The sequence below is a fragment of the Hymenobacter sp. HSC-4F20 genome, from assembly GCF_019599275.1.
GTDB lineage: Bacteria > Bacteroidota > Bacteroidia > Cytophagales > Hymenobacteraceae > Hymenobacter.
Genome location: NZ_JAHZTD010000001.1, coordinates 2,176,026 through 2,233,696, shown reverse-complemented (window position 1 = coordinate 2,233,696; position 57,671 = coordinate 2,176,026). Strand labels below are relative to the sequence as shown.

General features: G+C 59.1%; 46 protein-coding genes (2 of these 46 cut by a window edge). 27 read left to right on the top strand and 19 right to left on the bottom strand.

The genetic code is table 11. From position 1 onward, the window contains the following. The 4 genes from K3G63_RS09505 to argB form a co-directional block, all read right to left on the bottom strand. Positions 1 to 53 carry the start of a TetR/AcrR family transcriptional regulator gene (locus K3G63_RS09505; RefSeq protein WP_220613795.1) on the bottom strand. The gene continues 484 nt to the left of window position 1, outside the view, so the window shows 53 of its 537 coding nt (coding positions 1-53); it begins with the start codon at positions 51 to 53; the stop codon falls past the left edge of the window. 617 nt (positions 54 to 670) lie between these two features. Beyond that, positions 671 to 1,975, bottom strand: coding sequence for an argininosuccinate lyase (argH, locus tag K3G63_RS09500; RefSeq protein WP_220613794.1), 1,305 nt, complete (start codon positions 1,973 to 1,975; stop codon positions 671 to 673). Between the two features lie 114 nt (positions 1,976 to 2,089). Further along, positions 2,090 to 3,160 carry a M20 family metallo-hydrolase gene (locus K3G63_RS09495; protein WP_220613793.1) on the bottom strand — a complete coding sequence of 357 codons (1,071 nt, stop codon included), beginning with the start codon at positions 3,158 to 3,160 and terminating at the stop codon, positions 2,090 to 2,092. Continuing rightward, entirely contained in the window at positions 3,148 to 3,930 is a 783-nt protein-coding gene (argB, locus tag K3G63_RS09490; protein ID WP_220613792.1) for an acetylglutamate kinase, read from the bottom strand. The genes K3G63_RS09495 and argB overlap by 13 nt, the downstream gene beginning before the upstream one ends. 614 nt (positions 3,931 to 4,544) lie before the next feature. On the opposite strand from argB, the gene K3G63_RS09485 reads away from it, so the two are divergent. The 11 genes from K3G63_RS09485 (at position 4,545) to K3G63_RS09435 (ending at position 16,938) form a co-directional block, all read left to right on the top strand. Beyond that, positions 4,545 to 5,120, top strand: a complete 576-nt coding sequence (locus K3G63_RS09485; protein ID WP_220613791.1) for a GNAT family N-acetyltransferase — start codon at positions 4,545 to 4,547, stop codon at positions 5,118 to 5,120. A gap of 119 nt (positions 5,121 to 5,239) precedes the next feature. Continuing rightward, entirely contained in the window at positions 5,240 to 6,427 is a 1,188-nt protein-coding gene (gene argG / locus K3G63_RS09480) for an argininosuccinate synthase (RefSeq protein WP_220613790.1), read from the top strand. Continuing rightward, positions 6,417 to 7,397 (top strand): N-acetyl-gamma-glutamyl-phosphate reductase, encoded by a 981-nt coding sequence (argC, locus tag K3G63_RS09475; protein WP_220613789.1) that lies wholly within the window; start codon positions 6,417 to 6,419, stop codon positions 7,395 to 7,397. The genes argG and argC overlap by 11 nt, the downstream gene beginning before the upstream one ends. Positions 7,398 to 7,510: 113 nt before the next feature. Next, positions 7,511 to 8,650 (top strand): aspartate aminotransferase family protein, encoded by a 1,140-nt coding sequence (locus K3G63_RS09470; protein WP_220613788.1) that lies wholly within the window; start codon positions 7,511 to 7,513, stop codon positions 8,648 to 8,650. Between the two features lie 532 nt (positions 8,651 to 9,182). Further along, a complete protein-coding gene (gene carA / locus K3G63_RS09465; RefSeq protein WP_220613787.1) occupies positions 9,183 to 10,268 on the top strand; it encodes a glutamine-hydrolyzing carbamoyl-phosphate synthase small subunit in 1,086 nt (361 codons plus the stop codon). A gap of 78 nt (positions 10,269 to 10,346) precedes the next feature. Continuing rightward, the gene (locus tag K3G63_RS09460) at positions 10,347 to 10,724 is read left to right on the top strand and encodes a hypothetical protein (protein WP_220613786.1); all 378 of its coding nucleotides are present in this window, start codon (positions 10,347 to 10,349) and stop codon (positions 10,722 to 10,724) included. Positions 10,725 to 10,738: 14 nt separating this feature from the next. After that, positions 10,739 to 11,107, top strand: a complete 369-nt coding sequence (locus K3G63_RS09455) for a hypothetical protein (protein WP_220613785.1) — start codon at positions 10,739 to 10,741, stop codon at positions 11,105 to 11,107. Positions 11,108 to 11,202: 95 nt separating this feature from the next. After that, the gene (gene carB, locus K3G63_RS09450; RefSeq protein WP_110979603.1) at positions 11,203 to 14,433 is read left to right on the top strand and encodes a carbamoyl-phosphate synthase (glutamine-hydrolyzing) large subunit; all 3,231 of its coding nucleotides are present in this window, start codon (positions 11,203 to 11,205) and stop codon (positions 14,431 to 14,433) included. A 200-nt stretch (positions 14,434 to 14,633) separates the two neighbouring features. Further along, complete coding sequence (locus K3G63_RS09445) at positions 14,634 to 15,482, top strand: hypothetical protein (protein WP_220613784.1); 849 nt, start codon at positions 14,634 to 14,636, stop codon at positions 15,480 to 15,482. Positions 15,483 to 15,518: 36 nt separating this feature from the next. Then, complete coding sequence (locus K3G63_RS09440) at positions 15,519 to 16,463, top strand: N-acetylornithine carbamoyltransferase (RefSeq protein WP_220613783.1); 945 nt, start codon at positions 15,519 to 15,521, stop codon at positions 16,461 to 16,463. A 151-nt stretch (positions 16,464 to 16,614) separates the two neighbouring features. Continuing rightward, positions 16,615 to 16,938, top strand: a complete 324-nt coding sequence (locus K3G63_RS09435; protein WP_220613782.1) for a hypothetical protein — start codon at positions 16,615 to 16,617, stop codon at positions 16,936 to 16,938. A 56-nt stretch (positions 16,939 to 16,994) separates the two neighbouring features. Here K3G63_RS09435 and dinB read toward each other — a convergent pair whose 3' ends face one another. The 5 genes from dinB to K3G63_RS09410 form a co-directional block, all read right to left on the bottom strand. Then, positions 16,995 to 18,074 (bottom strand): DNA polymerase IV, encoded by a 1,080-nt coding sequence (dinB, locus tag K3G63_RS09430; protein WP_220613938.1) that lies wholly within the window; start codon positions 18,072 to 18,074, stop codon positions 16,995 to 16,997. A gap of 242 nt (positions 18,075 to 18,316) precedes the next feature. After that, positions 18,317 to 18,622, bottom strand: a complete 306-nt coding sequence (locus K3G63_RS09425) for a hypothetical protein (RefSeq protein WP_220613781.1) — start codon at positions 18,620 to 18,622, stop codon at positions 18,317 to 18,319. Positions 18,623 to 18,761: 139 nt separating this feature from the next. Beyond that, a complete protein-coding gene (locus K3G63_RS09420; protein WP_220613780.1) occupies positions 18,762 to 20,408 on the bottom strand; it encodes a carboxylesterase/lipase family protein in 1,647 nt (548 codons plus the stop codon). 94 nt (positions 20,409 to 20,502) lie between these two features. Further along, a complete protein-coding gene (locus tag K3G63_RS09415; RefSeq protein ID WP_220613779.1) occupies positions 20,503 to 22,173 on the bottom strand; it encodes an MFS transporter in 1,671 nt (556 codons plus the stop codon). Between the two features lie 292 nt (positions 22,174 to 22,465). After that, a complete protein-coding gene (locus K3G63_RS09410; RefSeq protein ID WP_220613778.1) occupies positions 22,466 to 23,398 on the bottom strand; it encodes a DMT family transporter in 933 nt (310 codons plus the stop codon). A 173-nt stretch (positions 23,399 to 23,571) separates the two neighbouring features. Here K3G63_RS09410 and K3G63_RS09405 point away from each other — a divergent pair, with 173 nt between their 5' ends. From K3G63_RS09405 to K3G63_RS09395, 3 genes are all read left to right on the top strand, one after another. Next, on the top strand, positions 23,572 to 24,906 hold the full coding sequence (locus K3G63_RS09405) for a replication-associated recombination protein A (RefSeq protein ID WP_220613777.1): 1,335 nt from the start codon (positions 23,572 to 23,574) through the stop codon (positions 24,904 to 24,906). Positions 24,907 to 25,266: 360 nt separating this feature from the next. Continuing rightward, on the top strand, positions 25,267 to 27,030 hold the full coding sequence (gene sppA, locus K3G63_RS09400) for a signal peptide peptidase SppA (protein ID WP_220613776.1): 1,764 nt from the start codon (positions 25,267 to 25,269) through the stop codon (positions 27,028 to 27,030). 238 nt (positions 27,031 to 27,268) lie between these two features. Then, positions 27,269 to 28,087: a purine-nucleoside phosphorylase gene (locus tag K3G63_RS09395; protein WP_220613775.1), complete on the top strand. Its 819-nt coding sequence runs from the start codon at positions 27,269 to 27,271 to the stop codon at positions 28,085 to 28,087. An 80-nt stretch (positions 28,088 to 28,167) separates the two neighbouring features. Here K3G63_RS09395 and K3G63_RS09390 read toward each other — a convergent pair whose 3' ends face one another. From K3G63_RS09390 to K3G63_RS09370, 5 genes are all read right to left on the bottom strand, one after another. After that, positions 28,168 to 28,635: a hypothetical protein gene (locus K3G63_RS09390; protein WP_220613774.1), complete on the bottom strand. Its 468-nt coding sequence runs from the start codon at positions 28,633 to 28,635 to the stop codon at positions 28,168 to 28,170. 98 nt (positions 28,636 to 28,733) lie between these two features. Next, positions 28,734 to 29,567: a DUF4249 domain-containing protein gene (locus K3G63_RS09385; RefSeq protein WP_220613773.1), complete on the bottom strand. Its 834-nt coding sequence runs from the start codon at positions 29,565 to 29,567 to the stop codon at positions 28,734 to 28,736. Between the two features lie 45 nt (positions 29,568 to 29,612). Then, the gene (locus K3G63_RS09380; protein WP_220613772.1) at positions 29,613 to 31,961 is read right to left on the bottom strand and encodes a TonB-dependent receptor; all 2,349 of its coding nucleotides are present in this window, start codon (positions 31,959 to 31,961) and stop codon (positions 29,613 to 29,615) included. Positions 31,962 to 32,054: 93 nt separating this feature from the next. Further along, complete coding sequence (trxA, locus tag K3G63_RS09375) at positions 32,055 to 32,363, bottom strand: thioredoxin (RefSeq protein WP_220613771.1); 309 nt, start codon at positions 32,361 to 32,363, stop codon at positions 32,055 to 32,057. A gap of 167 nt (positions 32,364 to 32,530) precedes the next feature. Then, positions 32,531 to 32,971, bottom strand: coding sequence for a hypothetical protein (locus K3G63_RS09370; protein WP_220613770.1), 441 nt, complete (start codon positions 32,969 to 32,971; stop codon positions 32,531 to 32,533). A 634-nt stretch (positions 32,972 to 33,605) separates the two neighbouring features. Here K3G63_RS09370 and K3G63_RS09365 point away from each other — a divergent pair. Continuing rightward, on the top strand, positions 33,606 to 34,670 hold the full coding sequence (locus tag K3G63_RS09365) for a DUF6687 family protein (protein WP_220613769.1): 1,065 nt from the start codon (positions 33,606 to 33,608) through the stop codon (positions 34,668 to 34,670). 94 nt (positions 34,671 to 34,764) lie between these two features. Here the strand turns inward: K3G63_RS09365 and K3G63_RS09360 are convergent, their stop codons facing one another. Next, entirely contained in the window at positions 34,765 to 38,199 is a 3,435-nt protein-coding gene (locus tag K3G63_RS09360) for an AAA family ATPase (RefSeq protein WP_220613768.1), read from the bottom strand. A 348-nt stretch (positions 38,200 to 38,547) separates the two neighbouring features. Between K3G63_RS09360 and K3G63_RS09355 the strand changes: the two genes are divergently transcribed. The 9 genes from K3G63_RS09355 (at position 38,548) to K3G63_RS09315 (ending at position 45,968) form a co-directional block, all read left to right on the top strand. Further along, a complete protein-coding gene (locus K3G63_RS09355; protein WP_220613767.1) occupies positions 38,548 to 38,853 on the top strand; it encodes a hypothetical protein in 306 nt (101 codons plus the stop codon). A gap of 302 nt (positions 38,854 to 39,155) precedes the next feature. After that, on the top strand, positions 39,156 to 39,716 hold the full coding sequence (locus K3G63_RS09350) for a cupin domain-containing protein (protein WP_220613766.1): 561 nt from the start codon (positions 39,156 to 39,158) through the stop codon (positions 39,714 to 39,716). Between the two features lie 103 nt (positions 39,717 to 39,819). Further along, positions 39,820 to 40,296, top strand: a complete 477-nt coding sequence (locus K3G63_RS09345; protein ID WP_220613765.1) for a nuclear transport factor 2 family protein — start codon at positions 39,820 to 39,822, stop codon at positions 40,294 to 40,296. Between the two features lie 19 nt (positions 40,297 to 40,315). Then, positions 40,316 to 40,768 (top strand): hypothetical protein, encoded by a 453-nt coding sequence (locus tag K3G63_RS09340; RefSeq protein ID WP_220613764.1) that lies wholly within the window; start codon positions 40,316 to 40,318, stop codon positions 40,766 to 40,768. Between the two features lie 25 nt (positions 40,769 to 40,793). Next, positions 40,794 to 43,085, top strand: a complete 2,292-nt coding sequence (locus K3G63_RS09335) for a GH92 family glycosyl hydrolase (protein WP_220613763.1) — start codon at positions 40,794 to 40,796, stop codon at positions 43,083 to 43,085. Positions 43,086 to 43,101: 16 nt separating this feature from the next. Beyond that, complete coding sequence (locus K3G63_RS09330) at positions 43,102 to 43,710, top strand: hypothetical protein (protein ID WP_220613762.1); 609 nt, start codon at positions 43,102 to 43,104, stop codon at positions 43,708 to 43,710. A gap of 319 nt (positions 43,711 to 44,029) precedes the next feature. Continuing rightward, positions 44,030 to 44,716, top strand: coding sequence for a GNAT family N-acetyltransferase (locus tag K3G63_RS09325; RefSeq protein ID WP_220613761.1), 687 nt, complete (start codon positions 44,030 to 44,032; stop codon positions 44,714 to 44,716). A 174-nt stretch (positions 44,717 to 44,890) separates the two neighbouring features. Next, positions 44,891 to 45,532: a bifunctional 2-polyprenyl-6-hydroxyphenol methylase/3-demethylubiquinol 3-O-methyltransferase UbiG gene (locus K3G63_RS09320; RefSeq protein ID WP_220613760.1), complete on the top strand. Its 642-nt coding sequence runs from the start codon at positions 44,891 to 44,893 to the stop codon at positions 45,530 to 45,532. Positions 45,533 to 45,686: 154 nt separating this feature from the next. Beyond that, a complete protein-coding gene (locus K3G63_RS09315; protein WP_220613759.1) occupies positions 45,687 to 45,968 on the top strand; it encodes a hypothetical protein in 282 nt (93 codons plus the stop codon). A 100-nt stretch (positions 45,969 to 46,068) separates the two neighbouring features. Here the strand turns inward: K3G63_RS09315 and K3G63_RS09310 are convergent, their stop codons facing one another. Then, complete coding sequence (locus K3G63_RS09310; RefSeq protein ID WP_220613758.1) at positions 46,069 to 46,878, bottom strand: alpha/beta fold hydrolase; 810 nt, start codon at positions 46,876 to 46,878, stop codon at positions 46,069 to 46,071. 256 nt (positions 46,879 to 47,134) lie between these two features. Continuing rightward, entirely contained in the window at positions 47,135 to 49,606 is a 2,472-nt protein-coding gene (locus K3G63_RS09305) for a TonB-dependent receptor domain-containing protein (RefSeq protein ID WP_259404322.1), read from the bottom strand. 582 nt (positions 49,607 to 50,188) lie between these two features. Between K3G63_RS09305 and K3G63_RS09300 the strand changes: the two genes are divergently transcribed. Further along, a complete protein-coding gene (locus K3G63_RS09300) occupies positions 50,189 to 50,710 on the top strand; it encodes a hypothetical protein (protein WP_220613757.1) in 522 nt (173 codons plus the stop codon). 61 nt (positions 50,711 to 50,771) lie between these two features. On the opposite strand, the gene K3G63_RS09295 is transcribed toward K3G63_RS09300, so the two are convergent. Beyond that, positions 50,772 to 52,811, bottom strand: coding sequence for a glycoside hydrolase family 65 protein (locus K3G63_RS09295; RefSeq protein ID WP_259404321.1), 2,040 nt, complete (start codon positions 52,809 to 52,811; stop codon positions 50,772 to 50,774). A gap of 132 nt (positions 52,812 to 52,943) precedes the next feature. Next, on the bottom strand, positions 52,944 to 54,632 hold the full coding sequence (locus K3G63_RS09290) for a DUF6377 domain-containing protein (RefSeq protein ID WP_220613756.1): 1,689 nt from the start codon (positions 54,630 to 54,632) through the stop codon (positions 52,944 to 52,946). A gap of 772 nt (positions 54,633 to 55,404) precedes the next feature. Between K3G63_RS09290 and K3G63_RS09285 the strand changes: the two genes are divergently transcribed. Together K3G63_RS09285 and K3G63_RS09280 are read left to right on the top strand one after the other, a co-directional pair. Next, the gene (locus K3G63_RS09285; RefSeq protein WP_220613755.1) at positions 55,405 to 57,150 is read left to right on the top strand and encodes an alpha-glucosidase; all 1,746 of its coding nucleotides are present in this window, start codon (positions 55,405 to 55,407) and stop codon (positions 57,148 to 57,150) included. A 188-nt stretch (positions 57,151 to 57,338) separates the two neighbouring features. Further along, on the top strand, positions 57,339 to 57,671 hold the beginning of the coding sequence (locus K3G63_RS09280; RefSeq protein ID WP_220613754.1) for a SusC/RagA family TonB-linked outer membrane protein. It continues 2,733 nt past the right edge of the window; only the first 333 of its 3,066 coding nucleotides appear in the window; its start codon is at positions 57,339 to 57,341; the stop codon falls past the right edge of the window.

Here is a 57,671-nt window from a genome sequence, read left to right as displayed (position 1 = left end):
TCCCCAAATAGCTGCAATGCTACCTCTGCAATGTGCTGTTTGCGGTTAGTCATACGATTCGTTCGATTTTTACGGCCCACGCCGTGCCAGAGCTTCCTGCCTTAACCAATGGAAACGCTGCAAGTTCGGGCTCTAAACGCTAAAACGCGCTATTTTTTTACAACCTGTCCGGATTTCCTAGGCCGGCAGGCTGTCTCTTAAAAACGGTTAAAAACAGAAGCCGGCCGATTTGGGGCTACCAAATCGGCCGGCTACGTGGGTTTCGATGACCAGCGGGCAGTGGCGCCGGGGGTACTACTGCGCGGTTCTCGAAGATAACCGGATGGGGTGGGAGACATCCGGGTAAACGGGGCGTGGGAATTATTGTACCGGTGGCTAGTGGGATTCGCTACCGGGTTAGTGATACAATATTAAGAAGGATTTTTGAATTCAGTAAGTAGTAGCTCACTTTTCGGTGTAAGTAATCACTCACCAAGTAAAATTACCTGTGTAACTAGTTGATTTATAAGTAATAGCAAAATTGTTCAAAATTTTGGCATTCGTAAATTTTAACGGAATCGATTGCGGAAAATGGCCGGATGATCCTTTGTCGGTGAAAATTGTTTTAGCGCCACCTATAACCTGTGAGCTAAATGCGGGTGTTGTAGCGGCAGCAAGTTGAGTAAAGAGCTTAGCCTTGCAACAGGCTGGTTCGGCTGCGGAAGCGCGCTACTTTTGCCCTGATTTCTTCTAGCCCTAGGTTATGTACGCTGCCTAAGTGTGTGGTTTGAAACTCTTTATGAGGCACGTAACTGCCGTCCTCCACTGCTAGCCCTACCTGTTTATAAGCCGTACGGAAGGGCGTACCAGCTTGGATAAGCTGGTTGATGTTTTCCACCGTGAACACCGCATCATACTTCACCTGGTTCAGCAGATCAGGTTTGATGCGCAGTTGGGGTAGGGCAAACAACACGATATCGAGGATGTCCAGAAACTGCGTCATTGGCTCAAAGAGGATTTCCTTGAGAATCTGGAAGTCGCGATGGTAACCGCTAGGAAGGTTACTAGTAGCCAGTGTAAGCGTATTTGGTAGCGCCTGCAATGCATTGCAGCGGGCCCGGATTAACTCAAACACATCAGGATTTTTCTTATGGGGCATGATGCTGGAGCCCGTGGTAAAGGCCGCTGGCAGCTCCACGAACGCTAGGTCCTGGGAGTTATAAAGCACCAGGTCGTAGGCCATTTTGGCGAGGGTGGCGGCCATGCCGGCTAGGGCGAAGGCCACGGTTTTTTCCGTTTTGCCGCGCAGCATCTGGGCGCCCACGCTGCTCACGGCCAGGTTGCCGAAGCCCATTTCCCGCGTAGTCTGGAGCCGGTCGATGGGGAAGGACGAGCCGAAGCCGGCGCCGGAGCCCAACGGGTTCTGATCGGCTACGGTGTGGGCGGCTTCAAACAACGCTAAATCCAGGAGCAGGTGCTCGGCATAGGCCGAAAACCAGAGGCCAAAGGAGCTGGGCATAGCCGCCTGGAAGTGCGTGTAGCCTGGCATCAGGTCGTCGCGGTGCTGCTCGGCTTTCTGCAGCAGCACATCTACTAGTTCCAGAGTCCGACTGGTGGCCCGCTCGGTGTAGTCTTTCAAAAAGAGCTGAATGGCCGTCAGCACTTGGTCGTTGCGGGAGCGGGCAGTGTGGATCTTCTTGCCCGCGTCGCCGAACTTTTCGGTGAGGTAGTACTCGATTTTTGAGTGTACATCCTCGAACTCTTCCTCAATGGTGAAAGTGCCGGCGTCTAGCTGGGCCGCCAGCTCCGCGAGGCCTTGCTGCAGCTGCTGGTTTTCCTGCTCGGAAATGAGGCCGACCTGGGCAAGCATGTTGGCTTGCGCCCCGGACGCCTGCACGTCGAAGCGCGCCAGGTACATATCCAGCTCCCGGTCGCGGCCTACGGTAAACTGTTCAATCTTTTTATCGACGGCAATGCCTTTATCCCAGATTTTCATTGGCAGTAGAAAAGTGTGGCACGAAGCTCCGGCTTCGCGCCTCGTTATGCAGGTTGAGCAGCCTGGCTGATGTGTGTAATCATACGCGAAACTGGAGTTTCGCGCTACTCCGTCCTATAGCTCCAACCCGTCAAGTAACTCAACGTAGCCCCGTATGCCCGCCCGAATTTCACTGAGCAGAATATACTCGTCGGGGGTGTGGGAGCGGGCCGAGTCGCCAGGGCCGATTTTGACGGTGGTAAACGGCATCATGCTTTGGTCGGAAAGGGTAGCGGAGCCGAAGGTGCGGCGGCCCAGCGCTACTCCACGCCGCACCAATGGATGGTCGAGGGCAATGCGGGAAGAATTCAGGTGGGTAGAGCGAGGCGTCACGTCAGAGGTAATGTGCTGGCGCACCAGCTCTACTACCTCCTGGTTGGTGTATAGCTCGTTGGTGCGCACATCCACCACGAACGTGCAACGGTCGGGCACTACGTTGTGCTGAGAACCGGCCTGAATCTGCGTCACGGTCATCTTCACGGGGCCCAACAGGTCGGATACGTGCGGGAAACGGTACTGCTCGACCCACCGAATATCGGTTACGGCTTTGTAAAGCGCGTTTTCGCCTTCTTCGCGGGCCGCGTGCCCGGTGCGGCCGTGAGCCACGCAGTCGAGCACCACCAGGCCTTTCTCGGCCACGGCCAGGTCCATCTGCGTTGGCTCGCCCACAATGCCCAGCTCGATGTGGCCCAGCTCCGGCAGCACGCTTCGGATACCTCCTGCCCCCGAAACCTCTTCCTCGGCCGTGATGGCGCAAATTAGGTTATAGGACAGGTTTTTCTGTTTATAAAAGTACAGAAAGGCAGCCAGCAAGCTCACGGCCGACGCGCCTGCGTCATTGCTTCCCAACCCTGTCAGCCGGTCGCCTTCCAGGGCGGCTCCAAACGGGTCGTAGGTCCAGGTGGTGCCGGGCTTAACAGTGTCGTGGTGGGAGTTAAGCAGGATGGTAGGCTTGCCGGGCTGCCAGTACTCGGATACGGCCCACACGTTGTTGCCCTGGCGCTGGGGCTCGGCGCCGTGCTGCGTCAGAAAGGCCGCTAGCAGGTCGGCCGTTTTATCTTCTTCCCGCGAGAAGGAAGGAATACGGAGGAGCTGCTGAAGCAAGCTAATGGCCTCGTCGGTCAGCTGGTCGATTAGCTCCGGCATAGGATGGTTTTTACCGGCTCGTTGATCTTCAGGGCGTTTTCGATGACCACTCGCGCTACCCCTGCTTCCAAGGCTGCAAAGGCGTTATCGAGCTTGGGCACCATACCGGCCGCAATAACGCCCTCGGTCTTGAGCTGCTGATACTGGTCGGCGGTAATCTGCGGAATCACGGAGGCTTCGTCACGGATGTCACGTAGTACGCCGTCTTTCTCAAAGCAAAAGTGCAGCTCTACCTCGTACTGGTCAGCCAGGGCCCGGGCCAGGGTGGAGGCAATGGTATCGGCATTGGTATTGAGCAGCTGGCCCTGGCCGTCGTGGGTGATGGCGCAGAACACCGGCGTGATGCCAGCGTGCAGCAAGAGGCCAAGCAGCTGCGTATTGATACTATCTTCGGGCAGGTCGCCCACAAAGCCGTAGTCAATATCCTTTACCGGCCGCTTCACCGCCCGAATAGCATTGCCGTCGGCCCCGGAGAGGCCCAGGGCATTGACGCCGGCAGCTTGCAGCAGCGAAACGACCTGCTTGTTGGTTTTGCCGGCGTAAAACATAGTTACAATGTCGAGGGTAGGGGCATCGGTAATGCGCCGGCCTTGCACCATCTGCGGCTCAATCCCCAATTCTGTCAGCATCTGGCTGGCACCTTTCCCACCGCCGTGTACCAGCAAAACCGGACCCGATACCTGGGCCAATTCGGTCAGGAACCGGCTCAGCTGGGCGGTATCATCGATAATGCCGCCGCCAATCTTAAAAATTTTCAGGCCTGTGCGCATAAGGTAGTAGAGGTGAAAAATGCCCGTAGCAGGCCAACAGCTGCAAAAATGATGGAAGAGCCAACCAAACTGCGTACGGGAACCCGCTGGCGCAGGGAACTTTTTTTGCGGTCGGCCCGGCAAAGTTTCCAAAAAAAAACATCTAGTTTTGCAACGATTTAGCGGTATAGATCATTTAAACCGCAGAAAACACCCCCATGCCGCCCCGCGGCTGCCGTCAATGACTCTTCTCTCTTCAATTGCGCTTTTGCGACGACCTACCTTGGTTGTGCGAACAATGCCAGCTTAAGCTGGCGTGCAATACAATCGCCGGGAGTTTTTAGCAGTATAAAAACCGGCGAGGGGATAAACCGAAAAGGGCCCCACTGAAGAAAGTTTTACGAGTAACGCATTGACACGAGTGTAGGCCGTAGTGCACCCCGCCCATAGCTGACCCCCCTGGCCCGCCATAGCGGCCGAAACAGCTACCTTCTTTCCTTTCCGGGTTTCTTTTCAGGCGCTGGCCTTAGTCCGGTTGCGGCGTAGCCCTACCCACTCGCTACGCTTCCAGCTTCCTTCTTATCGTCTTTCCGAGTCTGTTGTCGTATACCAAGGCAACCAACCGAGCTTTGACCATGATTTTACGCGTAGCCAATGCTGCCGACGCGCAGTATGTGGAAACCCTCTGTCAATGGTACGCCGAATCCGCCAAAGCGCGGGGCGTCGGTATTGCCAAGCGCGACCCTAACTATCTGATAAAGAAGATGGAGAAGGGCGACGCCATTATTGCTTTCATTGATGAGCAGCTAGCTGGCTTCTGCTACATCGAAACCTTCGAAGACAACAAGTTCGTGGTCAACTCGGGCCTGATTGTGAACACGGAGCTGCGCAAGGAAGGTCTGGGCCGTGCCATCAAACACCGCGTGTTTGAGTTGTCGCGCACGAAATATCCGGCGGCCAAGATCTTCGGTATTACTACCTCGGCGGCCGTGATGAAGATCAATAATGAGCTGGGCTACCGCCCGGTTACCTTCCCTGAGCTAACCCAGAGCGACGATTTCTGGAAAGGCTGCTCGAGCTGCAAAAACTACGGCATCCTGATGGAAAATGAGCGCAAAATGTGCCTGTGCACCGGTATGGTCTACGACAAGCTCGACGACCAGTACAGCCAGCGCGTGCAAGAGACGATTGAAATCTTGAACCAGGGGTAGAGAGCTGAGAGCTTAGATGTCAGAGCTTAGCATGGTTCTGGCATCAAAACGCTGCTGTTTTCTGCTTCCAACCTCGATTCCAGAGCGCTACGCTCTAAGTTCTAACCTCTAAGTTCTAAATGAAAAAGGTAGTTTTAGCCTACAGCGGCGGCTTGGATACGTCCTACTGCGTTGTATATCTGACCCGCGAGCTGGGTCTGGAAGTTCACACCGTCATCGTCAACTCCGGCGGCTTTTCCGAGGAAGAGCTGGCTGCCATCGAGAAGCGAGCCTACGAGCTGGGCTCCTCGAAACACGAGGTAATCGACGTGACGCAGCGTTTCTACCAGGACTGCCTGCGCTACCTCATTTTTGGCAACATCCTCAAGAACGACACCTACCCGCTGAGCGTCAGCGCGGAGCGCATGTTCCAGTCGTTGGCCCTGGCCGAGTACGCCCGGGAGCACAAGGCCGACTACATTGCCCACGGCAGCACCGGCGCCGGCAACGACCAGGTACGTTTCGACGTGGCTTTCTCGGTTATTGCGCCCAACACGGAAATCATCACGCCCATCCGCGACCTGAAACTATCGCGCCAAGCCGAGATTGACTTCCTGAACCAGCACGGCTTCGAGATGAGCTGGGAAAAAGCCAAGTACTCTATTAATAAGGGTATTTGGGGCACCAGCGTAGGCGGCGTAGAAACCCTGACTTCCCACCAGGCCCTGCCGGAATCGGCCTACCCAACCCAACTCACGGCCACCGAACCGACTACCGTTGAAATCACTTTCGCGAAAGGTGAGCCGGTGGCCTTGAATGGCAAGTCGATGAACCCAGTAGAGCTAATTCAGGCCCTGAACGAGCTGGCTGGCACCTATGCCATTGGCCGCGACACCCATGTGGGCGACACGATTCTGGGTATCAAAGGCCGCGTAGGTTTCGAGGCTCCGGCTCCGCTAATCCTGCTGAAAGCTCACCACTTGCTCGAAAAGCACACTTCCAGCCGCTGGCAGTTGCTGCACAAAGACTACATCGCCAACTGGTACGGCACACTGCTGCACGAGGCCCAGTACCTCGACCCGGTAATGCGCGACATGGAGGCCTTCCTCACCTCGTCGCAGGAGCGGGTGTCGGGCAAGGTGTTCGTGACCCTGAAGCCCTACCAGTTCGAGCTGCAGGGCATCGAGTCGAAGTACGACATGATGCGCTCCAAAGTGGCGACCTACGGCGAGGAAAATGACGCCTGGGACGGCCGCGATGCCAAAGGCTTCATCAAAATCTTCAGCAACCAGTTGCGCATTCACTCCTCGTTCAACGATGAAAATTAAGGTTGGCATCGTAGGTGGTGCTGGCTACACGGCCGGCGAGCTAATTCGCATTCTGCTGCACCACGAGTACGCGGAGCTGGGCGCCATCGTCAGTTCATCCAACGCCGGTAACCCCATCTATCAGGTTCATGATGACCTGGTGGGTGAGACTGACCTGGTGTTTACCTCCGAGTTGGCGGGTGATGAAGATGTAGTGTTCCTGTGCCTAGGCCACGGCAATTCCAAGGCGTGGTTACAGAAGCACGAGCTACCCGAAACCACCCACATCATCGACCTGAGCAACGACTTCCGCCTGGAGGTTGACGCCGAGTTTGGGGGTAGGGAGTTTGTGTACGGGTTGCCGGAGCTAAACAAAAGCCGCATCCAGCAGGCCCAGAGCATTGCTAACCCCGGCTGCTTCGCCACGGCTATCCAGCTGGCCTTACTACCCCTGGCCCAGGCCGGAAAGCTCACGGACGATGTGCACGTATCGGCCATTACGGGCAGCACGGGCGCGGGGCAGAGCTTGTCGGAGACGGTGCACTTCTCGTGGCGCACGAATAACGTATCCATCTACAAGCCCTTCACTCACCAGCACCTCGGCGAAATCGGGGAGAGCCTGGCGCAGCTGCAGCCACAGCTGGAACTGGACATCAACTTCATTCCGTACCGCGGCAACTTCTCGCGGGGCATCTTCGCCAGCGTCTATACGCCGTCGGACCTGACCCAGGAAGAAGCGCGGGCGCTGTACCAGAAGTTCTACGCCGATGCGCCGTTCACCACGGTGTCGGACAAGGAAATTCATTTGAAGCAGGTAGTCAACACCAATAAGTGCCTGCTGCATGTGCAGAAATTCGGCAAGCAACTGCTCATCACCTCGGTTATCGACAACTTAGTGAAAGGCGCTTCGGGTCAAGCCGTGCAAAATATGAACCTGCTATTCGGCCTGCCGGAAACGACTGGCCTAGGATTGAAAGCGGGGCTGTTTTAACGCACAAGCCCCCAGGGTTAAAACCCTGGGCAACGTAGGGTCCAACAGGTTTCTTCACTTTGCATTTTCGCTGACTAGCCCAGGGTTTCAGCCCTGGGAATACCGCAAAAACCATGGAGCTTTTCAATGTATACCCGCTCGTCAACATCACGCCGGTAAAGGCGCTGGGGGCGAAGCTCTGGGACGATAAAGGCCAGGAATACCTGGATTTTTACGGCGGGCACGCCGTTATTTCTATCGGCCACAGCCACCCGCACTACGTGCAGCGCCTCACCGAGCAGCTGCAGAACATTGGCTTCTACTCCAACTCAGTGCAAATTCCGATTCAGCAGCAGTTAGCCCACAAGCTAGGTCGGGTATCGAGCTACGAGGACTACTCGCTGTTTCTGTGCAACTCCGGCGCCGAGGCCAACGAGAATGCCCTGAAACTGGCGTCCTTCCACACCGGCAAAAAGCGCGTGGTAGCCTTCAAAGGCGCCTTCCACGGCCGCACCTCCGGGGCAGTAGCTGCCACCGATAACCCCAAAATTGTGGCTCCCTTCAACGCCGACCACGCCATTTCCTTCGTGGAATACGACCTAGCGGCGGTAGAGCAGGTACTGCAAGGCGGCGACGGGTGCGCGGTCATTATTGAGCCCATCCAAGGGGTAGGCGGCATTATCATGCCATCTGATGAGTTCCTGACTGGCCTGGCGGCGCTGTGCAAGCAGTACGGGGCCCTGCTGATTGCTGATGAAGTGCAGAGCGGCTACGGCCGCAGCGGCAAGTTCTTCGCCCACCAGCACGCCGGCATCCGCCCCGATGTTATTTCAGTGGCGAAAGGCATGGGCAACGGCTTCCCCATCGGTGGCATCCTGATTGCCCCGGAGCTGAAAGCCTCCTATGGTTTGCTGGGTACCACCTTCGGGGGCAACCACCTGGCCTGCGCGGCAGCCCTGGCCGTGCTAGAGGTAATTGAGCAGGAAGATTTGCTGAACCACGCCGCTGAGCTAGGCCACTACCTACGCTCAGAGCTGGAAGCCAACGCCGGGGCCGAGGAAATCCGCGGCCGCGGCCTGATGGTGGGCATCAAGTACGACTTCCCCATCAAGGACGTGCGCGACAAGCTGCTCTCCGACTTCCACATCTTCGTGGGCAATGCTTCCGACCCCACGGTACTCCGCCTGCTACCCCCCCTCAACATCACCAAGGCCGAAGTTGACCGGTTCCTGCAGGCGTTGTACACACTTATTCCGGCTGAGGTAAAAAAGTAAACGACCTGTAACCTAACTTGCAGCCCCAATGAGTAGCACGATGAAGCTCCCGAGCCTGGCTCCCCTTCTGATTAGCTGCCCGCTGCCATTGGTGCCTATTACGCAGCAGCCGGCTGGTTCTTTCCATGAAAGAACGGCCTCCCACATTTCCTTCCAGCAGTCGTGCCCGCCAGACTTCCCGATGCCTGACATCTGGAATCGGTATTGCGCGGGGCAGATCGATTTACATTCTTTCGCTCCCGCTCGGCTTACATCCTGCTTCGGCTGGAACAGACCCCTGATTTTCGGTCCTGTTCCAGCCGAAAATGTATCGGGTCTGCTGCACAAACCGGCGAAGGCTACGCCGCGCATCCGCAAGACGTTCAACAGAGGCGCTGGATTACCGCATTGCCTTTCAATAGTCAGTTTCCGACCAGCATTGATCGGGCAGAGGGCTGCACCTGCCATTGCCTCTCAACTCAACAAGAGAAGCAGCGGGCCTGACTACCGCAGAAAATCAATAACAGAGTAAACCCTTTTTCGCAAAAACAGAGTGGAAAACGCTAAATCGGTAAAACTCGTCCTGGAAGACGGTACTGAAATTCAGGGCCAATCTTTCGGCGCCTTCACCTCCGCCGCGGGCGAGGTGGTGTTCAGCACGGCCATGACCGGCTACCCCGAAAACCTGACGGACCCGTCCTTCGCCGGCCAGATTCTGGTACTGACCTACCCCATGGTGGGCAACTACGGTGTGCCCGGCGAGGAACTGTACGAGTCGATTTCCAAGATTTTCGAGTCGGACAAGATTCACATTGCCGGCTTGGTGGTGAACTACTACTCCGAGGAGCACAGCCACTGGAACGCCGCCAAGAGCCTCGGCGATTGGCTGGCCGAGTACAACATCCCCGGCATCTTCGGCGTGGATACGCGCATGCTCACCAAAATTCTGCGGGAGAAGGGCGCCATGCTAGGCAAGATTGTGGCCGAGGAAGATATGGAGCTGCACGACCCCAACCAGGACAACCTGGTGGCTCAGGTGAGCCCCACCGAGGTAAAGCACTACGGCAACGGCCAGCATAAAATCGTGCTGGTAGACTGCGGCACCAAAACCAACATCATCCGCTGCTTCCTCAACCGCGACGTGGAACTCATCCGCGTGCCCTGGGACTACGACTTCACCAAGCTCGACTACGACGGCCTGTTCCTGAGCAACGGCCCCGGCGACCCAAAGATGTGTACGCCCACTATCCAACACCTCCAAACCGCACTAGGCCAGGACAAGCCCATCTTCGGCATCTGCCTGGGCTCTCAGCTCATGGGCCTAGCGGCGGGCGGCGACACGTTTAAGCTGAAGTACGGCCACCGCAGCCACAACCAGCCGGTGCTGCTTTCGGGTACCAAGCGCAGCTACATCACCAGCCAGAACCACGGCTTCGCAGTAGACACCGACACGCTACCTGCTGAGTGGGAAATGTTGTTCGAAAACCTGAACGACGGCACCTGCGAAGGCATCAAGCACAAGAGCAAGCCGTTCTTCTCCACCCAGTTTCACCCCGAAGCCGCCGGTGGCCCCGAGGACACGGAGTACCTGTTCGACGACTTCCTGAAAGCTGTAGCCGAGCATAAAGCCGCGAAGTAGACTGGCCTAGAATGCTGCTCTTCAGTTCGGCAAGCTCAGCATGACGTTTCCTATCTTCAGCCCGGTCATTTTTAATGCATGAGCACTATGCAAGAAAAAAGCGGAGGTACACGAACCTGGGTGTACATAGCGCTGGGAATCGCGGCGTTTGCGGCGTACTACTTCATCAAGAGTATCAAGGCGGCAGATGTGGTTAGACTAGCAATGGGTAAGCAATCGGAGTTTGTTATTTCGGCGCTGAATGCTACCAAAATATCACCTCGGATTTTGAGCCGCACTGGGAAGATTGTCTCGAAGAAGTTTGACGCCGGGAAGCCCGGACCGAAGCAAGATTCTCTCACCTTCCGGCTCGTGCTAAAGGGTGAGAAAGCCACCGCTACTATCAAGACCAAGGTCATAAAACAGCCATCTGGCGAATGGAAGATGCTGAAGAGCGACACCACTTTCACTGAATAAACCGCGCTCCTCCCATGCCATCGAAAAGTAGAGTTTTTCCGACCTGGGGGTATGTGTTGTTGGGTGTTCTGGCTTTCGCGGGGTTCTACTTTGTGAAGAACCTGGGCCAGCGCACGATTATGAAAGCAGTGCTGGGAGAACCAGCCGACCTGATTGCCCAAGCAATGAGTTCGGCCCGAGTTTCTCCCAGAATAACCAGCAGAACAGGACGGATACGCTCCAAGAACTTCAAAGTAGAGAACCTGAGTGCTAAAAAAGACTCGCTCGTCTTCCGCTTCTTATTAGACGGTGACCGGGCCAACGCTACCATCAAACTCTGGATGACCAGAAGGGCATCCGGCAACTGGGAAATCGTGAAGAGCGACACCCTCTTTTCCAAGTAAAACTACTCTACCACATAAACCACCGGCTGTAGCCGGCCTAGCACGACTGCCTTTTAACATGACCGCACCAGCGGCCTGTTACCCTAACCCCTAGAATGGAAAAACCACAGAAAGTTCTCATCCTCGGTTCCGGCGCGCTGAAAATTGGCGAGGCCGGTGAGTTCGACTACTCCGGCTCCCAGGCCCTCAAGGCGCTAAAGGAGGAAGGCATCCGCACCATCCTCATCAACCCCAACATCGCCACCGTACAGACGTCGGATAACATTGCCGACGACGTGTATTTCCTGCCTGTGACGCCCTACTTCGTGGAGGAAGTCATCAAGAAGGAGCAGCCCGATGGTATTCTGGTAGCGTTTGGTGGCCAGACGGCCCTGAACTGCGCCGTGGCCCTGTTCCGTGCTGGCGTGTTTGAGAAGTACAACGTGAAGGTGCTGGGCACGCCCGTGCAAAGCATCATCGACACTGAGGACCGGGACATTTTCAAGGAGAAGCTCGACCAGATTGGGGTGCTTTCGGCCCGCAGCGTGGCCGTAACGACCATGGAAGATGCGGTGGCCGCGGCCGAGAAAATCGGTTTCCCCATCATCGTGCGGGCGGCGTTTGCGCTGGGTGGCCTAGGTAGTGGTTTCGCCAATAACATGGACGAACTACGGGCCCTCGTCCAGAAATCCTTCACGACTTCTGACCAGATTCTGGTGGAAGAGTCGCTGAAGGGCTGGAAGGAAGTGGAGTACGAAGTGGTACGCGACCAGTACGACAACTGCATCACGGTCTGCAACATGGAGAACTTCGACCCCATCGGCATCCACACCGGGGAGAGCATCGTGGTAGCTCCGTCGCAGACCTTGAGCAACCGCGAGTACCATAAGCTGCGCAGCATCGGCATCAAAACCATCCGCCACCTCGGCATTGTAGGTGAGTGTAACATTCAGTACGCCCTCGACCCCGTGTCGGAGGACTACCGCGTGATTGAGGTGAATGCCCGTTTGTCGCGCTCCTCGGCACTAGCTTCCAAGGCTACGGGATACCCGCTGGCCTTTGTAGCGGCCAAGCTGAGCCTGGGCTACTCTTTGTCGGAGCTGAAAAACAGCGTGACGCAGACTACTTCGGCCTTCTTCGAGCCGGCCTTGGACTACGTGGTAGTAAAGCTGCCGCGCTGGGACCTAGGCAAATTTGAAGGTGTGAACCGGCAGATTGGCTCGGCCATGAAGAGCGTGGGCGAGGTGATGGCCATTGGCAAATCCTTCGAGGAAGCTATTCAGAAGGGCCTACGCATGCTGGACACCGGCAAGCGCGGCTTCGTGGCCAACAAGCCCGAGGAGGTGGACAATGCGACCATCGACAAGCTGCTGAGCGAGCCGAACGAGGAGCGCATCTTCGCCATTAACCTGGCGTTTGAGGCTGGCTATACCCTGAATCAAGTGCACGATCTGACCAAGATTGACCACTGGTTCCTGCAGCGTCTGTACACCATTTTCGAGCTGAGCAACCAGCTAGCTGCTAAGCGCGGTAGCGGCGTCGATGCTCTGGAAACTGGCCTACTGCGCGAGGTCAAAAAAGCCGGTTTTTCGGACCAGCAAATTGCGGTGAAGCTGCTGGGCCAAGGCGACGTGAAAGCCGACGAGCTGCTGGTGCGTGCCCGCCGCAAGGCCCTGGGCGTACTACCCGTCATCAAGCAGATTGACACGCTGGCGGCTGAATTCCCGGCCAAAACCAACTACCTCTACAGCACCTACCACGGCACCGAGAACGACCTGCAGCCGGAAACTGATAAGTCTATTATGGTGCTGGGCTCGGGTGTGTACCGCATCGGTAGCTCCGTGGAGTTCGACTGGTGCGGCGTGAATGCCGTGCAGACGGCCGCCGAAGAGGGTTACAAAACCATCATCATCAACTACAACCCCGAAACTGTTTCTACCGACTACGACGTGTCGGACCGGCTGTACTTCGAGGAGTTGAGCTTCGAGCGGGTGATGGACATTCTGGAGTTTGAGCAGCCGGAGGGTGTCATTCTCTCTACTGGTGGCCAGATTCCAAACAACCTCGCTACCCGTCTGGCCGATGCCAAGGCCCCCATTTTAGGTACGGCTCCGGCCCGCATTGACGAGGCTGAGAACCGCCACAAGTTCTCGAGCATCATGGATGAGCTGGGCATTGCTCAGCCCCGCTGGAAGGAGCTGACCTCTCTGGACGCCATGTTTGAGTTTGTGGGGGAGGTAGGCTACCCCGTGCTGATCCGGCCAAGCTACGTGCTGTCGGGAGCTTCTATGAACGTGGTTTCCAACGCGTTTGAGATGGAGGCCTTCCTGAAAGCTGCCGTGGAGGTAAGCGCCGAGTACCCGGTAGTGGTATCGGAGTTTATGCAGGATGCCAAGGAAATTGAGCTGGACGCGGTGGCCGACAAGGGCGAAATCGTGAGCTATGCCATTTCTGAGCACGTGGAGTTTGCCGGTGTACACTCCGGCGACGCTACCATGTACTACCCGCCCCAGAAGGTGTACGTGCGCACGATCCGGAAGCTGAAAACCATTGCCGAGAAGATTGCCAAGCGCTACGAAATCAGTGGGCCGTTCAACATCCAGTTCCTGGATAAAAACGGTGAAATCCGGGTGATTGAGTGCAACATCCGCGCCTCACGCAGCTACCCCTTCGTGTCGAAAGTATCGGGCAATAACCTGATCAAAAAGGCCACGCAGGTGCTACTAGGCAAGAAAGTGGCCCGCGACGAGAGTGAGCGGGTGTACGACCTGCCCTTCGTGGGCGTGAAAGCCCCGCAGTTCTCGTTCACCCGCCTGCCCGGCGCCGACCCCGTGCTGCGCGTAGACATGGTGAGCACCGGCGAGGTAGGCTGCCTGGGCGACACCGCCGAGGAAGCCCTGCTGAAGTCGATGCTGAGCGTGGGTTACAAGATTCCGCAGCAGTCGGTACTGATTTCCGGGGGGCCGATCAAGTCGAAAGTGGCGTTGCTCGCGGCCGTAGAGTTACTGGTGAAGAAGGGCTACACCATCTACGCCACGCAGGGTACGCACCGCTTCTTCGCCGAAAACGGCATTCCCAGCAGCCTGCTGTTCTGGCCCGACGACTACCAGGAGCCCAACGTGCTAACCTACCTCAAGGAGAAGAAGATCGACCTGGTCATCAACATCCCGAAGAACCTGTCGAAGGGCGAGCTGGACAACGACTACAAAATTCGCCGTACCGCCATCGACTTCGGCATCCCGCTGCTCACTAACGCCCGCTTGGCCAAAGCCTTCATCCAGGCCTTCTGCAAGCTGGAAATGAAGGACCTGAAGATCAAGAGCTGGAACGAGTATAAGGCGATGTAGCCGGCAAGTAGTAGGCTTGTAGTACATAAGACCGTCATGCTGAGCTTGTCGAAGCATCTCTACTGATAGTACCTCCTCTCGTGAGGACGATCCCAGTAGAGATGCTTCGGCTGCGCTCAGCATGGCGTTCTAATTTTTTCGGCTGTTCTGCAACGCCTTACCTTCGTAGCAGCAAACGATAAGTAGGCCAATTGCAAACGATGAACCTTGTCCGATTAGCTGTATTCCTGCTAGCACTGCTGAGCTCCGCCCGGGTGCCTGTACAGGCCCAAAAACTCTCCCGTGCCGACAGTATTCGGCAGGTGGAAACGCGCTGGGTGCAAATGACTACCGCCAAAGCAGTGCCGACGAGGGGCCGCAAAGGGTTTGCGCACCCGACTCCAGGGCACGCGCTCTACTTCACGCAGGTCGATACCGTGCGGCTGCCTTACGTGGTGTACGTGCCCAAATCGTACAATCCCAAGGTGGCTACGCGCCTGATTGTGTACTTGCACGGGGGCGTGGTGAGCCTAAAGAACTTCGAATACAAGGACCCGGATTTCGTCGACGAAGCCATCTTCAAGCTGGCCGAGAAGTATCAGGCGTTGGTGCTGTTCCCGTTTGGCCGCAAAACCTTCGGCTGGGCAAATCAGCCCGTCGCCTTCGAGGCCGTGGTGAAGGTGCTGGGCGAAACCAAGCAGCACTACCACATCAACGACAAGCAGGTGTACCTGGGCGGGTTTTCGAACGGCGGCACGGCCACCTTCTGGTTTGCCGACCATCACCCGGAGCTGTTTGCCGGCTACTACACTGTATCGGCCCGGCCCCGGCTGGACATCGGCCCGATTGATTTCCGGCGGCTGGGCCAGCAGCCGTTTTATTCGCTGCACGCGCAAAACGACAGCTTGTTCCGCTACAAAAACGTAATGGCCACCTACAACGAGCACCGGGCGGAAGCGCCCGGCTGGCAGCTGGAAGCGCAGCCCACGGGCTCCCACGGCATCATTTACGCGCCGGGCGGGGATAAAGCCCTGGAGCGCCTGCTGGACAAACTGCTGCTAAAACCGTAATCACGTAGCCCGAGCATTTCGCGCTACCCGTACTCCATGAAAAAATTCACCTCGTTCGCCGACGTACCCGACTACCGCGCCCTGCTGCAACAGGCGCTGGAGATTAAGCAGAACCCCTTTGGCTACCAGCACCTGGGCCGTAACAAGACCGTCGGGCTGATTTTCTTTAACCCCAGCCTGCGCACCCGCCTGAGCTCCATTAAGGCGGCCTATAACCTCGGGGCGCAAGCCTGGGTGCTCAACGCCGGCGCCGATTCCTGGACGCTGGAAATGGCCGATGGCGCAGTGATGAACGGGGGCACCCAGGAGCACATCAAGGAAGCCATTGCCGTGATGAGCCAGTACTGCGACGTGCTGGGCGTGCGCACCTTCCCCACGCTCAAGGACCGGGAGGCCGACTACAGCGAAGAAGTCTTCAATAAGATTCTGAAGTACGCTACCGTACCGGTTATCAGCCTGGAAAGCGCCACCCTGCACCCGTTGCAGTCGTTTGCTGACCTGATTACGGTGGCGGAGCACAAGCAGAAGGAGCGCGTGAAGGTGGTCTTGACCTGGGCCCCGCACGTGCGCGCCTTGCCCCAGTGCGTGCCTAATTCTTTTGCCGACTGGTTCTCGGAAGTGGACTGGGTGGATTTCGTGATAACCCACCCCGAAGGCTACGAGTTGGACCCTAAGTTCACGAAGGGCGCCCGCATTGAGTACAACCAGCAAAAGGCCCTGGAAGGCGCCGACTTCGTGCAGGCCAAGAACTGGAGCAGCTACAAGGAGTACGGCCAGGTACTTAGCAACGACCCCTCGTGGATGCTCACGCCCGAGCACATGACCAGCACCCACGATGCCAAGTTTCTGCACTGCCTACCGGTGCGCCGCAACGTGGAAGTGTCGGATGCCATTCTGGACTCGCCCAACTCCCTGGTAATTCAGGAGGCCGGTAACCGGGTGTTTTCGATGCAAACGGTGCTGCACGAGTTGCTGAAGTAGCTGCTTTTTTTCGTGGCTCAGCGGTGCGTGAAGGCAGAAAGTAGGACAAAATCGGGGGTGATTACAACATTCCCGGGCGAGCTTCGTTAAAGGCTGTCAGAAGCCGGCCGTGCGGTTGGCTTTTAAGTTTCACTCTCCCCATGTACCTGCTATGAAAAAGCTACTTGCCATTGCCGCTGTGTTTGCCGCTGGCGTGACGGCTGCCAACGCGCAGACCAACACCAGCACCACGACCACCACGACTTCGCAGCCCGCGCAGAGCACCACTATTCAGACGCAGCCCACTCAGCCCATGCAGGGCACTACCTCGGGTTCGACTATCAACCAAACCACGACTACCCCCGCTTCTACCACCACTACGGTAGAAACCCAGTCGAGCACGTCGGGCACCATGAGCCCCACGACGACCAAGCCTTCAGATGTAAAAATGAAGGACAAAAAGAAAAAGTCGAAAGTGAAAGCTGACCCGAAATAAGGCGGCTTGCTTTCCACTGAAACCGCCCCGGCTACCAAGTCGGGGCGGTTTTGCGTTTATAGCAGCAGGGCCAGTTGCTTACCTACGGCTTCTTCCGGCGTTTCCAGGTTGGAAAGCGACACGCCCAGGAGCCGGATGCCTTTGCTGACGGGCTGAATGCCGGTCAGGAGCTCGTGGCTGAGTTGGGCAAATGCTTCGGGGGTAGGAACCAGCCCGAATAAGGTGCGGCTGCGGGTGATTTGCTGAAAGTCGGCGTACTTAACTTTAAGCGTGACCGTGCGCCCCCGCACCCCCGTGCGCTGGCAATGCTGCCACACCGATTCAATGCACGGTTGCAGGCCGGCAACAAGCTCTTCCCACGTCAGCAAGTCTTGCTCGAAAGTGGTTTCGGAGCCGATGGATTTGCGCAGGCGGTCGGCCACTACGGGGCGGTGGTCCTGGGCGCGGGCAATGAGGTAGTAGTGGGAGCCGGCCTTGCCGAAGTGCTGGCGCAGAAAAGCCTCCGTCTGCTGGCGCAAATCGAGGCCGGTGAAGATGCCGAGGTTATTCAGCCGCGCGGCCGTAGCTGGCCCGATGCCGTGAAATTCGCCTACCCCGAGCTTTTCCACGAAGGCCATGCCCTGGTCGGGCCGAATCACGAACTGCCCGTTAGGCTTGCGGTAGTCGGATGCCAGCTTGGCCAAAAACTTATTGTAGGAAATGCCCGCCGAGGCCGTGAGCTGAGTTTGCTGAAAGATGCGGGCCCGAATCTCCCGCGCTACCTGCGTGGCCAGCGCAATACCCTTCAGGTTTTCCGTCACGTCGAGGTAGGCCTCGTCCAGGGAAAGCGGCTCAATCAGGGGCGTGTACTCAGCGAAAATGGCCCGGATCTGGCGCGAAACCTCTTTGTACACCTCGAAGCGGGGCTTCACGAATAGCAGCTCCGGGCACTTGCGCAGGGCCGTGCTGGAAGGCATGGCCGAGCGCACCCCAAACTGCCGCGCCTCGTAGCTGGCCGCCGCTACCACACCCCGCTGCCGGGAGCCGCCCACGGCCACGGGCTTGCCGCGCAGCACGGGATTATCGCGCTGCTCCACCGAGGCATAGAAGGCATCCATGTCGAGGTGAATGATTTTGCGGGTTTCCGGGGCGTCCACGGGTAGGGTTTGCGCGAAAGAGGAGGGTAGCAGATTCCGGTGCGGATAGCGGGTGTACAAAGTTCTGGGTTGCCAGCCAAAACAAGAATTATATAGTAGCAAGCAGATATAAAAGGTAGCCGAATAAGCGTTTTTTCGGCTAAGGCAGCTCCAGGGTAAACCAAAGAAGCCGGGCAACACTGCCCGGCTTCTTTGATATGAGGTGGAAAGAAAAAGCAAGCCGTACAGGCCGCCTGACTAGATTACCCGTTGCTGCTGGGCTCGTGCACGTCGCCTTGAACCGTGAAATTGGTACCGGTATCCGGGGCGGGCAGGTCGGTGGCGCTTACGTCGCGCACATGGCCGTTTGCGGCGGTGGGGGTGCGGAAGCTGGAGGTAGAAGAGGGGGCCGCCGTGCTGGCCGAGGCGGCAGGAGCAGCGCCATTGGCCAACGCATCAGTACCCGGCTGACTGGCTTTGGGGGCGTCTTTCTTCTGCCAAAAGTAAAAGGCCGCCGTGCCACCAGCTACCAGGGCTCCAATCCAGACGGGGGAAGCTTTCATTTTCATAGGGCAAAGTTTAGGAGGTACCACGGATGGCCCAGGCAAGCTAACGGCCGACACAAAGCAGCCTGTTCGCTTCCCGGACTAGCTTGGTAGGATGTACGCCCACAAGCCCGGCGCGTTGCCGAAAAGTAGCTTCGCGGTGCTATTTGCTGGCTTGCTGATCGAGGAAGAGGTAGCGGGCGCGGTGCTGCTCAGGCTCGGCCTTGGTAGTTACGTTGAGGCGCAGCAGTTGCGAGGCCTGGCCGGGGGTAGTGGCTGGCCAGGTAGGTAGGCCCTTCCCGTTGGGGTTGCCGGTTTTAATGAAGTTGGCGAAGTAGCTCTGCATCGTCTCCGATACTTTGTAGTCCTCCGGGGTCCAGGCAAACACCTTGTTACCGGGCAGGTTGCCCAGGGCGTACTCAATTTCGGCGGAGTGCACGGCCCCCCGGGCCGGCGGCGCGGGTGGGGCCGCGGCCGACTGCTTTACTACCCCACCAGCCAGGCCCGTAGTGGCGTTGCCCATTTCGGGGACCATGGCCGGGCGCGGCCGGGCATAGATGTAGCGGTACACGGGCTGCCCGCCGGTTTGGGCGTGCGCGTCGGCCCACTTCCAGGTGCTGTAGCTGATAAACCGGTCGCCGGCCAGGTCGGTGGCAGCTTGCTCAGCCTGCTCGGGGGTAGCGGCGGGGTAGAGCTTCAGGACGGTTTCGGCCTGGTCGCCGTAGAGCTTTTGCACGGCCTGGCGGAAGTTTTCGGGGGTAGGCGGCTGTTGGCCCAGCAAGGCCTGGTAGCCCATTTCCTGGGAGTTCCAGCCCACCAGCAGCGGCACCCGCGCCTGCTGACCAGCCGCAAAAGTGGCCGCGGGTTTCTGGGTGAAGAAGTAGTTGTCCAGGGTTGGGGCGAAGCGCGGGGTACCGGGCTTGCCCGCTGCTTCGAGCAGCTGCTGCGCCGGCAGAGCCCGCAGCGCCGTCAGCGTAGAGGCCCCGAGGCTGGTGGCAAACGCCACCCCCGCCTGCTCACCTTCGGTTTGAGTTACGGGTCCGAAGCCCGTGTTCAGCATCGAGCCACTTTCGCCAATGGCGCGGGCAAACAGGGTTTTGGAAAGGGGCGAAGCCATCTGGGCGCTAACCGACATGGAGCCCGCCGATTCACCGGCTACGGTTACCTTTTGCGGGTCGCCGCCGAAGGCCGCAATGTTTTGTTGCACCCAGCGCAGGGCGGCGCTTTGGTCGAGGAAGCCATAGTTGCCAGAGGCGTGGTTCGGCGACTCCTTCGTTAGCTCGGGGTGCGCCATGAAGCCGAACACGCCCAGGCGGTAGTTCACAGTTACGGCCACGATGCCGCGGCGGGCCATACTCTCGCCATCGTAGCGGGGCTCCGAGCCGTCGCCGGCAATAAAGCCGCCGCCGTAGAAATACACCAGCACGGGCAGCTTTTCGCTTGCCGATTTGGCCGGCGTCCAGACGTTCAGGTAAAGGCAGTCTTCGCTCACACCATTGGAGCGGAAATTCATGTCGCCAAACACGGGCAGCTGCATAGCGCGCGGGCCAAACTGTTTGGCGGCGCGTACCCCGGTCCAGTTTTGCACGGGTTGGGGTTCTCTCCACCGCAGCTCACCCACCGGTGGGGCGGCAAACGGCACGCCCTTAAACATACGGATACCGGCCGCGGTGGCAGTGCCTTCGAGGGTGCCATTGGCTATTTTTACCTGGGGCGTACCGGCGCTGGAAGCCGTCGTTTTCTTGGTTTGTGCCATGGCTACGGGTAGCGTAGGGGCCATAAGCAGGGAAAGGAGCAGCAGTGCTTTCATGGTGGATTTCAGAACGTGGGATAAAGGCGGGGGCTGGCTAACCAAATTAACCGGCTTAATACTACGCAACCCCTGGCAAACTCCGGCTACCCATTTACTGGGGGCCTTCCATGGTTTCGTAGGAGGTAGGCACTTCCACGTTGGTGGAGTGAGGGAAGGCTAAGAAGTGCGTAACCCGCGGCGGCTCCGGCCCGGCGTGAAACTGCCGGACGCGGGCTTCAATAGCTTTATCCTCTACCGTAAAGCGGTGGTGCTGTCGCTCGTGCTCCCCCCAAGTGGCTACGTAGAAAAACTCGGTGATGCGCGTGGGTTGGGCAATGTCGGTGAACACACCGGCCCGCAACGAACCATCGCGCAGGCGCAGACGGGTGAGCTGCTCAGCTGCCACCCGGAAAGCGGGCTGATCGGCCAGCGCTACCTCGTATTCTATCATCACTACTACCGGCCCATCGTCGGGGTCCACGTTGCTGCCCATCCTGGGGGTAGGCCAGTGCTCGGCGGGCTCCAGGTTGAGGCCTTCGGCTGAGCGCATGGGGAAGGGCAGGGCCAGCAACAAGCTCAGCAGCATCCAGGCGGCCGTAGCCAGCAGGGCCGTTTCCAGGGTGGTGCGGTCGGCCAGCTCGCCCCACACAATACTGCCCAACGATAAGCCCGCCTGAAACACCAGCATGTACATGCTCACTACCCGGGCCTGCACCCACTTGGGCACGTGCAGTTGCACGGTGGTACTAAAGCTGGTCATGGTCATCAGCCAGGCAATGCCGGAAACAAACATTACCGGATAGAGCCAGTACACCGAAGGCACCAGGGCCAACGCCACGTTGGTACCCACAAAAACCGCCGAACCAATGAGCACGCGCTGGTTATAGGTGAGCCGATTACCTGCCCGCCCCATCAGGAAGGCGCCGGTAATGGCGCCCGCGCCCAGCCAGGACAGCAGCACCCCGTAGGTACCAGAACTAAGGTGCAGGCGCCGGGCCGTCACTACCGACAGCAGCCCCCACATGGCGCTGGCCCCGAAGGCAAACGCAAACGTGCGCACCAACACCGCATAAATGGCCGGCGAGTACTGCACGTAGCGCATTCCCGCCCGCAAGGCACCCATGAAATTCTCGGCCGGGCCGCTGGTAACTTCCGCTTCCCGCTTCCAGGCGTAAATGACCCCAAACGTGCCCAGAAACGACACGGCATTCACCAAAAACACCCAGCCCGGCGAGTAATACGCAATAATAGCCCCGCCCACCGCTGGCCCAATAGCCCGGGCAATGTTGTTGCTGACTCCATTGAGCGTAATGGCAAAGCCCAGCACCCGCCGGGGCACCAGCTCAATGGTTACCGTCTGCCAGACCGGCGCGTTAATGGCCGCGCCAAGGCCCAGCAGAAACGTGAAAGCCAGCACCCCAAAGGCGGAAATTTCGCCTAGTAAGGTCAGTATGCCCAGCAGCAAGGCCACCACAGCCATGAAGCCCTGCGTGAACAGCAGCAACCGGCGCCGGTCGATAAGGTCGGCAATGGCGCCGGCGGGCATGCTCAGCAGAAAGGCAGGTAGGCTGGTAGCCGTCTGCATCAGGGCCACCAGTAAGGCCGAGGAGGTAAGGGTAGTGACCAGCCACACGCCCGCCACGTTCTGCATCCAGGTACCAATATTCGATACCACGGAGGCAATCCAGATAGCCCGGAATAAGGAGTAGGTAAAAGGCGTCCAGAGGGTGGGTGGAGCCTCCGGCGTGGCAGCGGGGGTAGGAGAGGGGGAGGGCTGAATCATGAACAGCGTGCAGCAGAGCGAATAGCAGAATACACCGGCCAAACCAAGCCGTGGGCTGCGCCCGGCAGCCAAAAGAATCTAGTACGCAAAGAAAGAGTGGCCGGTGCTGCGCTACCCCCAGACATTCAGCAAACCTGTACCCGCCACGTGGTCCTCCCAAAAGCTATGTTGTCATTCCGACGCAGGAGGAATCTGGGTTCATCCTTTTACAGATTGAACCAGATTCCTCGCTCCGCTTGATGCGCGGAATGACAGTTAAGGAGGAGCTGCACGCTAGTTGCTACCCCGTTAATTAATCCTGCACGGCCTCCAGCGGAATCGGCGCGGGCTGGGGCTGCCGGGACTTGCGGCTCACCAGGAAAACACCGGCAAAAATCAATAGGGCTTGCAGAGCTTTGGATAACGTGAGCGTATCCTTTCCCGCCGCCACCGCAATGAGTACGGCCAGGGCCGGCTGCAGATAGATGTAAGCGCCCAGCAAGGAAGGCGAGGCGTATTTCAGGGCCCAGTTATTCAGCAGATAGGCCAGGATGGTCAGGCAGATGACCATGTAGGCAATAGCCACCCAAATACCCGTTGGGAAGCTGGCATAGTCGGCGGCTTGTACCTGCTGCCAGCCGGCGGGCACGGCCAGCACGGCACCCACCAGAAAAATGCGGGCCAGCACCGTAAACGGGTGGTACTTGCGCATGAGCGGCATCACCAGCACCAGATAAATACCGAAGGCCGTGGCATTCAGCAGGATGTAGAGGTTGCCCAAAAAGCCATCTTGCCCGCCTGCTGCCACCGGCCCCCGGCTCAAAATGATGCTGGCCGCACCTACCCCCGCCAGCCCTATGCCTAGCAGCCGGGGTAGGGTCAGCTTTTCGCCCAGCAGCGCCGCCGAGGCCAGCACCGTTACTACCGGCGCAATGGTCTGAATCAGGGAGGCGTTAATGGGTGAAGTCAGGTTCAGGCCCGAGAAAAACAACAGCTGGTTAAGGCCGATGCCCAGCACCCCGCAGGCCACCGCCCGCAGCTGGTCGGCGCGGCCCTGAATCCGGTCCTGGGGCGCTACTAGGCGACTGAGGACGCCGAAGAAAACGGTAGCGCCTACTACGCGCAGCAGCACCAGCCCAAAGGGCCCCATGTAACGCGGCATCACATCTTTGGAAATGCTGTAGTTGGCGGCGTAAATCAGGGCCACCACAAACAGGGCCGCGTGTACTTTCAACGAGTTCTTCATCCGGCCGCGAAGGTAGCAGTCCGCAGCGCCACCGCAGCGCAAAACCGCTAAGTGCCGTAGTTACCTTTGTTAACCCACCTCATGCCCGGCGGCATCTTCTAACCGGCCCTACTGCGGGGTGGGGTATCATCCGTAGTTCCGTGCTGCGCCCTTTCATTTGAGCTTCCTTTCCTATGGCCACCGGCTCCCTTTTCGATTCTGACCCTACCCCCTCCGCCCAGCCGAACCTGCCTCGCCCCGGCGCCCCGCTGGCCGAACGCATGCGCCCCCGCACCCTGCAGGAGTACGCCGGGCAGCAGCACCTCATCGGGCCTGAGGGCGTGTTGCGGCGCTACCTCAATGCCGGCCGCCTACCCTCGCTTATTCTCTGGGGCCCGCCGGGGGTAGGGAAAACCACGCTGGCTAACCTGCTGGCCCAGGAGTTAGGGTTGCCCTTCGCGGCGCTGTCGGCTATCAATGCCGGCGTGAAAGATGTGCGCGAGGTGATTGAGCGGGCCCGCAAACAGCGCGGTACCGTGTTGTTTATTGATGAAATTCACCGCTTCAGCAAAAGCCAGCAGGATGCGCTGCTCGGGGCCGTGGAACAGGGCGTCGTCACGCTGATTGGGGCCACCACCGAAAACCCATCGTTCGAGGTTATTCCGGCTGTGCTGAGCCGGGCTCAGGTGTACGTGCTGGAGCCCTTGGGCAAAGACGTGCTGACCAGCCTCGTAGACAAAGCCCTGGCCGAAGACGAAATTCTAAAGCAGAAAAAGGTGCGCGTGCAGGACTACAACGCCCTGCTTACCATTTCGGGCGGCGACGCGCGCAAGCTGCTGAACCTGCTGGAAATTGTGGTGGAAGCCAGCCGCCCTACCCCCGAAACCGGCGAAATCGTCATCACCGACGAGGCCGTGCAGCAGCTGGCCCAGCAGCACCTCGCCCGCTACGACAAGGGCGGCGAAATGCACTACGATGTCATTTCGGCCTTCATCAAAAGCATCCGCGGCTCCGACCCCAACGCGGCCCTGTACTACCTGGCCGTGATGCTGGAAGGTGGCGAGGATGTGAAGTTTATTGCCCGCCGCCTGCTCATTCTAGCCTCCGAAGACGTCGGGCTAGCCAACCCCAACGCCCTCATGCTGGCCCAAAGCTGCTTCCAGGCCGTAACGGTCATCGGCATGCCAGAATCGGATATTATTCTGGGCCAGACGGTGGTGTACCTGGCTACCTCGCCCAAGAGCAACGCCAGCTACAAAGCCATTCGGGAGGCGCGGGCCCTGGTGCGCCAGCAGGGCGTGCAGCCCGTGCCTATTGCCCTGCGCAACGCGCCCACCAAGCTCATGGAGGAGCTCGGCTACGGCAACCAATACATGTACTCCCACGACTACGAAGGCAACTTCGCCTACCAGGAGTTCCTGCCCGAACAGCTCAGCGGCCGCGTGTTCTACCACCCCGGCCACAACCCCGCCGAAGCCAAAGCCCAGGAGCGCCTACGGCACTTGTGGGGCGAGAAGTATGGGTATTAAGGTGATGAAGTGAATGGTAATGAGGTAAGTAGAAAAAAGGCCTGTCATTGCGAGGAGGCACGACGAAGCAATCCTTCCTCTCTTTTGTGACCTGTTTACCAACGTGGCAAGCCCTTGCCGCCTGTGCTGAAAGGGCTTGTCACATCTTTTGGGGTAGCACATCGTCCAGGACGGATTGCTTCGACACTGGCTTGATGCGCCACATGCTCGCAATGACACAACCTCACCACTTCACCTCATCACCCCCTCACTACCCCCGTTCCCGCCCTAAAACCGCCCGTTGGTTGAATAGCCGGAACGGGGGAGGAAAAGCCGATACTTTTGTTTCAGGACCGAACCTGACTTATTCTTTCCTTCACGATGAGACAATTTTTTAAGTACGTGCTGGCGACTCTCACCGGCCTCGTGCTCTTTGCCCTGGTAGGGGTAGTACTGCTGGTAGCCCTTATTGCGGCCGCCGCTTCTTCCGATAAGGAAGTCACTGTAGCCAGCAACTCGGTGCTGGAGCTGAAACTCGATAAGCCCATTGCCGAACGGGAGTTCCAGAACCCACTGTCAGGCTTTACGGGTGGGCAGAGCAGTGCTATCGGCCTCGATGAGCTGAAAGCCGCCATCCGCCGCGCCAAAGGGGACGGCGACATCAAGGGCATTTTCCTGAACCTGGAGCTGGTGCAGGGCGGCATGGCTTCCATGGAGGAAATCCGTAACGCGCTGCTGGACTTCAAGAAGTCGGGCAAGTTTGTGGTGAGCTACACCGATGCGCAGTCGGAGAAAAGCTACTACCTCGCTTCCGTGGCCGACAAGATTTACCTGAACCCCCAGGGCACGCTGGAGTTCAACGGCCTCAGCTCCGAGACGATGTACTACAAAAACCTGTTCGATAAGCTGGGCGTGCAGGCCCAGATTTTCCGGGTAGGCTCGTTCAAGAGCGCCGTGGAGCCGTATTTCCGCACCAACATGTCGGATTCGGCTCGCCTGCAAACTTCGTCGTTCCTGAACTCCCTGAACAATGCCATGCTGGCTGAGGTAGCCGCCGCCCGTAAAATCGCGCCGGCCCGCCTCAAGGTGATTTCCGACTCTATGCTGGTGCACAACGCCGACGACGCCAAGCGCCTCGGGCTGGTGACCGACCTGGGCTACTACGACCAGGCTACCGACTACATGAAGGGCAAGCTGGGGGTAGAGAAAGACGACAAGCTTAGCCTAATTGAGCTTTCCGACTACGAAAAGGCTGACGATGAGGACGAGGAAGGCAGCACCAGCGGCAACCGCATTGCCGTAGTGTACGCCGAAGGCGACATCGTGACGGGCAAGGGCGGCAACGAAAGCATCGGGAGCACCCGCTTCGCCGAGGCCATCCGCAAAGCCCGCTTGGATAAGAAGGTGAAGGCCGTAGTGCTGCGCATCAACTCGCCCGGCGGCTCCTCGCTGGCTTCCGACATCATCTACCGCGAGGTGATGCTGACCAAGAAAGTGAAGCCCATTATTGCCAGCATGTCGGACGTGGCGGCTTCGGGCGGCTACTTCATTGCCATGGGCTGCGACACGATTGTGGCGCACCCGACCACCATCACGGGCAGCATCGGGGTGTTTGGCGTGCTGCCGAACATTGAGCCCTTCCTGCGCGACAAAATTGGCGTAACGACGGACCGCGTGACCACCGGCAAGTTCTCCGACTTCCCCACCATCACCCGCGCCCTCACGCCCTTCGAGCAAAGCCAGTTCCAGGCCGAAATCAACCGCATCTACGCCGACTTCACCACCAAAGCCGCCCAGGGCCGCCGCATGCCGGTAGAGCGCCTGCGCCGCCTGGCCTCGGGCCGGGTGTGGTCGGGCACGGAAGCCAAGGCCCGCGGCCTCGTGGACGTGCTGGGGTCCTACGACGATGCCTTGCGCATAGCCGCGCGCCGCGCTAACCTCAAGGACGGCGACTACCGCATCCAGAAGCTACCCCGCCAAAAATCCTTCGCCGAAAACCTGTTCAGCTCGTTCTCCGAGGAAGCCAAACTGCGCATGGTACGCGAAGAAATGGGCCCCATGTACCCCATGTACCAGCAGTACAAGAAGCTCTCAGAAATGAAAGGCGCTCAGATGCGGATGCCGTTCGAGGTGAACGTGCAGTAAGCACCTGATGATTGTTAGTCGCTGATCGGCTACCCCACCTGTCATCCGGAGCAGAGCGAAGGACCTTATCAGGCCAGAACAAGTCGTACCAACGAGTCTTGTTTCAGCCTGATAAGGTCCTTCGCCCTGCTACGGATGACAGACTTTTTACAAACCTTGCGGTTAAGACTATCTAAGAACGCTCAACTGCCAACCAGCACCTGACAGCAGGTAAGTAAAACCTGACAACTTCTAGCCCATGCACGAACTCCACGAAGCCGCCGCCTACCTCCGCCAAACGCTCCAAGCCTTCCAACCCGAAGCGGGCATCATCCTCGGTACTGGCCTGGGGGCATTGGCCAAGGAAGTAGAGGTAGCGCACCGCTTCAGCTACGCCGATATTCCGCATTTTCCAGTCTCGACGGTAGAAAGCCACGCGGGCGAGCTGCTGGCCGGTACGCTGGCCGGCAAGCGGGTGCTGGTGATGCGCGGCCGTTTCCACTACTACGAGGGCTACACCATGGAACAGGTGGTGTTTCCGGTGCGGGTGATGAAGCTGCTCGGGATTCAGCGCCTGTTTGTGAGCAACGCCAGCGGCGGCCTTAACCCCGACTACGACTACTCCGACCTGATGCTGCTGGAGGACCACATCAACCTGCAGCCTACCAACCCGCTCATCGGCAAAAACCTCGACGAGCTGGGCCCGCGCTTCCCCGACATGATGGAGCCCTACGACCTGGGCCTGCTGCAAGTGGCCGCGGAAGCCGCTCAGGAACTAGGCTTAGGTCAGTACCTGCGGCGCGGAGTGTACGCCTCCCTACCCGGTCCCATGCTCGAAACCCCCGCCGAGTACCGCTACCTGCGCACCATCGGGGCCGATGCCGTGGGCATGAGCACGGTGCCGGAGGTTATTGCCGCCGTGCACATGAACCTGCCGGTGCTGGCCGTATCCGTCATTACCGACCTGTGCGCGCCGGGCAAGCTCAAAAAGGTGGACATTGCCGACATCCTGCGCACCGCCGCCGTGGCCGAGCCCCGCCTCACGGCCCTGCTGCGCCGGGTGCTGGAAAAGCTGTAGCCCATAATATATAGGCAGCACCAAAAAAGGCCCTGGCAGATGATGCCAGGGCCTTTTTTGTGTAGATGAGTAAGTGAAAATTACAACCGGGTGTTCCTGAAGAGCAAGTACTCCTGCTGGCCGTTTTTACCGGTGCGACCGTAACCCAGTGTCTCTGCGTTTACACCTTCAACGGTAAGCTCCTGTGAACTGCCTTTATGGTCGGTAAGGTGCAAGGTGCGGTTATCCGTGCCCATCAACATCCAGGTGCCCCGGTATTCCGTGCCATCGGCTAGCAGGGTTTGAATGTAGGTGCCGTCGGGCTTAAACTGCATGGAAAACCGGTCCGTAATGGCGTCGGTACGGGTTACTTGCCCAGCGCTGTATACTTCGTTGAGCCACCAAGTGGTGGTTGCTGTTAAGGCAGCAGCGGTAACCGGCCCCTTAGGGGGCGGAGTACAGCCGCAAAGAGGCTCTTGAAGTGGGTCGGAGTGGTTACAGCTGCTCAAGCCAGTACCAACACCTGCTACAATGCCCAACAGGGCAGCCACACGTACAAATGTTCTCATAGGGAAATAGAAGTACTAATAGAAGGTTTTGGGCGGTAGTAACCATAAGATAGCAGACTCTGGTAAATAGGTTGCATGCCACCGAGGCCATGCAAAAATTACTTCAAAATCACCCGCTGCCGCTGGTAGCTTAGCACCGTAAAAATGCCTACTCCACCCGTTACAGTACTCCGGACCGCTGAGGGCTGAGCGAACGGATTACCGTTGGCATTGCGTGCATCCTGCACCGACTGCAGAAACTGGTAGTAGGGCCGGTCGAGGTGGTAGAGCGTGACGAAGAGCGTATCGTTGGCTTTGAACTCGTAGGAAGTACCCAGGGTGATGGCCTGCCCGTTGTTCAGGCGGTCCTCCAGGGTGTACTCCACTTCCGAGTCGTGGGCGATGCTGCGCTTGTGCACCTGGAAGCGGTAGTAGTCAGTGGTGCCGGCCGGATCCTGAAACTTCACCGTGAGGTAGGCTTGGCGGCGCTCCACGGGCTCATTGTTGAACTGCCAGCGGATACTGTCAATGGGCACTAGCGCCGGCATGGTGGCCGAGCCCGTCACCCGCCGGCCGCGGGTATCATACGCCTCCAGCTGAAACACGTCGCCGGGACGGGCCGTGAGCCGTGCGCGGCCGCTGTGGGTGTATGCCTTATCAGTGTTCATGTTGACGCCGGGAGCGTAGCGCAGCGTATCGCGGGTGCCGTTGGGCCGGGTTAGCACCACCGTAACGTCGGTGGGCACCTGCGCCTGGGGCTCGGCCAGGTACGGCACGGATTCGGACACAGCCACTCGCGGCAGCCGGCCGTTTTCAAGGTAGGCTTCTATCACCAGCTGGGCCGGGTAGGCCGGCAGCTCCACGTCAATATCTTTCTGCAGGCCGCAGCTGCTTAAGAGCCCGGCCACTACCCCGCCCGCTACCGCTGCCCAACCGCCTGGGGTGGGCGTCATCGTCACCAGAATCCGCCAAATCCACGTTATCCGCATAATCCGCGCTCAGAATTTAAAGTTGTACGTTACCGACGGGATAACCGGGAACAGGGAGACCTGCCGGGCGCGGTAATTGGTCACGGTGTTGGTGGCCTTGTCTTTCACCTGGTCGAAGTACACGAAGTAGGGGTTACGACGGTTGTAGGCGTTGTACACGCTGAACGTCAGGTCCGACTCGCCGCTCCGGCGAATAGGCTTGAGCTTGTACACTAGGCCCAGATCCAGGCGGTTGTAGGGCGCCAGGCGGTAGGTGTTGCGCTCCGGGTAGATGGGCACCACGCCAGAGTTGGAACCGGGGGTGTCCTGAAACGCGAAGCGAGCCAATGGCAGGGTAGTAGCGGCTCCGGAAGTGAATACGAACGAGCCCGTAAGGTTAATGCGCTGGTTGACCTGGTGCAGCAGCACCACCGTCAGGTTGTGGCGCCGGTCGTAGGTAGGGTAAAAGGGGTTACCGTTATTGATGCCGTTGGTGCCCCGCTGGGCCGGAAACTGCCGCTTGGTCCAGGCCAGAGTATAGCCTATCCAGCCGGTGGTGCGGCCCTGCTTCTTCTCCAGGTATACCTCGTCGCCGTACGCCCAGCCCTTGCCAAAGAGAAACTCCGCGTCCAGGTCGGGGTTCACAAACAGCTGGGCTCCGTCTTTGAAGTCAATCTGGCGCTGGGCCCACTTGTAGTACACCTCGTTGGTGAGCAGGTAGCGCCCGTCGCCGAGTAGCCAGCTAACCCCACCAGCCACCTGCTGGCTGCGCTGCGGCAGCACCGACTGGCGCGAAGGGTACCAGATATCCGTGGGTAGGGAGGCGCCGGTATTCGTGACCAAGTGCACGTACTGGTACATCAGGGCATAGCTTCCTTTCAGGGAGAGGTTGGGCGTAAGCGAGTAGCGCACCGCCGCGCGGGGCTCCACGCCGCCGTAGGTATCGGAGCCCGAGCGGAAACCCGACAGGCGCAAACCGTACTCTACTTGCAGCTTGTCGGTGGGCTTGTAGGTGTCGGAGGCGTAGAGGCCAGCCTCGGTGCCGAAGTAAGTAATGTCGGAGCCAAAATTCACGCTGCCGTCCTGGGAGTCGGCCTGCAGGCGGCCCGTGCCGAAGCGGTGGTGCGTAGCCGTGGCGCCGAAGCGCAGAGCGTGCCGGTCGTTGGGCGTGTAATCCAGGTCGGAGCGCAGAGTCAGGTCCCGGATATCGGAAGAAAGATTGAAGCCGAACTGGTCGAGCTTGTTGCTGATCTGGTAGCGGTACTTGGTAAGCGAAGCAGACGTGTTCAGAAACAGCCGCGAGTTGAATACGTGGTTCCAGCGCAGGGAGGCCACCGTATTGCCCCAGTTGAAATCAAAGTTAAAGCCGTTCTGGGAGTTAAACCCGAACACGTCGTTGCCCAGGTACCCGGTCAGGAACACCTCGTCCTTGCTGCCGAGTTTGTAGTTGGCCTTGGCGTTGAAGTCATAGAAGTAGTAGTCCGGAATGGGGTTGTAATCGGGGTCGTCCTGGTTGAGGCGGTTAATCTGGCGGGTGAACACATCGAAGTAAGTGCGCCGCCCCGATACCAGAAAGGCGCCCTTGCCCTTCTGGATGGGCCCTTCCAGGGTCAGGCGCGAGGAAATCAGGCCGATGCCGCCGCTGGTAGTAAACTTCTCCGGGTTGCCCGGCCGCAGCTTCACGTCCACCACCGAGGAAAGCCTACCGCCGTACTGGGCCGGGAACCCTCCCTTGTATAAATCTACCGACTGCACAGCATCGGAATTAAACACCGAAAACAACCCGAACAGGTGGCTGGGGTTGTACACCAGCGCGTCGTCGAGCAGCACCAGGTTCTGGTCGGCAGAGCCGCCGCGCACGAACAAGCCGCTGGTGCCTTCGCCGCCGTTCTGCACGCCGGGCTTGAGCTGCAAGGTTTTGAGAATGTCAACTTCCCCGAACAGGGCCGGCAGCAGTTTGGCCTCCCGGGCCGAAAGGCGCTCCACACTCATCTGGGTAGTTTGCAGCTTTTGCTCCAAAGTGCCAGAGCCCTCAATTACCACTTCCCCCAGCTCGTTGCCGGCCTCCGTTAGCTGAAACGGCAGGCGCTGGTCGCGGGTGAGGTTTACCTCCCGGGTCTGCGACTGATACCCGAGGAAGGAGGCGACTACCTTGTGGCGGCCGGCGGGCAAAGGCAGCGAGTACGAACCATCGTCGGCGGTGGTGGTGCCCAGGCCCAGGGCCGGCACGGCCACTGTAGCGCCGGGTAGAGTACCCCCGCCACCGCCGGCGGCCCGCACCACCCCGGAAAGCGTGTAGCGTACCTGCGCCCGCAAGGACTGGGGCAGCAGTATGCTCACGCTCACCAGAATACTTATAAGAAGAAACCGTACCGTCATTCGAGCTACTTGTACATGAGAGCCCGAAAATACGGACTCCCTCCCCAACGCCCGAAGCGGCCCGGAAGTTTACGGCCCGGGCAGGCCGGTTGGTTAGCCGAGCACTCCCTGCACCACCTGGCCCAGCTGCGCGGCCGACACCACACCGGCTTGCCGCCACACGGGCTGGCCTTTATGAAACAGAATCAGGGTAGGGATACTCTGCACCCGGAACTGCTGGGCTGTGGCCTGGTTTCGGTCTACGTCAATTTTAATGACTTTGACTTTGCCCTGGTGCTGGGCAGCAACCTGTTCCAAAATAGGAGCCATGGTTTTGCAGGGGCCGCACCAATCGGCGTAAAAATCAACCAGTACCGGCATGCCGGGGCTGTTGATGAGCTCAGAAAAAGATTTTTTCGGCATACGGCTAGCAGTAAAAGGCGGCGGCCCGCTACGTGCTGGCCTCCGGCTGCTTGTACGCAGAAGTTGCTTTCTTGGGTAGCGGCTGGCGGCCGCTGAAGCGCACAAAAAAGCCCGGTGCTGCAACACCGGGCTTTCGCTTATAGTGAGTGGGTGAGAAGAGGAGTAAATCAGTTCTTGCCTAGCAAAGTAACATCATTTGAGACTTCCGAAAAACTAAATCGTCCGCCAACTACTTTTTTTCCGCTTACCTGGCACTCCCAGGTGTAGCGGCCGGGAGTAGCGCGGGCCGCCTCACCGCGGTCCGTTTTGAAATACTCGGCTTCGGAAGCCTCGGAAGGAAACACGACGTCGATGCCGTTCTGACCCTTGGCAATTTGCTTGGAAAGGGTATACTCCTTGCCGGTTTCCTGGTTGATAACCACGAACTTGGCCGTGTAGGCGCCCAACTGGCCGAATTTATCCATCACTCCGAGCTTCACATAGGCATCGGTGGAAACCAGCCAGGTTTGCGCCTGGGAAGTGGAGGGGGAGAATACCATTAGGGCCAGCAGTACACCCGCTACCCGCAGCACCCGAGATAATGAAAAAGCAGGAGTAGAAATGCGCATAGAAAAACGTTGAAGATGTGAAAACTTTGAAAGAGCCAAAAAAGAATCTACCTCAAACCAACGGCCGGTTTCCGGGGGGCATACTCAGCTGTGGCGCAACCAAATATAAATGTTATTTGAAACGACTAACAGAATTTTGGCCTTTATTTTAGTAAAATAATAAGGAACCACCCCTGCTGCCTAGTGTTTCTATAATGGAAGCTGAATTGGCAACGTGTGCGTATGCGCAAGAAAAAGCATGACTGGCCCCTCCCAGGGCCACTAGTAACGGAAGTGCGGTGTGGGCTGTGCGAGCGGGAAGTGCAACGTACCTCCCGCCATCATTTGGTACCCCGCGAAGAGGGGGGCCGCTACGGGCCGGTGGTAGAATTGTGCCAGCCCTGCCACAGCACCGTGCATCTGTTGCTCTCAAACCGGGAGCTAGCTCGGCGCTATAACACGGTGGAAAATCTGCGCAACGCGGAAGAGTTACAAAAGTACTTGCACTGGGTGCGTCGCAGTCGGGTAGAGCGAATTTCAAACCGGCGGCAAAAAAGGTAGAACAAACCCCAGCAGGCCGACGACCGGCCATGCGTGCGGGCTCTGCCGTGTATGTTTGCATTGCTGTTAGCCACTATCTACCCGCCTTTCTGCCGTGCCCAAGCATTTTGTTTCCTTTCGCCAGCTGCGCCACCAACCTACTATTGTTGTGGACAGTACTGGCCTCGGGGCTGCGCTTACGCTGGCGCACTGGCGCGGAGCCGCTACCCCGCCCGAGCTGCGCGATGATACCAGCGCCGGCTCTGTGCTGCGGGCCCTGCGCCAGCCTGCTACGCCTGGTCTGGAAGCGGAGGCCGTTACAGCTAACCATTTCGATGTGGATGGTTTTGTAGGGGTGTGGGCTCTGCTGAACCCGGCCCTGGCTCTGCAGCACGAGCCGCTGCTGCGGCTGGTAGCTACCCTCGGCGACTTCCGGGAAATCAACTGGGCCGACCCCCTGGCCGACCACGCCCTGCAACTGGTGTGCTGGCTGAACGCCGAGGAAAAAGCCCGTTTTTACGAGCCCTTTGGGGCCCCAGCCCGGCGCCGGCGCGAAGATGAGGCCTCGGCCGAGAAGTTTGCCTGGTTTCTGCCTCGTTTTGCAGCCCTGTTAGAGAATCCGGCGGCTGGGCGGGCCGCGTGGGAGCCGGAGTACCAGCGGGTGAGGCAGGCCGTAAGTACGCTACAAGGCCCCGCCACTACCTTCCGGCATTACCCCAAAATTGGGCTGACGGTGGTGCGTACGCCGGAGCCTGTGCCGTATTACGCTTTGTTTGGTCCCACAGCCGGCACCGATATGGTGCTGAGCCTCTACGACGGGCAGCGCTACGAATTCGAGTATAAGTACACCACCTGGGTTGACCTGGAAAGCCGCCCTACGCTGCCCCGGTTGCCTCTGGACGAGCTAGCGGCCCAGCTCAACTACCTGGAAACAGGTCCGCGCCGCTGGACCTTCGATGGCATTACCGACACGGGGCCGCTGCTGCGCCTAAGTGGCACCAGCCTTACCAAGCCCCAACGCTACGCCGACCCCGACCAGCGGCCTATGTATGCCTCTTCCCTCGTCGCCGACCAGCTGGAGCAGGAAGTAACCGCGTTTTTCCGGCAGCGCTATGCCACTATTGCGCCGCGCCGCTACTGGTCATGGGCCGAGATTCGGGCGGTAGGGGAGGGCAAGTAGGACGAAGCCTCAGCGGGGTATTGGTACTGATGACCTCGCCTCTGCCGCCCACGGCAAGCAACGATACGCGCCGCCAGCGCTTCCCGCTGATACCTTACAGTTCATCTCCAAACCCCATCACCTGCAGCGAGCTAACTCCGCCAGCGCCTTTCCGCACGCTGATTTGGGTAGTAACCCGCTCCTTCAGGGCCTCCACGTGCGAGATAATACCGATGGTTTTGCCAGTGCCCTGCAGCATTTCCAGCGCCGAAAGTGCCACATCCAGTGTATCAGGATCGAGAGTGCCGAAGCCTTCATCAATAAAGAGCGTATCAATCTGGGTGCGGTGGCCCGCCAGCTCCGACAGGCCCAGGGCCAGCGCCAAGCTCACCAAGAAACTCTCGCCGCCCGACAGAGAATTCATGGAACGCACTGCGGCGGCCTGGTACTCATCCTGAATCAGCAAATCCAGGTGCTGCTCAGGGCTGCGCAAAATGCGGTAGCGGTCGGTGAAGCGGTGCAGGTGACGGTTGGCCAGCTCCACGAGGCGGGCCAGCGTGAGGCCCTGGGCAAACTCGCTGAACTTCTTGCCATCAGCGGAGCCAATCAGCTCGGCCAGCTGCCGCCAGCGTCGGGCCTGCTGCTGCTGGTTTTCCAGCTGCTGGGCCAGGGCCGCGTACCGCTCCTGCCCGGCGCGGTGACTGCTCAGGCGCTCCTGCCGCTGTCCTACCTGCTGGTTAAGGTGGGCTAGCTGCTGTCGGCTGCTTTCCAGTTGCCGCTCCAAGCTTGCCAGCGGCTCCGTGGTCAGGGACCGGGCCTCTTCGTGAGCCAGTTGCTGACTGATTTCCAGCCAGGCCTGGGCCGCTAGGGCTACCTCCTGCTCGTGGCGGCGAAGTTGCTGGTGCAGGGTAGCGGCTTCAGAGTCAGGGAGCAGCAGGGCCGGTAGGGCGGCGGGGTCAGGGGCCAGGCCAGCCCGGGTTAGAGCCGTTGTTAGGCTGGTATGGCGTTGCTGGCGGGTTTCCTGTTGTTGGCGAGCATCCGCCTCCTGCTGACGCAGGCGAGTAGTAGCCACTGCCAGGGCAGTGTCGTGCTGCTGAAACAGTTGCTCTACCTGCTGGCGGCGGTGGTCGGCGGCGCGCACGGCTTCTTCCAACTGCTGGCGTACGTGGGCCACGTCGGCGTCGGGCAGCAGCTGGTGGCGCTGCTGCTGCCGCTGCTGCAGGGCGTGGTGCTGCTCCACCAGCACCTGCTTGCGCAGGCGCAGCCAGTGCTGCAGGTCCTCCTTAGCTGCCTCCGACTTTTCCGCTTCCACGCTTACGCCGCTCAGCTCCTGCTGGGCCGCGTGCAGGTGCTTGGTTTTCAACTCGAACTCACTGATGCGCACCCGGGCCTGCTCCATCAGTGCCCGGCCATTTTCCTCCGCGAACAGCAGCCCGAAGCTTTGTGCCTGGCTCTGAATCATGGTACGGGCAGTAGGTATCCGGTCTTCAGCGTCGGCCAGCTCCTTTTCCAGCTGCGTTACCACGTGCATGTATTCCTGCTGCTGGCCGGCGGCGGCCTCGTGCTGGGTTAGCGCCTGATGCACGCGCTGCTCGGCGGCAGCGCGCAGGTCGCGCAGCTGGCGCAGCTCCTGCACCAGCGCCTTGATGTCGTCGGCGGCGGCCTTCTCAGCCGTTTCTGGTAGCAGTTGAATGCTGTCGGAGAGGGTAGCCGCAGGCTCAGGACCGGCTTGCTCCAGCATGGTCACGTAGGTATTCAGACGGTTGAAGCGGGTACCCAGGGCACGAACCCGCTGGCTTAGCTCTTCCTCCCGCTGCCGCTCGCGCTGAAACGTGTCTTCGCTCACGCCGAGCACGCCGGCCAGGTAGGGGTGCTCGGTAGCTCCGCACACGGGGCACGGATGGCCGCTTTCCAACAGCTGACGTGTGTCGGCGTGGGAAAGAATGAGCTGCTGCAGGTGCAGGTTGCGGCGCAGATCGTCCCAGTGCTGCTGCTGCTGCTCCTGCTCCCGGTGCAGGCCGCCCACGTGGTAGCGCAGGCGCAGCAGCCACTCATCGCGGGTGGCGCTGGCGGCGGCGTGCTGCTGGGTAAGGGCGGCGAGTTGCTGACGGGCTTCATCGGCAGCCTGTTGCTGGGTAGCGGCCAGGGCAGCGGCGTGCTGCTGGCGCTGTCGGGCCTCGTGCAGGCGCTGACGCAGCTGGCCCAACTCGGCTTTTAGGTGTTCCCAGTGCTGCAAATTGGCTGACAACTCGGGCAGCCCCGCCGTCAACTCCCCAACGGAAGCGTTCAGCGTGAGCCATTTGTCCAGCTCCCGGACCTGGTCTCGCAAAGCCCGGGCCCGGCTGGTAGCTTGTTCAGCGCTGCTTTTCAAGCGCTTGCACTGCTCATTTTTTTCCTCGTACTCGATTTTGCCCTCGGTCAGCTGCCGGCGGGCCTCCGTCATCTGGTGGTCCAGCAGTTCGGCTTCGCGCAGCTTAGGCTCCTGCTCCTCACGGACGCGGCTGACCTGCTCGTGGGCTTGGTAGGCTGCGGTGCGGGCGGTTTCGGCAGTAGCGCGCCGCTCTTCCAGGTGGGGCAGCTGAGTCCGTAACTGCTCTACCTCCCGGCCGAGGCGCGCGAGCTGCTCATCGGCCTGGCGGAGCAGGGCATACTCCGTGGCGAAGGGTGCGGCCTGCTCGTGCAGGCTCAGCCGCTGCCGGAGCGGGGCCAGGGTAGCAGCCTGGGTGGCTAGCTGCTGCTGGCGCTGCTGGGTGGCCTGCTGGCGCTGGCGCAGCTCCTGCAGGCGCAGGTGCCACTGCCGGGCCTCCCGCAGCTGCTCCTGAGCGGCGGTAGCAGCTGTAAGCTGGGTGGTGAGCTGGCGTACTTCCTCTTCCAGAAGCGCTACCTCCTCGGGCGAGAGCAAGGCCACGCCCGCCAGCCCAGCCCGCAACTGCTCTACCTGCTGGTTTTCCTGCTTAGCCTGCTCGAAGGCAGCCCGCGAAATGTCGGAGTACTTGCGCGTATCGGTAATTTTCTCCAGCAGCTGGGCCCGCTCTCCGGCGGGAGCCTTCAGAAACCGGGTGAAGTCGCCCTGGGCCAGCAGCACGGAGCGCAGAAACTGCTTGTACTCCAGGCCACTCAGCTCGGCAATGCGGCCTGGTACCCGCGACTTGTAGGTTTCCAGAAACGACCAGGTTTCGGTGCCGTCGGCGGCAATTTTCCGTTCGCTCAGCTCCATTTTAGGGTCCTGCAAGGGCGCTTCGGGGCGCTTGCGGGCCCGGTGCTGCCCCCACTTGGTGCGGTACTGCTGGCCGTTTACTTCAAACTCCACCTCAGCCCAGCTCTCGCCCGTGCCGTGGCTCATCACATGCTCGGGGCCGCTGGTCTCGTGGCGGGGTACCTGCCCGTATAGGGCCAGGGTAATGGCATCGAGGATGGTCGTCTTGCCCGCGCCCGTGGGGCCGGTTATGGCAAACAAGCCTGCGTCGGAAAGCGGGGTCTGGCTGAAATCAACGGCGTGCTCCCCGCGCAGGGAGTTCAGATTGTAAAAGCGGACGCGGAGAATTTTCATGTACTGCGGGTTAGCCAGCGGCGAAATAAGAGGTGGAACAGCTGGGCCGCTGGCTGCTGCAAAGGTAACCGACAAGGCAGGCAATACATTCCGCCCGCAGCCCGGGCTGACCGTGGGAGGGAGCAGGCACCCCCCTGCTGGCTGCCACAACAGCCCAGCTACTGCGTGGCGCGTTGCCGGGCTCACGGAAGCTTGGGCTTCTTGCGGGTAACGGCCAAGGCGCGGACGCTGGCCCTGGGCTGTGCGCGGCCGAGGAGGCAGCGGGGTGAGAAAATAAAGTCCTACCTCGTCTGTAACCAACAGATAGTCAGAAGGGTAAATAGCATGGTATCTACTCTAACTACGGCCATGCGTGTACTCAAAAATGTTCTTGCCGGCAGCCTTCTGCTGCTCCTACCGGCCGTAATTGGCTGTTCGGTATTCAACTCCGGCTCTGGTACCAGCTCCGGATCGGGTACTACCTCGGGCTCAATGATATCCGGCAACCGGCAGCAAATAGAATCTCTGCGAACCGAAATGCAGGAGCAGGAGCGGATAACGCAGGAAGCCAAGCTGCGGGCCAAAAGCGAGGAGGAGCGCCTCCGGGCGAAAAAACATCAGCTAAAGGCCGCCGAGCGGGAATTGAAAGCCGACCAAGTGCGCTCCGGTGGGTAGGTTTACACAAAGGATAGTTCGCCGCTGCTTTCCCAAGCCGTTGTAGCCGGGAGGCAGTGCAGTTGTGCGGCCCGCCGGATTCCGGTGGGCCGCATGGCTTTAGAGTCCTCTGGTACGTCTCTACCGGCGGCCGTGTGTGGCTAGGCACGGCGCCCCTGCGCGTATGCTCAAGAATAGGCCTGCGCCTGGGCTTGGGTGACACCTGTAACTGTGTTTTACTTGTAGATGCCAGATGGTTAGCTAGATATAATTATCTATATTCATAGTAGAAAGGGCTTAGTTGTATCGAAGTTGCAGTTACTATGGAGCGTCGACGGTTTATACACACTGCGGTAGCGGCGCTACCGCTGGCCGCCCCAGCCTGGGTACCAACGGCGGATGAGCGTAGCCCCAAAGGCTTCAAAGCCCGCGCCGGTGAAGGGCGCTTCCACGGCCATCTGCAGCTAAAGGGCGTCAACAAAAATGTGCTGGACGTGAAGGTGTCCGGCAAGGATACGAACGGCGACCTGGCCATCTTCGAGCAAACCAGCCTTTCCCAAGGCAGAGGCACGCCGTTGCATGTCCATTTGGGTCAAGATGAAATCTTCTACGTGCTCGATGGCGAGTATGCCTTCCAGGTAGGTGACGACAAGTACCGCTTGAAAACCGGCGACTCAATTTTCCTACCCCGCCACGTGCCCCACGCCTGGACCCAGGTAAGCCCGCGCGGCCACATGCTGGTCACCATGCAGCCCGCCGGCAAGCTAGAGGAGTTCTTTGTGGCCATGGCCGCCCTCACAACCGACCCCACCGAGCAGCAAGTAGCCCAGCTGTTCGCCGCCCACGAAATGAAAGTCGTGGGGCCGCCGCTGAAAGTAGAGTGAGGGTGGGTGAGCTACCTCGACGAGACAGAACACCCTCTATATTTAGGCGGCTCATCAAGAACAGTGCTTTTCCTACCCCTTATGCTAACCCGAACGGCAACGTATGGGCACCGCAGCAGCCGCGTTGCTGGCGGAGCTTTGCACTTCGACCTGCACGGCCACCAAACCTGCCACGGCTACTGCGCCCGTATCCCTGGAACTGTACCGCACCATTGCCCGGCAGGATAGCGCCATGTTCGCCGCTTTCAACCGCCACGATGCCGCCCAGCTGCAAACCTTCTTCGCCGAGGATCTGGAGTTCTACCACGACAAAGGCGGCCTAGCCAATTTCGAGCAAACCATGCAGGGCTTCCGCAACCTGTTCGAGCAAAACAAAACCACCGGCCTTAACCGCCAACTCATGCCCGGCACCCTGGAAGTATACCCCATCAGCGGCTATGGCGCCGTGGAAACCTACCAGCACCGCTTCTGCCACGTCGAGAATGGTGAAGACGACTGCGGCACCTTCAAGAATATGATGGTGTGGCGCCTAAAAGACGGGCAGTGGAAGGTGACGCGGGTAGTGAGTTATGGGCATTAATGTAGTAGTATTGTTAAATATGAATTCTCAATTAAAAGATATTATTGCTGCATTTGACAGAGTGTTTAGAAAGATTGGTCAGAAACCTCTTCTGGAAAACACAGAATTTACTGTCGATAATCAGTTAGCGGCGCCCTATTTTATGCGGTTTTACTCGGTTCCTAGGACGGGTAGAATGAGCTTAAGTTTTGATATTTCTACCGGTGGTCTTACATTCAATATCGATAAAACTAGAGAAGTGCCTGACATTGGTTATGATATTATTAGAGATAGTACAGAGCAATTTGAAGGAGTACTTGAGATGATTTTCAGCAGTGTTATACATGTTGAATACAGGGGGGCAAGAACAATTTTAACATTCATCAACGCTGATAATATTCGAGTAGTAGAATATAAATTCCATACCGGGCTCTGGCCTAGTTGGTTCAGTGCCAGTACTACGAAGATTTTCGAGCCGTATTTTGAAGTGTAAGCTTCAACCGCCCTACCCAAAGCTGATGAAACTCCCGCTCCTGGCCGCGCTGCTTGCGGCTTTTCCTACCCTCGCTCAAACCCCGAAGCCTGGTGAAAATCTGGTGCAGTACGCCCACCCTATTGTGGGCACGCAGCGCATGGGACACACATTTCCGGGCGCGACGGTGCCGTTTGGCATGGTGCAGCTCTCACCCGATACCGATACCATCAGCTATGAGCTGAACGGCAAGTACAACCCCAAGGTGTACGAGTACTGCGCGGGCTACCAGTATGAGGACAAAACTATCGTCGGCTTCTCGCACACCCACTTCAGCGGCACCGGCCACTCCGACCTCGGCGACTTCCTCATCATGCCTACTACCGGGCCGCTGCAGCTCAATCCCGGCACTGCCGATAAGCCTCAGAGCGGTTTCCGCTCCACGTTTTCGCATAAGAACGAGGTAGCGGAGCCAGCCTACTACCGCGTCAAGCTCGATGACCACAACATCCTGGCCGAGCTGACGGCGACCAACCGAGTAGGGATGCACCAGTACACCTTCCCGAAGGCCGACGATGCCCACATCATCCTCGACCTCACGGCCGGCATCTACAACTACCCCGACAAGAACGTCTGGACCTTTGTGCGGGTGGAAAACGACTCGCTGGTGACCGGTTACCGCCAGACCCACGGCTGGGCCCGCACCCGCACCGAGTACTTTGCCCTGCAGTTCTCCAAGCCCTTCCGCCAGTATGGGGCCCGCAACTACGCCAAAAAGCAGGCGTACCGCGGCTTCTGGGGGCGTTTCGACCAGGCCCACAACTTCCCGGAGCAGGCCGGCGAGCAGCTGCGCCTGTACTTCGATTTCAAAACGGAAGCCGGGGAGAAGATCAAGCTGAAAATGGCCTTGTCCTCGGTGAGTACGGAGGGGGCGTTGCGCAACCTGCGGGCCGAGCTACCGGGCTGGAACTTCGAGCAAGTGAAGCGCCAGGGGCAGGAGCAATGGCAGCAGGAGCTAAGCAAGGTGACCATCCAGAGCCCGAAACGGGTCGACAAGGACAACTTCTACACGGCCCTATACCATGCCTTCCTGAGCCCTACCACCTACCAGGACGTAGACGGGCAGTACCGCGGCCTCGACCAGAACATTCACAAGGCGGAAGGCTTCACGAACTACACTACCTTCTCGCTCTGGGATACCTACCGGGCCCTGCACCCGCTGTTCAACGTAGTGCAGCCCAAGCGCAACGCCGACATGATTCAGTCGATGCTGGCGCATTACCAGCAGAGCGCCGAGCACATGCTGCCGGTGTGGAGCCACTACGCCAACGAGAACTGGTGCATGATTGGCTACCACTCGGTGCCCGTTATTGCCGATGCCATCATCAAAGGCAACGCTCCCTTCGATGCCAATAAGGCCCTGGACGCCTGCGTGACCACCGCCCGCCAGCAGTGGTACGACGGCATTGGGGACTACCTGCGCCTGGGCTATGTGCCCGAGGATAAAAGCGGCTCCTCCGTCTCGAAAACCCTGGAATACGCCTACGACGATTGGTGCATTGCTCAAGCCGCCAAAAAGCTGGGCCGCCCGGACATTGAGCAGGAGTTCAGCAAGCGCGCCCAGAACTGGCAGAACGTGTACGACCAGCGCATTGGCTTCATGCGCCCGCGCCTCTCGGATGGCTCGTTCCGTAAGGAGTTCGACGTACTGAGCACCCACAACCAGGGCTTTATTGAGGGCAACGCCTGGAACTACAGCCTCTACGTGCCCCAGGACCCCGCCGCGCTTATCGCCAAAATGGGCGGCAACGCCCGCTTTGTGCCTCACTTGGACTCCCTGTTCACCATGCACCTGCCCGATAAGTTCTTCGCCGAAACCGAGGACATCACCCGCGACGGTATCATTGGGAACTACGTGCACGGCAATGAGCCCGCGCACCATGCCGCCTACCTCTACAACTGGACCAACCAGCCCTGGAAAACCCAGCAGCGCGTGCGCATGATTCTGCCCAAAATGTACCGCCCCACGCCCGACGGCCTCGGCGGCAACGACGACTGCGGGCAGATGTCGGCCTGGTACATTTTCTCGGCTCTCGGCTTTTACCCCGTAGCCCCTGGCTCCCCCGAGTACGCCCTCGGCAGCCCCGCCATCCACGGCGCCACCCTACGCCTTTCAACCGGCAAAACCTTCCGCATCACAGTAAAAAACCAGAGTGATAAAAACGTGTACGTGAAAGAAGCCCGCCTAAACGGTCAGAAACTCACGCGCCCCTTCCTGAATCATCAGGATATTGTGAATGGCGGAGAGCTGGTGTTTACGATGGCCGCGCGGCCGTGAGAATAATACAAGAGCTATGTCGAATCTAGAGCTACCAAAAACAACCCGATTAGCAGAAAAGGGAGAGGTGCCGCGTGCTTATTGGGAAAGAATTGATGCAAGCCAGGCGGCAAACTTCGTAGAAGGTTTCGTGCTATCGGAAGTAGAAAACCCTGAGCAACTGTTCCGCTTTTACGCCGAAGTGAATGTGAATAACTCCCGCTTGTGGGAGGTGCTGACAGACTTAGTCACCATGCTACCCGACGTATGTGCCTGCATCTTCGGCCCCCCCGGCGACGATGTGACGTACGGCGAATACCAAGAGAAGGAGCTTGTCATGGCAGTGTTAGGTTCACTACAAAAGGAGTTAACCCAAGACTGCTTTCTAGAATTTGGTCTTATCTATAATGATGAAGATGTGCTAATCGAATTCTATGTAGCAGAGTCGAAATATGTCAAAGTGTGGGGTGTAGATCAGCAGCAATTCAGGCAGCTTATGAAGCAACACGGCATTCCTGAGTTCGAAGAAATGCGCTTTGTGGATGAGTTTCCCAAAGTGAGGGTGCCCTTGACTTCGCTAGATACTGAGGCTAGACCCACAGGAGAAGTTATCAGCTTGTTGAGAAAAGCTTTTGTATCCGAATAGCTGGTCATTGCTATGTCTGTATTAAGAATTTTCTTGAGTTTTCATTCAAATCAACTGCCTCAACTGGCGCGAGTGTAGCGCAGTGTAACTCGTGACCAGCCATGAGATGAGGTGGAGGCTGTGCCTCCACTGACGGGGCAGCGGCAAGCCGGAACCTCGCCATCCAGGTGTCATCGGTCAGGCGAGTGCGCTGCAAACTCGCAGCATGTGTCGGCACGGGTTGGGCTGCGCTACACTCGCGCTTGTTGGGGCGGTTACCTAGCGGCGAACTGTTGCGCATATTTGCTTCTTGTTCTTCCCGTATTGCTTGCCTGCTGCCATGGAGCACCCCTTGGATAACCCGATTTGGAATGCCTTGCGGACCGGTAACCAGCCCCTGGCTATCGGCGACGAGCTGGCCCGGGTGCTGCCGCGCGAGGTAGGGGCCTTTGCGGGCCTGGCCGATTACTCGCCCCGGGCCTTTGCCCGCTTGCACGAGCTTTCCCCAGCGGGTGCTCCGACTGTACTGTTCACCGCCGACCCTATTTCCCTACCTCCCGGCTGGCAACAGCTGATGCATAAGGAGTTGGCGCAGCTGGTGTATCCGCAGCCGGACGTGCCGGCCGTGGACAGCAGCCACCTGGTGGACTTGCAGGAGCAGGACGTACCGGCTATGCGGGCGCTGACGGGCCTTACGAATCCGGGGCCGTTTCTGGCCCGCACCATTGATTTCGGTGGCTACTACGGCATCTTTCAGAACGGCCAGCTGGTGGCCATGGCCGGGCAGCGGCTGCAACCCTCGCCCTACACTGAAATCAGCGCCGTATGCACCCACCCGGCCTACCTCGGCCGCGGGTACGCCAACCTGTTGGTCCGCCACCAGGTAGCCCGCATCCTGGCGGCCGGCAGCACCCCCTTTCTGCACGTTTATGAGGATAATACTCCAGCGTATGCCTTATATCAGAAACTCGGTTTCCAGCTCCGCCAGCGGCTGCACGTGTACGTACTGGAAAAGCACACCCAGTAACAGCTGACTAGCTGGCAGCCAGTATAACCGCGCCGCCAGAGAGGCCAGCGCCTCAGCCGGCCAACATGCTTCGTAGCCAGCTATGTAGCGGAAATTGTGCCTGCGTTACCGTTGCGGCAAACCGGTGCAGCGCCATTCGGGAATGTCTACCTACCCTTACCCCTGTGGAACATAATGACAAGTGAAACCAAAAAGCCCGAGTTCTGGGAAACTGCTTTTACCGAGAAGCAGGAGATGTGGGGTTTTGAACCCGCCAAGTCTGCCGTAGTGGCCAAGGATTTATTTATTCAACACTCCATAAAGCAAGTCTTGATACCGGGAATTGGCTACGGGCGAAACGCCCAGGTTTTTCGGGATGCCGGCATGACGGTAACGGGAATCGAAATTTCCCAAACCGCTATTGACATGGCCCGAAAGCATTACGGCACCGATACAACTATTTATCATGGCTCGGTCACGGATATGCCCTTTGATGCCCGGCAATACGATGGAATATTCTGCTATGCGCTACTTCATTTACTAGGTAGCGCGGAAAGAGAAAAAGTAATTCAGGACTGCTATAAGCAGCTTTCGGAAAATGGCTATATGGTGTTTACTGCTATTTCAAAAACCGCCCCTACCTATGGCAAAGGGAAATATGTTAGCAAAGACCGGTACGAAATCCTGGATGGCGTTACCCTGTATTTCTATGATAAAGAATCAATAGAGGCAGAGTTCGGTAACGCTGGATTGGTTGAAGTGACAGAGGTTGAAGAGAACTTCCCGTTCTTTTTAATTACCTGTAAAAAGGTAGCCGCCCAAACGCGGGGCCAGTAAGGTAGCGGAGAGGGCGGAGCCGGCTCGGCAGCCGATGCCGCCAGTGGAATGAGGTAGCAACTGGTAGTACCCAACGGTTGAGCTTCGCCGTATACATGCCCGGTGGCTGTTGCCTCGTCAGCAGCCTCGCCTTATCCTTTAGACACTACCCCTCATGGACCCCCGCAATAAATCCACCGAGCCCAAGCCCGCTGAGCCTACCCTGCCCGCCAAAGGCACCACCGATACCCAGAGCGCCGATTCGGACAACGGTACGAACCTGCCACGCCCGGCAAGTGCCCCCGCCACTACTGAAGCAGAAGAAAGCGCCTCCGCTGCCGACGCTACCCCCACCAGTGAAGCGCCGACCGATGCCACGCCCTCCACTACATCGTCGGGCGGGGACGAAGATGCGGACCCCAGCGCCAGCAACACCAGCAACGACGAGCCGCTGTAAAGCAGATACGCAGCTCCCACCTCAGGCCCGGCGTAGTACACCGGGCCTGAGGTGGGAGCTGCGAGTAGCAACCAGGGAGTGGGCTGCAGCAGTTCAGCCTTTACGCGCTGGCCCGGATGGTGCCCAGGTAACGCTCCATGCAGGAAATGGTAGCTACCGGAGCGTTGAGGTGGGGGTAGTGCCCGGTGGTGTTCAGAATTTCCAGGGTGCTACCAGCCAGTTTCTCGTGCAGGTAATGGCCTACCTCGGCGGGGGCTACGGAGTCGTCGGCACACTGAATAATCAGGGACGGAACCCGGAGCTGGGCGAGCTGAGAGCGGTAGTCGGAAAGAAAAGTCGCGCGGGCAAACTGCCGGGCAATGGCCGGATCGACGCGGGAGAAACTGGCGAGTACTTCGTCTACCAGCTCCGGCCGCATGTCGCCGCCTACCAAATTGGGAACCATCGTATCCGACCAAGCCCGGTAGTCGCGGTCCAAAAAGCCAAGTAATTCTTCCAGGTCCGCGTGTTCAAAACCGCCGAGATAGTCGCCGTCGTTGACGTAGCAGGGCGAAGCAGCCAGCAGCACCAGCCGCTCGAACAACTCCGGCGCCCGGATGGCGGCTAACACCCCAATCATGCCACTGACGGAGTGGCCTACGTACACCACTTTCGGAAGCTGCAGGGTCCGCAGCAAGGTCACCAAATCGTCGGCGTAGCCTTCCAGCGTGCCGTAGCGCGTAAAATCGTAGGCGGTTTTATCGGAGTCGCCGGCACCTACTAGGTCGAACAAGACTACCCGATGACGAGCCGCGAAGGCCGGAGCCACGTACTGCCAGGCGTGCTGATCGGTGCCAAAGCCGTGGGAGAATACCAAGGGGCGGGCACCGGACCCGTATGAGGAAACGTGGTGGCGTCGAAAAATATCCATAGCAATAGCACTAGCAAAGAGAGTGGAACGAGTTCGTCCACGTAGCAATTCTGCTGCCTGTTTGAAGCAATGTGCTATAAGCTCAAAATAATGCACAACCGGCGCAAGCCTCTCTCAACAAAATAATACTTTCCCATTCTGAGATGAGTGGACCCGTGTCAGCAGTCAGAGCCCACCACTGGAGCGTCAGCCAACTAGCGAGCCGTAAGAGGGCCGGGCGGTGGGACAAAGGGAGCCACCAAGTGCCAGAGGCAGGCTACTGGGCCCGGCGGTTTTCGTCTTCGGCGCCGGTACGGCGGGTAGAGGCTTTCAGTTTGTCGTTGCCCAGGCGCCAGCCGAGCGAAACGGTGACTACCCGGGTGTCGCGGCGGAGGTAGAGGTTTTCCTGGTAGTTGTTGTAGCGGGAGGTAGCGCGGAGCGGGGTGGTGTAGAGCACATCGGTGGCGGCCAGCTTTAGGGTGGCTTTCTTGTCCCAGAGGGCTTTCTGCACGCCCAGGCCTACCTGCCCGAACTCTTCAAAGACGAAGAAGCCCACCCGCTGGCGCGAGTAGTAGCTGGTGTTCAGCTCGGCGCCCCAGCCTTTGCCCAGCGTGAAGGTGCTGTTGCTGCTGAGCGTGAAAGCGCCCTGGCCCCGGTTGAGGGCCGTGCCGGCCAGTGTGCCCTGGTAATGAATGTAGAAAAACACGGCGTTGTTGTAGACCTGCCACCATTTCGTAGGCGTGAGCGGAGCCGTAAGCGTAAGGGCCGAGTAGTGCTGGCGGCGCAGGTTCACGTACATCGAGACGGTAGAGGTAGTAGATTCCGGCTGGGCCACGTCGGTGATGGGGTCGTTGGTGAGGCTGTAGCTGAGGCTGGTCGTGAGCTTTTGCTTGAAGGTGTGGCTCAGCTCCAGATTATAGCTGGTTTCGGGCCGCAGCTCGGGGTTGCCTTTGCTGGAAGTGGTTGGGTCGATGACACTGCGGAAGGGGTTGAGCTGGCGGTAGGAGGGGCGGTTAATGCGCCGGCTCAGAGCCGCCGACCACTCGTGCCGGTCGGTGGCGGTGTACTTGACGGAGGCATTGGGAAAGAGCTGGTAATAGTCGCGCCGGAAGTTATCGGCCTGCACTACCTGCTCACCTTTGGCGTGGGTTTGCTCGCCGCGCACGCCTAGCTGCAGGTTCAGCTTGTCGCGGGTGTGCGTCAGGTTCAGGTAAGCGGCCGAAATCAGCTCATCGTACCGGAAGCGGTTGGTGCGGCCCAGGTCCACGGTAGTTTCTCCTTCTCGGGTGTTCAGAAAGAGAATATCATTATCGGATGATACGCGGCTGACTTTGGCCCCGGCTTCCAGGTTGGTTTTCGCGCTGAGCGCCTGAGTGTAATCAACCTTGGCCGCCTGAATGCTTAATTCGCCGGTCTGGTCGCCGTCGAGGCGGGCTTCGGGCCGGCCCGAGCGTTCGTAGAACGTGGTCAGGCTCTGCAGGCGGTGGGTGTAGTAACGGGAGTAGTCGAGGTCGGCGGTCAGTTCGCGCTGGCCGGCAGAGGTAGCCGGGAAGGTGTGCTTGAAGTTGAGGTTGCCAGTACTATTGGGGTTGTAGCCCTGGCTCGTGCCGATGGCCGTGTAGAAGTCCTGGACCTGGCCGCGGGCATCATAAAACGTGCTGGTGTTGGTGCTGCGGCCCCCGGGCCGCGGGTTGGGCACCGCAAAGCCCGTCATCACAACTCCTATAGCGGTGTTTTTGGAAAGGTCAATGTCGGCTCCCAGCCGCCCGATCAAGAAATGGTCGGAGCCCACCAAGTAGTTGCGCTGGTCGGCCGAGCCGATGAGCACCGGCTGCCCGTCCTGGGTTTCGTAGAAGGAGCGGTAGGTATTCCGGATGCCAAAGTTCTGGCGTTTGGTGTAGGTAGTGGAGGCAAACAGGTTGAGGCCTGGGCGGCGGTGGTTGCCCGACAGGCTGGTGGTAAACTTGCCATACTCACCGCGCCCGTAGCTACTATTGCCGCTGCCGTTGGTGCCCTGGCGCTGGTCTTTCTTGAGCTTGATGTCGATAATACCCGCGCCGCCTTGCGCGTCGTACTTGGCCGGCGGGTTGGTAATCAGCTCAATGCTTTTGAGCTGATCGGCGGGTAGGCTGCGCAGGTAGTCGGCCAGCTCGGAGCCGGTCATGGGCTGGCGCTTGCCGTCAATGAGCACCAGCAGGCCCTGCCGGCCACGCAGGGCCAGGTTGTCGTTGGCATCTACGGTCACGCCGGGGGCGCGGCTGAGTACATCCAGGGTAGTGTTGCCCGCCGCCAGTGTGCTGCCTTCCACATTGACAATAGTTCGGTCGGCTTGGCGCTCGAACAGCGGTTTCTGGCCTACCACCTGCACTTCCCGGAGCTGGGTAGCGGCACTAATAGGTAAGGACAGAGGAGAAACCACAACGCTGGCGGCCGCCACGTCCAGCACCCCGCTCCAGCCCCGGGCATACCCTACCTGCGCCGCCGACACCCGGTAGCGTCCCGCCGCCACTGGCTCAAAGCGGTAGCCGCCGCTGGCATCCGTAAATTCAGTTTTGACGACGGTAGAGTCGGTGGCGCGGTGCAGGGTTACGGTGGCGTAGTCGATGGGCGCGCCGGTAGTGGCCTGCACCTTGCCGACTACAGCGCCGGGCTGCTGGGCCCGAGCTACCGAGGCCAGCACCAAAGAAAACAGGGCGGCCCACAGGCCCACAGTCTGCAGCCGGGCAAACGGGTGGAAAGTAGGTTTCAAGGAGCGGGAGCGGTTAAAGGAGTACAGAAAAGACAAGTGCAGCAGGAACCCGGCTCCGTTCCGCCCCGGCAATAGGGTCCCGCGACGCCCCAAGTCGAGCGTCGACAAAGTCAGATAGCAGAGGGTAGGAGCCAGCCCCGGGCTAGTACAAAGCCGGGGGCTATAGCGAAAGCAAGAGCGGAATTCAGGCGTGGAAACTCCGCGGGCTTCCGATGGTTACAGGGGGGTAGTAACTTTTTTTCAAAAGACTTTCAGAAAGGCAAAGCCCGGCTTAAAACAGCAGAAACAGGCGGTTCCGAGAGGGAACCCCAGCCACTTTTGGCCTCCGAGCGGAGCGTGGAATGACAGATGATGCTAATCGTTCTGCCGCAAGGCGCAAACCAAAGGTTAAGGACGCCACCTGGTCCTGTATCTATAGCCAGGCAACGAAGTAGCGGAGGTATTCCTGTTACCCTGTCCGCTGCTTCAAACCTTCCCAAAAGCCCGCACAACCCGGAACGCTATTCGGGTGCGTACGTACTGCTGAGGTAGCTGGTAATAGCTGAGCTTAAAGTTGGCTGTAGCCTGATAAGCGCGTTTCGCATGCACAGTATTGTTTATAGCACTTGGGGCCTGGTGCACCTGCTGGCAGCTCTGGCTTCGTTGGTTCTGGGAACCACGGTGCTACTGCTCCCGAAAAGCGGCCCCCGTCACCGCCGCCTGGGCTACGCCTACGTGGGCAGCGTGGTCGTGATGCTGGTGACTTGTTTCGGGATTTACCGCCAGTTTCATGGCTTCGGCATTTTCCACGTGGCAGCCCTGCTGAGTACTGCCACGCTGGTAGTCGGGATGGTTCCGGTGCTGCGCCGCAAGCCCGCGCGCTCCTGGCAACAGCTGCACCTCAGCTTTATGTACGCTTCAGTGCTGGAGCTGTACGTGGCGCTGGTAGCCGAAGTGCTGGTGCGCGTGCCGGGGTTGTCGTTCGGGGAGGTGGTAGCGTTGTCGTTAGCCACGGTGCTGCTCCCCGGAGCGGCGCTGTTTCTGCGTTTCTGGCGGGGCTGGCATCGGGATAAAACGCAGTTGGAAACACCACCAGTCCTTGTTGCTCACAGCGGAAAGAGATAAGCCAACGGGTTGGGGCTAACGGCGAGGGTAGCCGCCGAGTAGGCATTGTACGCCCACTTTCTTAGCGCCCCACCGAGTACGTTTTCTTCTGAACTCCCACCCCCGTAATCTTCACCGATTGCCAGCCAGTAGGAAGGGTGGTCTTGCGCTGGGTAATGCCGGTAGGCGTAATATCGAGCCCGCCGAAGCCCATGAGCACGGCCTGGAGCACGCCACCCGCGCCGGTGGCAAAGTAAGGATTCGTGCCGCCCTTGGTTTCGGCGATGACGCGGAAGGGGGGTAGCAGGTTGGGCTGGTAGGCATCCTGAAAGAAGTGCCGGGCCTTGGCCCCATCGCCGAGCCGGGCGTAGAGCAGGGCGAAGATGGCCTGGGTCATGGCCGGGGTGCCCTCGTTCGGCACGCGGGTTTCGTAGTAGGCCAAGTCTTTTCGAATCTGAGCGGGGTCGGTGATGACGCCGAGGGGGTAAGCCAGCAGGTTTACGTCGCCCTGCTTGATGCCCTCACCGCGGTAGGTGGCGTGCTCCTGCGTTACGCCCTCGGGCAGCCGCAGAATGGGAATGTTCTGGGCTACGTGCTGCCAGTCGGGGTTGGCACGCAGGCCCAGCAGGCGGGCAGCAGCTGCGGCGTTTTGCAGATTTACGCGGGCGGCAGCGTTAGTAAAGGCGTCGTTATCCACGTTTTCAGCCCACTCATCGGCCGCTACTACGTTCCGGATATCGTAGCGGCCGGGCCCGTTGCGTTCCACCCGGCTGGCCCAAAAATCGGCGGTAGCCGATAGAATAGGCCAGCCCTTCTCCCGTAGCCATTCTTTGTCCTGCGTGACGCAGTAGTACTGCCAGGCGGCCAGGGCCACGCAGGCGGAAATATGGTGCTCAAACGGCCCGCTCAGGGCCCACACGGGCGTTTCCTCCACGCCGGTATCGGCACTTTCCCAGGGATACATGGCGCCCTGGTAGCCGTGGGCAAAGGCGTTGCGCCGGGCTAGCTCCAGGCGGTTGAACCGATATTCTACCAACGACTTCGCAATTTCCGGGTGAAGCACGGCCAGCACCGGGAACATCCACACGTCGGTGTCCCAGAACACGTGGCCGTTGTAGCCCAGCCCGGAAAGGCCCATGGGCGAAGGCGAATAGTCGGTGCCGGCGCGCGAGAAGCTGTAGAGGTGGTAGAGCATGCTGTGCACGTCCTGCTGGGCCTGGGCGTCGCCGGTAATCTGAATGTCGCTTTGCCACAGTTGCTGCCAGGCCTTCGTGTGGAAGTCCAGCAGGCGCTGGCGGCCTTCCAGGCGGGCAAAAATGGTCAGGCGCTCGGCCTCGTTCAGCGGGTCGGGGTGGTGGGCCGAAGTGATGCTGGAGCCCGCCACGGCGTAGGCATAGGTTTGGCCGGCCTTCAGGGGCTTGCTGAATTTCATGAGGTGCATGTTGTTGTCCCACATCTCATGAATAATGCGCGGCCCCTGCCCGTGCGGTTCTGCAAACAGAAAGCTGGTACTGGCGCACAGCAGCAGCTTGCCCGTGGGGCTCTTGGCCGAGGAGGTCAGCAGGCTCAGGGTGGTGTGGGGCCGGTCGATTTCGTTGTAGTAGTTCTGCACCTCGCGCAGGGCATCGGGGGCTTCCATTACGCTGGCCGCCGTGAGGGCCACGTCCTGCTTGGCCGTAATGGACACATCCAGCAGCACCGTATGGGGCAGGTGGCGCAGGGCGTAATACGTGTAGCTGATGGTGGCTTTGTCGGCGTAGTCGAAGGTAGTCGTCAGGGCGGCCCGCTGCATATCGAGCTGCTGGCGAAAGTTGCGCGCATCCTGGGCGTTCAGGCGGTGGCCGTCCACTTCCAGGTACATATTCAGCAGGTTGAAGGAGTTGAGGAAGTTGCTCACCCGCCCGCGCCCGTACTGGTCGTAGGCTCCGGCCAGCACCACGCTTTTCACCTGAAACGGCCCCGGCGCCGACACAATGCCCAGCATCCCATTGGCCACCGTGACGCCGTAGTAGTTGCCGGGGTTAATCTGGTCGGCGGTGATGCGCCAGGGGTCCGGGGTTTGGGCCACCAAGGGGAGGTAGCACGTGAGCAGGAGCAGCCAGGCGCAGAGCAGGGTTTTCAACGGGCAGGAGGTAAGGTAGAGAATAGAAAAAAGCGCGCCGTGGCCCGCCAAGCCGGGCTCAGCAGGCGCCCAGCCACACGCGCCGGCTGCCTTTACAGCTCCTTCCAAATCTACAGGTGAAACCGGGCCTGGCTAGGTAGCCTGAATGGCCAGCACCCGGGCTTCGAAGGTTTCGTTGGGCAGGAAAGAGCGGTTCTTGACGCGAGTTTTGTAGGCGTACACCGTATGAATGGAGTAGCCCAGAATGCGGCTAATCTGCTCACTGTCGTTGATGCCCAGCCGAATCAGGGCAAAAATCCGCAGCTCCGTAGTCAGCAAATGGTCGTCGGCCAGCTGAATGCGGTCTGCCTCCGTGAACAAGGCGTTAAACTCGGCCACGAAGTTGGGAAACAAGTGAATAAAGGCCGTATCGAAGCCCTTAAACAAGGCCGTGCGCTCCGATTTGATGTCAATGTCCTTTACCAGTTGCTGGGCCGCCGCTATTTGCTTGGTGGTGAGCAAGGTAGTCAGCTTTTTCTGCAAGACTTCCAGCTTATCAATGTAGCGGGAGGTGTTGTTGAAGTAGTAGCCAATGTACTCTTCCTTGATGTGGTTGGCGTAGTTCAGCCCGTGGTTTAGCTCCCGGAGCTTGCCGTTCAGCTCGTGCTCTTTGTCGTGGAGGGCGTGGAGCTGGGCGTTGTTCTGGTGCAGCTCCTGGTTGGCCTGGGCCAGCAGGCGGCCGGTAGCCTGCAGCCGCCGCAGCTGGAAGTAGATAATAAAGGCCGTGCCCAGCAGCAGCGTGGCCAGCACGCCAATGGCCAGGGCCGACTGTTTGGCTTGCTGGCGCTGCTTTTCCACGATGGATATTTTCTGCCCGTCAATCAGCGTCGAGAGGGGCGACATCTGGACCAGGCGCTGCCGGGCTTTGTAGAAATTGGCCGTTTTGCGGGCCTCTCCAATGTACCAGAACGCCCGCTGCAGGTCGCCGCGCTGGTAGCAGTAAGCCGACACCTTAAAGAGCGCAATTCCCTCCTTGGTAGCCGATCTGATGTCATTTATGGCGGCCAGCGTCATCAGCTGCAGAGCCTTTTCGCGCTGCCCGGCATCTTCATAAAGCTTGGCCAGGGCGCTGGCATTGATGGCAATTTGGTGGGGCGAAAGGGGCAGGCGCTGTAATTGCGCATAAATAGTCCGGCCTGCCTCCAGGTCGTTCTGCTGCTTGGCCCGGTACAACTGTTGCGCCAGATGCGCGTACGAGCCCGGCCGGCTAAAGTAGGCTGCCGTATCGGCGTAGGCGTAGGATTTGGCGGTGTAGTGCGGCTGGTAGTGGGTATCCAAATCGTACTCCGCCAGCTCAATACACACAATGCTGTAAATTTCGTAGAACTCGGCCTTGTAGCGCGGACTCAGGAGTCGCACGTTAATGCTTCTGAGCGTGTCGAAAGCATCTTTAAACAAGCCGGCCGAGCGCAACGTGTACGCTAGTTTGGTTCGGGCAATCTGCAACTTGGCGGGGTTCTGGAGCCGCCGGGCCAGCGTCCCAAGCGTAAGGCTATACACAAAAGCCGAGTCGTACGTAAACACCTGGTATTCATCACAGATACGTAAAGCAAGGGTGAAGCTGGCGGCTGTGTTGCCCTCGTTAGCACACAGCTCCGATTTGAGCAGCGCTAGGCGGTCGAGCCGCTGCTTGTCGTACCTGGCCTGCCGGACCAAGGTTTGGTCGAGCACCCGGAGCAGGCTGTCGGTTTGGCTGGGGCCGGCCCAACCAGCCAGCGCGCTGAGTATAAAGCTGCACAGGATAAGAAGCCGGATACCGTTTACAACACAGGGAGGGAGCATAGAACAAGAAGCCGGGCGGGTGGGAAAGACGCAGATCTTCGTACTGGGGTAGCCAGCAGCTTCTGGTGGAAAGCGCGGGCCTACTGGAGCTATAGGGTGTGAGGTAGGGAGTAGGGCGGGGGTACTTCTGCGCGAGGAAGTTATGGATAGTCTTGGTAAGTTACAAAAATCAATGGTGCGTATTTCTAAAACGATGCAGCTGAGCCGTAAACCGGTTAGCTACCCGGGGCAATATCGGGCGTTGCTACAGGTGGCCGACGTGAAAAAGCTAATACAGGCATAACAAGAGGATGATATTTTTACTGACGATATATCTGCACAAGCAATTGATAATGAAATAGTTGTTGCAGTACCTGGTGTATAATTTTTGATATTTGGTTGATACACGTTTTTAGATAAAGGAGGAAGCAAATTCATTTGCCAGACACCGCCTTCCCACCTATTGCAACCGATTGCGGAGTAAGGCTTTACCCGAGCCGGATTTACTTGCTTCACATCCCGGCAGGCCCGCACCTCTAGGCTTGCGAACAGCGGTTTACCAGGCAGCCACAGCGTGGAAGTGCAAGGTCTCAGGATGGCTTTGGCTCCGCTGTAGTCTAGCTGAACAAGTGCGAAGAGTACCGCTGCGGTGCGAAACCACCACTCAGTGGTAGTGGCCCCGCTGTTAAGGTGGCAACAAGCTGCAAGTGGTTGATTAGTAGAGCGGAAGATGCTTGTTCGGGTGGGGCTTCGTGTGAGCACCCAGCGCAGCGCCAGTATCTGACAGACAGACATGAAACAACTACTACTATATGTACTAGTTACCTGCGCGGTGCTGCTTTCCACTGGTGGCAGCAGGGGGCAGCAGCTACCTGCCCCTGGGCCGGCCAAAAAGCCGGGCTGGTGGCAGGAAACAGTAGTGTACCAACTGTATCCGCGCAGCTTCCAGGATAGCAACGGCGACGGGATAGGGGATTTGCGCGGCATCATGGCGCGGCTCGATTACCTGCAAAGCCTGGGGGTAGGAACCATTTGGCTAAACCCAATTTACGCCTCGCCAAACGACGACAACGGCTACGACATCTCCGACTACCGCCAGATCATGCCTGAGTTCGGTACGATGCAAGACTTCGAGGCGCTGCTGCGGGGCATGCACGAGCGCGGCCTAAAGCTGGTGATGGACCTGGTGGTTAACCACAGCAGCGAGGAGCACGAGTGGTTTAAACAGTCGCGCAGCTCGCGCCAGAGTCCCTACCGCAACTACTACTACTGGTGGCCCGCCGAGAAGGGTACCCCGCCGGCCCGCTACAGCACCTTTGATGTCAGCCGCAACGCCTGGCAATACGACTCGCTGACCAATGCCTACTACCTGCACTACTTCTCCGTCAAGCAGCCTGATCTGAACTGGAACAATCCCGCGCTGCGCCAGGAAGTGTACAGCCTGATGCGTTTCTGGCTGGACAAGGGCATTGATGGTTTCCGGATGGACGCCTTTCAGTTTGTGGCCAAAGATCCCACGTTCCCGCCCATGCCGGGTTTAAACGAAACGAACTACATCAACGCCTACAACCACGGCCCCCGCCTGCACGACTACCTGCAGGAGATGAACCGCGAGGTGCTCAGCAAGTACAACATCATGACGGTGGCGGAAGGCGCCGGCCGCAACCCCACCGAGGCCATGCTCTTCGTGGACCCCGCCCGCCGGGAGCTGAACATGACTTATCACTTCGAGGCGGTGGGCGTGGGCAATACCCCGGAGCGCTACCAGTTGACGGACCTGAAGCGGGTGTTTACGCGCTGGGACAGTGCCTTTGCTCAAAAAGGCTGGCAGTCGATTTACCTGGGCAGCCACGACCAGCCGCGCATGGTCAGTAAGTTCGGCGACGACCGGCCCGCGTTCCGGGCCGCTTCGGCCAAGCTGCTCAATACCTTTCTGCTCACGATGCGCGGCACGCCCTACTGTTACAACGGCGACGAGCTAGGCATGACCAACAGCCGGTTTGCAAGCATCGCCGACTACCGCGACGTGGCCGCGCTCAACGGCTACCAGCTGGTGAAAGCCCAGGGGGGAAGCCTGCCGGCCTACCTGCAGAGCCTGCAGCGCTTCTCCCGCGACAATAGCCGCACCCCGTTTCAGTGGGATGCTTCCACCAACGCTGGCTTTACCACGGGTACCCCCTGGATTAACGTCAATCCTAACTACACGCCCGTCAATCGGGCAGCCCAGGAAAAGCAGCCCGATTCGGTGCTGAATCACTTCCGCCAGGCCCAGCGCCTGCGCCAGCAGCACCGCGTGCTGGTACACGGCCAGTACCAACTCCTGGACGCGGCTAACCCGAACATCTACGCCTACACCCGCACGCTGGGCCCCGCGCGGGTACTTGTAGTGCTGAATTTCTCGGCTTCCCCCCAGAGCTGGGGGGTGCCCGCCGGTCTTGCACCCAGCGGCCAGCCCTGGCTCAACAACTACCCGACGCTAGCCGCTGGCCCTTTCCTGGCGCTCCAACCCTGGCAGGCAGTAGTTCTCCCACTGCACTAAGCGCCCACTCGGGCATAACCATCTGATTATGACGAGCTGAATTTTCAAAAACGCCCGCCCGCTCGGGCATATAGGCCCTGCAATTGGGGGCTGCCCCGGGCTACTGCCCAGCACTGCAGCCACGAGCCGATAACCACTGCAACGCGGCTACGCTTCTACCTACTTCCCACCACTTTATTCTTTCACTTATGAGCAACAACGGGTACAAATGGTATACCTCCCATCGGCAGCTGGGGGCTGCAACGGGTAGCAGCGGCCAGCTCGGGCGACTGGCGGTACTGGCTCCCACTGTGGTGTTGAGCCTGCTTCCCCTGCTGGCTCAGGCGCAAGCTACACGGGCAGTTTCCGGCAAAGTAGTCGACGGTACGGGCACCGGCCTGCCGGGCGTGACGGTGATTGTGCCCGGCTCCACCGTCGGGACGAGCACCGGCGGGGATGGCTCCTTTCAGCTGGAAGTGCCCACTACCGCTACGGCGCTATCTTTTTCGTTTGTCGGCTTCACTAGCCAGCGGGTCGACATT

Excerpts from the sequence above, each read along its gene's own strand:
- K3G63_RS09335 (WP_220613763.1), top strand. The coding sequence starts at position 40,794 with ATGAAACTCCCGCTCCTGGCCGCGCTGCTTGCGGCTTTTCCTACCCTC.
- K3G63_RS09385 (WP_220613773.1), bottom strand. The coding sequence starts at position 29,567 with ATGACGCCCACCCCAGGCGGTTGGGCAGCGGTAGCGGGCGGGGTAGTG.
- K3G63_RS09345 (WP_220613765.1), top strand. The coding sequence starts at position 39,820 with ATGGGCACCGCAGCAGCCGCGTTGCTGGCGGAGCTTTGCACTTCGACC.
- K3G63_RS09415 (WP_220613779.1), bottom strand. The coding sequence starts at position 22,173 with ATGATTCAGCCCTCCCCCTCTCCTACCCCCGCTGCCACGCCGGAGGCT.
- sppA (WP_220613776.1), top strand. The coding sequence starts at position 25,267 with ATGAGACAATTTTTTAAGTACGTGCTGGCGACTCTCACCGGCCTCGTG.
- K3G63_RS09340 (WP_220613764.1), top strand. The coding sequence starts at position 40,316 with ATGAATTCTCAATTAAAAGATATTATTGCTGCATTTGACAGAGTGTTT.
- K3G63_RS09290 (WP_220613756.1), bottom strand. The coding sequence starts at position 54,632 with ATGCTCCCTCCCTGTGTTGTAAACGGTATCCGGCTTCTTATCCTGTGC.
- K3G63_RS09455 (WP_220613785.1), top strand. The coding sequence starts at position 10,739 with ATGCCATCGAAAAGTAGAGTTTTTCCGACCTGGGGGTATGTGTTGTTG.
- K3G63_RS09330 (WP_220613762.1), top strand. The coding sequence starts at position 43,102 with ATGTCGAATCTAGAGCTACCAAAAACAACCCGATTAGCAGAAAAGGGA.
- K3G63_RS09320 (WP_220613760.1), top strand. The coding sequence starts at position 44,891 with ATGACAAGTGAAACCAAAAAGCCCGAGTTCTGGGAAACTGCTTTTACC.
- K3G63_RS09350 (WP_220613766.1), top strand. The coding sequence starts at position 39,156 with ATGGAGCGTCGACGGTTTATACACACTGCGGTAGCGGCGCTACCGCTG.
- K3G63_RS09360 (WP_220613768.1), bottom strand. The coding sequence starts at position 38,199 with ATGAAAATTCTCCGCGTCCGCTTTTACAATCTGAACTCCCTGCGCGGG.
- K3G63_RS09355 (WP_220613767.1), top strand. The coding sequence starts at position 38,548 with ATGCGTGTACTCAAAAATGTTCTTGCCGGCAGCCTTCTGCTGCTCCTA.
- K3G63_RS09395 (WP_220613775.1), top strand. The coding sequence starts at position 27,269 with ATGCACGAACTCCACGAAGCCGCCGCCTACCTCCGCCAAACGCTCCAA.
- K3G63_RS09390 (WP_220613774.1), bottom strand. The coding sequence starts at position 28,635 with ATGAGAACATTTGTACGTGTGGCTGCCCTGTTGGGCATTGTAGCAGGT.
- K3G63_RS09300 (WP_220613757.1), top strand. The coding sequence starts at position 50,189 with ATGCACAGTATTGTTTATAGCACTTGGGGCCTGGTGCACCTGCTGGCA.
- K3G63_RS09485 (WP_220613791.1), top strand. The coding sequence starts at position 4,545 with ATGATTTTACGCGTAGCCAATGCTGCCGACGCGCAGTATGTGGAAACC.
- K3G63_RS09310 (WP_220613758.1), bottom strand. The coding sequence starts at position 46,878 with ATGGATATTTTTCGACGCCACCACGTTTCCTCATACGGGTCCGGTGCC.
- K3G63_RS09315 (WP_220613759.1), top strand. The coding sequence starts at position 45,687 with ATGGACCCCCGCAATAAATCCACCGAGCCCAAGCCCGCTGAGCCTACC.
- K3G63_RS09325 (WP_220613761.1), top strand. The coding sequence starts at position 44,030 with ATGGAGCACCCCTTGGATAACCCGATTTGGAATGCCTTGCGGACCGGT.
- K3G63_RS09285 (WP_220613755.1), top strand. The coding sequence starts at position 55,405 with ATGAAACAACTACTACTATATGTACTAGTTACCTGCGCGGTGCTGCTT.
- K3G63_RS09440 (WP_220613783.1), top strand. The coding sequence starts at position 15,519 with ATGAAAAAATTCACCTCGTTCGCCGACGTACCCGACTACCGCGCCCTG.
- K3G63_RS09460 (WP_220613786.1), top strand. The coding sequence starts at position 10,347 with ATGAGCACTATGCAAGAAAAAAGCGGAGGTACACGAACCTGGGTGTAC.
- argH (WP_220613794.1), bottom strand. The coding sequence starts at position 1,975 with ATGAAAATCTGGGATAAAGGCATTGCCGTCGATAAAAAGATTGAACAG.
- K3G63_RS09445 (WP_220613784.1), top strand. The coding sequence starts at position 14,634 with ATGAACCTTGTCCGATTAGCTGTATTCCTGCTAGCACTGCTGAGCTCC.
- K3G63_RS09495 (WP_220613793.1), bottom strand. The coding sequence starts at position 3,160 with ATGCCGGAGCTAATCGACCAGCTGACCGACGAGGCCATTAGCTTGCTT.
- K3G63_RS09405 (WP_220613777.1), top strand. The coding sequence starts at position 23,572 with ATGGCCACCGGCTCCCTTTTCGATTCTGACCCTACCCCCTCCGCCCAG.
- K3G63_RS09425 (WP_220613781.1), bottom strand. The coding sequence starts at position 18,622 with ATGAAAATGAAAGCTTCCCCCGTCTGGATTGGAGCCCTGGTAGCTGGT.
- argG (WP_220613790.1), top strand. The coding sequence starts at position 5,240 with ATGAAAAAGGTAGTTTTAGCCTACAGCGGCGGCTTGGATACGTCCTAC.
- carB (WP_110979603.1), top strand. The coding sequence starts at position 11,203 with ATGGAAAAACCACAGAAAGTTCTCATCCTCGGTTCCGGCGCGCTGAAA.
- argB (WP_220613792.1), bottom strand. The coding sequence starts at position 3,930 with ATGCGCACAGGCCTGAAAATTTTTAAGATTGGCGGCGGCATTATCGAT.
- K3G63_RS09435 (WP_220613782.1), top strand. The coding sequence starts at position 16,615 with ATGAAAAAGCTACTTGCCATTGCCGCTGTGTTTGCCGCTGGCGTGACG.
- K3G63_RS09370 (WP_220613770.1), bottom strand. The coding sequence starts at position 32,971 with ATGCGCATTTCTACTCCTGCTTTTTCATTATCTCGGGTGCTGCGGGTA.
- trxA (WP_220613771.1), bottom strand. The coding sequence starts at position 32,363 with ATGCCGAAAAAATCTTTTTCTGAGCTCATCAACAGCCCCGGCATGCCG.
- argC (WP_220613789.1), top strand. The coding sequence starts at position 6,417 with ATGAAAATTAAGGTTGGCATCGTAGGTGGTGCTGGCTACACGGCCGGC.
- K3G63_RS09470 (WP_220613788.1), top strand. The coding sequence starts at position 7,511 with ATGGAGCTTTTCAATGTATACCCGCTCGTCAACATCACGCCGGTAAAG.
- K3G63_RS09410 (WP_220613778.1), bottom strand. The coding sequence starts at position 23,398 with ATGAAGAACTCGTTGAAAGTACACGCGGCCCTGTTTGTGGTGGCCCTG.
- K3G63_RS09420 (WP_220613780.1), bottom strand. The coding sequence starts at position 20,408 with ATGAAAGCACTGCTGCTCCTTTCCCTGCTTATGGCCCCTACGCTACCC.
- K3G63_RS09380 (WP_220613772.1), bottom strand. The coding sequence starts at position 31,961 with ATGACGGTACGGTTTCTTCTTATAAGTATTCTGGTGAGCGTGAGCATA.